We start from the raw sequence: 57671 nt of genomic DNA, 5'->3' as shown, positions 1-57671 counted from the left end.
TGCCGATAAAAGTTTTGTTCCGCGCGAAGTGAAACCTGTTGAACGCGCAAAAAGACATAAAAATATTTATACTCAAAAGCCGATACTTGAAATCATCAATTTGGAAAAACAGTATCTCAGTAATGTGGGAATTTTTTCAAAAAAAGAAATTGTAAAAGCGGTGGATGATGTTAGCTTTTCAGTTTTTGAAGGCGAAACGTTGGGACTTGTGGGCGAATCTGGTTGTGGAAAATCTACCTTGGGTAGAACAATTCTTCAACTTGAAAAAGCGACGGCGGGAAGTATAAAATATAGAGGAAAGGAACTTACCACACTTTCCAAAAGTGAAATTAGAAACCTTCGAAAGGAAATACAGATTATTTTTCAGGATCCGTATTCGTCTCTAAATCCACGTTTAATGATAGGCCAAGCTTTAATGGAACCTATGGAAGTTCACAGCTTAGGAAAATCAAAAAAAGAAAGAAAGGAGCGTGTTCTTTCACTGCTTGAAAGAGTAGGTTTAGACGAAAGCTACTTTTATCGTTACCCTCACGAGCTTTCAGGCGGACAGCGGCAGCGCGTTGGTATAGCGCGAACGATTGTCGTGGAACCAAAATTGGTTATTTGTGACGAATCGGTCTCTGCATTGGATATTTCGGTACAAGCCCAGGTTTTAAATCTACTCAATGAACTAAAAAATGACTTTGGTTTTACCTATATATTCATATCACATGATTTGGCAGTAGTAAAATATATGGCAGACCAGCTATTGGTTATGAATAAAGGAAAAATTGAGGAATTGGGAGATGCGGATGAAATCTATGAAAATCCACAAACAGCGTATTCAAAAAAGCTTATTGAGGCAATTCCGAAGGGAATTTAAAGATTTTAAAAAGTGAATAAAAAAACCCGTTCTAACCTCACGAAGAACGGGTTTAATAATTTATCTGTGTTTATGACAGATTTGGGGCATAAACAACCATAAAAAAAGATTAGACCAATAAAAACACTTTCTTAAAAATGAAAAGCACATTTAGTACCAATTCTTTTGTGCTTTTAAATGATCTAAATACTTTTTCCATATGAGGTTAAGTTGGTAAGATTTGGGACTGCTAAGATGTAAACATTTTCGATACTAAGCGATAAAAAGCACATAAATTCGATGAAATACACTATATTTTAACATATGGGCTCTTTTTACCGACTTTTTAACATAAAAAAACCTTGAAAATCAAGGTTTTTAAAATATCAAATTGGTTGTTTTTTTAAAATTTCATCTCTATAATATTGCCGTTTACTATTAAATCTCCCTCTGTAGCTTTTATAATTTCTTCCACTGATATTCCTGGTGCCCTTTCAAGTAGGTGAAATTTTCCATCAATTATTTCGAGTACGGCGAGGTTTGTAACTATTTTTTTTACGCATTTTACACCCGTTAGTGGCAAGCTACATTCCTTTAATAATTTAGATTCTCCATCACGATTGGTGTGCATCATAGCTACAATAATGTTTTCGGCGGAGGCGACCAAATCCATTGCCCCACCCATTCCTTTAACCATTTTTCCTGGAATTTTCCAATTGGCAATGTCACCATTTTGAGAAACTTCCATAGCTCCGAGTATTGTTAAATCAACGTGTTGGCCCCGGATCATTCCAAAACTCATTGTAGAGTCAAAAAAAGATGCGCCGGGCAATGCGGTGATTGTTTGCTTCCCGGCATTAATTAAATCTGGGTCTTCTTCGCCTTCAAAAGGAAATGGGCCCATTCCAAGGATCCCGTTTTCGCTTTGAAATTCCACGCTTATATCATCTCGCACAAAGTTGGCTACCAATGTTGGAATTCCTATTCCCAAATTAACGTAGTATCCGTCTTTAACTTCTTTTGCAATTCGTTGTGCTATTTGTTCTTTTGAAAGTGCCATTAGTTTCTTTTTCTAACCGTTAGTTGCTCAATTCTCTTTTCATACTTTTCTCCTTGGAATATCCTTTGGATAAAGATTCCTGGAATATGAATTTGATTGGGGTCCAATTCGCCAACAGGAACTAATTCTTCCACTTCAGCAACTGTAATTTTACCAGCACCGCACATTGCAGGGTTAAAATTTCTGGCCGTTCCCTTAAAGATAAGATTTCCTGCTTCGTCGCCTTTCCAAGCTTTTACAAAGGAAAAATCTGCTTCAAAGGCTTTTTCCATTACATACATTTTTCCGTGAAATTCTCGGGTTTCCTTTCCTTCGGCCACTTCAGTTCCGTAACCTGCAGGTGTGTAAAATGCTGGTATGCCGCTTCGGGCTGCTTCACATCTTTGTGCCAACGTACCCTGTGGAATCAGTTCCACCTCCATCTCTCCACTTAGCATTTGGCGCTCGAATTCGGCATTTTCACCTACATATGAAGAGATCATTTTCTTTATTTGGTGCTTCTTCAACAAAAGGCCTAGACCAAAATCATCTACACCTGCATTGTTTGAAATACACGTCACGTTTTGGATATTTTTTCGAACCAATTCACCTATAATATTTTCGGGAATACCACAAAGACCAAAACCTCCCAACATAAAAGTCATTTCGTCCTTAATACCTTCACAGGCTTCACGAACGTTTGCAACTGTCTTTTTTATCATTTTTTAAATTTTTTGAAAATTACGAAATTTCAAACTATAAAAAAACCTCACAGGTTGTCAAAAACTTGTGAGGTTCGTCTTTATTAAAAAAGAATTTTATTAAAAATCGAACTCATCCGGGATTTCTTCAACATCAGGATTTCCTTCGCGCCACTTGGAGCAATCTGTTTCAATAGAAAGGTTTGCAGGACGTTTAAAGTTTCCTGTTGAAACGTCCAAATCCTTATCAGCATAACAGCTCTTCATATACATACCCCAAATAGGCAAAGCCATTGTAGCTCCCTGTCCATAACTAATAGAGCCAAAATGGGTTGCGCGGTCATCACCACCTACCCATACTCCAGTAACAAGATTCGGAACCATACCCATAAACCAACCATCGCTATTGTTTTGGGTTGTTCCAGTTTTACCAGCAATAGGATTCGTAAAATTATATGGATATCCAGTAACTGCATTTTTATAAATAGGAGAATTCACTGCCCAAGTTCCTCTCAATCGAGAACCAGATCCAGACTGCGTTACGCCTTCCATTAAGCTAACAGTTACGTACGCGGTTTCATTACTTATAACGTCTTTTGTTTTTGGCACATTTTGATAAAGGACCGTTCCATTTTTGTCCTCAATTCTTTGAATAAGTATAGGTTCAACGTAAACCCCTTCATTTGCGAAAGTGCTATACGCACCAACCATTTCGTAAACCGAAACATCTGGTGTTCCAAGTGCGATTGATGGTACTGCTGGCATATTTTCAGTGTTAACTCCCATTTTCTTTACTAAATCAATTACTGGTTCTGGGCCCACACGGTCTATCAATCTTGCGGTGATCGTGTTAATGGAATTTGCAAGTGCATATTTAAGAGTTACCATTCCTCCATAGCTACCACCTGAATTTTTTGGAGTCCAAGGTTTTATTAAATTGTGTCTGCCCGCGGGAATTGTGTAAAGGGTGTTTGGCAAAGTATCACATGGTGACATGTGCATTTGATCTATGGCTGTAGCATATACGAATGGTTTGAAAGTGGAGCCTATTTGGCGCCTGCCTGTCTTTACCATATCATATTTATAGTGTTTATAGTCTATACCGCCCACCCAAGCTTTCACCTCGCCTGTCTGTGGAGTCATGGACATCATTGCCGCCTGAAGGAAAGATTTATGGTAACGGATGGAATCCATAGGTGTCATTATAGTGTCAATATCACCTTTCCAAGAAAAAACTCGCATAGGTACTTTCTTTTTAAAGCTTTGTATTATTTCTGCTTCGTCCAGGCCTTGTTTTTTCATTTCACGCCAGCGATCGCTTTTTCGCATAGCAGAATTTAAGATCCCCGTTGTTTCTTCTTCCGTAATATCACGGAAAGGGGCTGTTTTATTGTTTTTATTTTGGTCGTCAAAGGTTTCTTGCAGATGGGCCATATGTTTTTTTACCGCAGTTTCGGCATATTCCTGCATTTTACTATCTATTGTTACATATACTTTCAATCCATCTTGATAAATATTGTATTTACTGCCATCTGGTTTTGGATGTTCCTTAATCCAATCTTCCATAAAGTTACGAGCGTATTCTCGGAAATATGTTGCGATTCCTTCATCATGCCCTTGGGGTGTAAATTTTAAGTTTAAGGGAAGCGCTTGAAGTGAATCCATTACTGTTTCTGAAATATAATCGTACTTCTCCATTTGGGCCAACACAACGTTCCTTCTTTCGCGCACCAGTTCTGGACGCCGATTAGGATTAAAAAGAGAGGAGTTTTTGAACATCCCAACTAGCATTGCAGCTTCCGCAGTGGTTAATTGTGAAGGAGGTTTGTCAAAATAAATATTTGCAGCACTCTCTATACCTACAGCTTGATTTAGAAAATCGTATTCATTGAAATACATCGTGATTATTTCTTCTTTTGTATAACGACGTTCCAGACGGATAGCAATAATCCATTCTTTTATTTTTTGAAGAACTCGTTCTACTTTATTTGACGCTCTTTGATCCGTAAAAAACAATTTAGCTAATTGTTGGGTAATAGTACTTGCCCCACCACGTGTGCCTAAAAATGCAACGGCGCGTAAAGTTCCTCTACCGTCAATTCCGGAGTGATCGTAAAAACGTGCATCTTCAGTAGCTATCAAAGCGTTTACTAAATGGTCTGGCAAAGAATCAAAAGAAACCGGAGTCCTGTTTTCTTTATAGAATTTTCCAAGCGTTTTTCCATCTGAAGAAATGATTTCGGTAGCGAGATTTTTCTCTGGGTTTTCAAGACTGGTTTCATCTGGAAGACTTCCGAAAACTCCCCACGATGCTAATAGGAAAAACAAAATAACCACAAGTATAAAACCTGCGAAAATCTTCCAAAAGGTTTTGACATGATGGCCTAGATCATTCTGCTTTTTCTTTTTAGGGGCTGCTTTTTTTGTTGCCATATTTTTTTTACTGTTTGACGGCTTCTTCAACACTGAAACCAACATCTGTAATGCCTTCGAGTTTTGTAACGCCTTCCACTGCGCCATTATTGCGCATTGCCTGTGCTATATCTACGGTGTAATTTCCTTCTTCAAAAAACTGTACGTGCTCTTTATACCAGAGCTTGTTTTCCTTTATGTCCCCAATGCCTTGGCCCATCCAAGAACCATCCGGATTTGCCATTCGGTATTCAAGGGTGTCCGTTACAGTTTTACCGTGAGGGAAATTCATTGAAACTATTAAGAATATATTATTGAACTTGTAATCGTTCGTATTTCGAATATTTAAAAACAGATTGTAATTTTTAAGGGAATCCATCTGCGGAAGTTTGAATTCAACCACCTCACCTGCGCCCCAATAATCTTCCATTGACTGTGTTTCACTAAAAACGGTGTTTGATTCGCACGATACGAACATCACAGACAACAAAAAAAATGCCACTAACTTATTCATTTTTGGTAGGCTTTCTATTTCTGTTTTGATTTCCAGGTTTATGTCCTGACTTTTTTGAAGAATTGCCCTTAGGATTATTTTTGGAAGCATTTCCAGCGGTAGCTTCAACTGGTCCTTTATTTCGGCTTTTATTTCGGCGTTTTTTGTTTTTTTGCTTAGGTTGGTCAAAGCGCGTTAAACTATCTTGGCCAACAACGTTGCTGTACGGTTCTTTCTCTGCTTTAGGAACTTCAACTATAAATTCCTCAAGTGCCATTGGCTTTTTGCCTTTTTTGTTTAACTCTATAATTTCATTAGCTTTTTCGGCGGTCAGTTCATGCCAATTCATAAATTCCTTTTCATAGGCGTACCAAAGCAGACCCTTAAAAATATCTATTTTTTGACAAGTGGCATATCCTTTTTCAGTCTGAAGTTTTGTCTCCATACTGGGGAAAGACTCCAATGCTTCCAAATAAGTATCCAATTCATAATTTAAGCAGCATTTCAATTTTCCACATTGTCCCGCAAGTTTTTGGGGATTTAATGAAAGTTGCTGATAGCGTGCTGCGGAAGTATTCACTGAACGAAAATCTGTTAACCAAGTGGAACAACAAAGTTCGCGGCCACAACTACCAATACCCCCCAAACGAGCAGCTTCCTGACGGAAACCAACTTGTTTCATTTCAATACGTGTATTGAATGTTCGGGCAAATTCTTTTATTAATTCACGGAAATCAACACGCTCTTCAGCGGTGTAATAAAATATAACTTTTGAAGCATCGCCTTGAAATTCAACATCACTAATCTTCATCTGTAGTCCGTGGCGAATGGCAATCTCGCGTGAACGTTTTTGCACATCAGCCTCTTTATCACGAACGCCTTGCCAAATATCAATATCTTTCTGCGAAGCTTTACGGTAGATTTTAGGAAGCGCTTCCACTTTTAAAGGAGTCTTTTTCTTTTTCATTTGTACACGCACCAATTCTCCGGTAAGCGTTACAATTCCAATATCGTGGCCTGGCGAAGCTTCTGTTGCTATAACGTCGCCAATACTTAAAGTAAGATTTTCTGGATTCTGGAAGAACTCCTTTCTTCCGTTTTTAAAGCGTACTTCCACCGCATTGAAGGGTTCCATATTGGCAGGAAGTGACATATTTGAAAGCCAGTCGAACACCGTCAGTTTGTTACAGCCATCTGTTCCGCAAGTACCATTGTTCTTGCATCCCTTTGGCTGTCCGTTGGCGCCCGTGGCACAGCTGGTACAGCTCATAATTCTATATATAAAGCCCTATTCAAAACGAAGAGGGACGAAAAATTAAACAAAAAATTTAATCAGTAAAGATACCAATAAAATTTACGATTTTGAATTCGCGATTTACGATTTTAAGTTAATAGCTTTCAACTTCCCCTCTTCCATCTTCAAACTACTTTTTGAACTTCAACTTTTCCGAACGTCCTTTTTTAAAAATCTTGTTGCTATTAGGAATGCCTTGTCGAAGTCTTTTTTGCTCTTCTTCGGGCAAATGGATTATTTCGATGCATTCATCACTACAACAACTTTCCATTGCAACGGCGCATTTTTCACATTGAATAAATAGTAAATGGCAGGCTTCGTTTGCGCAGTTTGTATGTGTGTCGCAAGCTTCGCCGCATTGGTGGCAGTGGCTAATTATATCTTCAGTAATTCGTTCGCCACGGCGATGGTCAAAGACGAAGTTTTTTCCTATGAATTTATTTTCCAAACCTTGATTTTCAACTTGGCGTGCATATTCAATAATACCGCCTTCCAGCTGAAACACATTTTTAAAACCTTTGTGTTTGTAGTATGCGCTGGCTTTTTCACAACGGATACCACCCGTGCAGTACATCAACAATTTTTTATCTTCTTTGTGGTCTTTTAAATCTTCTTCTATTATATCCAACGAATCACGAAACGTATCAACATCGGGCGTTACGGCGTTTTTAAAATGGCCTATTTCACTTTCGTAATGGTTTCGCATATCAACTAAAACCACATTCGGATCTTCAATGAGTTCGTTGAATTTTAGGGCGTCCACGTGAATTCCCTTGTTAGTAACATCAAAGGTTTCGTCGTTCAAACCATCGGCAACAATTTTATCGCGCACTTTTACTTTCAATTTTAAGAAAGATTTCAAATCTTGCTCAATAGCAATATTCAAACGCACATCTTTCAAAAAATGAATGCCGTCCAGAAATTCCTTAAAGTCTTTAAATCGTTTCGCTGGAACGGAAAGTTGGGCATTGATGCCTTCGTGAGCTACATAAATACGACCCAGCACATCTTGTTCGTGCCAAGAAACAAAAAGGTGGTTGCGGAAAAGATGTGGATTGCCAATTTTGGCGTATTGATAAAAAGAAAGGGTAAGCCGTTCCTCGCCGGCCTGTTCCAAAAGTGTTTCCCTCTCTCTTGCACTTAATTTATTGTACAGTTGCATGCTATACTTTTTTAGGTGAAAAGAATTGATTTAAGTTGCAAAAGTAAGGGTTTTTTTGAAAAAAGGGGAAAAACCCTGTTGCATAAAAAGGTTGTTTGGTTTATATTGTAATAAATTTTTGGATATGAAGCAATTATATTTTTTAATCTTTCTATTTACCGTTTCAATTTGTTCGGCGCAAGACCCACAACTTTTTGAGAATCCTTGGTATTTGCAAAAATTAAATATTGACAATACAGATTATCTGCCGCCGAATGGTGGTTATCCTAATTCTCACACATTTACAGAAAATCCTTTTAAATTTTCTTCTAGCTATTGTGATGCAATTAATGTAGCCGTTACCTATGATAATCAAAACACAGAATTATCCTTTGAAGATTACCCTCTTTTCCTGTTAGGTTTTTGCACTGATCAACAACTCCAAAATTTTAATGATGATTATTTTTCAATTTTATATCAAAACTCTGGTGAGGCAAGAAATCCTTTTGGATATACAATAACTACAAACGGCACCATCAATTTACTGGAAATAACAAATCCCGATGGTGATATTGCTTATTATAGTAACGAGCCTTTATCCATATCAGAATTTAATGTAAAGCAGATTTCAATTTATCCCAATCCCGTTAAAGAAAAACTGGTATTAAACTCAGCAAGCAAAGCAGGAAATCTAAATCTCAAAATTTTAAATATAGAAGGTAAGCTTTTGATTACTAAAAATTTAGAATTTGAAAAAGAAATCTCCGTAGATGTTTCCCAACTATCAAAAGGCATTTATTTTTTAAATATTGAAGATAAAGAGGGTAATAAAACTATTAAAAAATTTATAAAGGAATAATGCCAAATTCATAAAATAATGATAAATGGCCGGTTTAGTATATTTGAAACGCATTAGTTATAAATTGCATTTCGGCTTTGCTTGAACAAGTATTTTCAGGTTTATTTTGTTAACAAAAATTCTCTCTCCCCTATATTTTACTTTTGCCCCAAGCACAAAGAAATAGTATCTTAGCTACTTAAATTTCCATCATAAAAAATACTGAAAATGAGCACTGAAAAAGACGCAAAACTAAAAGCTTTAAAGCTTACTCTCGATAAACTAGACAAGACCTACGGCAAAGGAACCGTGATGAAAATGGGCGATAGCGCCGTTGAAGATGTGGATGTAATTCCAACTGGTTCACTTGGCTTGGATGTTGCTCTGGGAGTTGGCGGTTATCCTCGCGGAAGGGTTATTGAAATATACGGCCCGGAATCTTCGGGTAAAACAACTTTAACACTGCATGCGATGGCAGAAGCACAGAAAAAAGGCGGAATTGCTGCTTTTATCGATGCAGAACATGCTTTCGACCGTGGTTATGCTGAAAAGTTGGGAGTGGATATTGAAAACCTCATCATTTCACAACCCGACAACGGCGAGCAAGCTTTGGAAATTGCCGATAACTTAATCCGAAGCGGCGCAATAGATATCGTGGTTATTGACTCTGTTGCAGCCTTAACGCCAAAAAGTGAAATAGAAGGCGAAATGGGCGATAGCAAAATGGGACTTCACGCGCGTTTGATGAGTCAAGCACTCCGAAAACTTACAGGTTCTATCAGCAAAACAAAATGTACTGTAATCTTCATTAATCAATTGCGTGAAAAAATTGGTGTAATGTTCGGAAACCCAGAAACCACCACAGGTGGAAATGCTTTAAAGTTCTATGCATCTGTGCGTTTAGACATTCGCCGCTCTACACAAATAAAAGATAGCGATAGTAATGCGATGGGGAACAAAACCCGCGTGAAAGTGGTTAAAAATAAGGTGGCGCCACCTTTTAAACAAGCGGAATTCGATATTATGTATGGCCAAGGAATTTCTAAAGTTGGTGAAATTATTGACCTTGGTGTTGACTTTGAAATTGTAAAAAAAGCTGGGTCATGGTTCAGCTATGATGAAACCAAACTTGGTCAAGGGCGTGATGCTGTAAAAGCACTTCTTTTGGACAATCCAGAATTAATGGATGAACTGGAAAAGAAAATCAAAGACGCTATTGCGGCAATAAGTAAATAATTTTTAGCAAACCACGCAACCCTTTTGATACACTGGTATCTACAGAATGTAGGAACCTTGATTATTACGGTTGCCCTCTAAAATAAAGGAGGTATTTACAACAGAACAATAATTCACGGTACCGCATTTGACTTTAGACGAGCTCATCATACAATGCAAGAAACACGATGCAAAGGCGCAGGGCGAATTGTATACAAAATACAATAGAATTTTATTCGCCATTTGTCTTCGATATTCTCCAAATTATGCTGAAGCAGAAGACAATTTGCAAGATGCGTTTCTTACTATTTTTAAAAAAGTTGAGCAGTATAACGGCAAAGGTTCTTTTGAAGGTTGGATGAAACGGGTAACCGTAAACACTGTTCTTCAGAAATATCGAAAACAACGCACCTTTAAAATTGTTGATGAAGGACAGATTGAAGATGAAGAAGATACTGAAATTGAAAGCGACGAAATTCCTCTGGATTTTCTGTTGAAAATTGTACAGGAGCTTCCAGATAGATACCGAATGGTTTTCAGTATGTATGTAATGGACGGCTATCAACATAAAGAAATTGCCGAAATGTTAGGAATCAGCGATGGAACGTCTAAATCAAATCTGGCACGTGCCAGAATAATTTTAAAAAACAGAATTGAAGAGTATAATGCAAAATATAACACTTAAGGCATTATTTGATTATTTAGATTGAAAAAAAGAACCCCTGCTCTTTGCGGGGGATTCCCAATGAAAGAAAAGAAAAACATAGACAACATTTTTAACGAAGGCTTCAAAAATTTTGAAGCAACCCCTTCGCCGCGCGTTTGGGAAAAGATTCAAGCGGAGCTAAAAAAGGAGAAAAAAGAGCGTAAGGTTATTCCACTTTGGATAAAACTTGGCGGTGTTGCCGCATTAATTGCCTTGTTGCTTTCAGTGGGAAATTGGGTTTACAATTCCTCAAATGTTGAAACACCTTCCATTAGTGACGAAAACGTTATAAAAATAGAAAACAAATTAAAAGAGAAAAATTCTGAAATAGTAAAAGAAGCTAATGAAACGCAAGTTGCTTCGCAGGAAAAAACGCTTCATAATGAATCAACGCAGAATTTGAATAATTCAGCCAATAATTCTTCAAAAATTAAAGACGAAACAGAAACTTCAAATAAAGGTTTGATTAATTCTTCTAAAAAAACAGACGGCAATGTGATTGCCTCAAATGATTCGGAAAAGAAGAATTTAAAAGAGATATCAAATTCCCAAAATAATTATTCTGAAAAGAATATTTCGAAAAATGATTTGAAGGAAGCAGTCGCAATTTCAAATAATTCTTCAGAAAAAAATAATTCTGACAATAACGTAAAAGGAGATAAAGAGAGCCTTATTAAAAAAGACAAAGATATTTTCGAGAAAAACAAAGAAGAGGTTATTGCTAACGAAAAAAGGATAAAAGAAGATACTGAAAAAAGTTTAGTAAAAACCGAAACTGAAGTATCCCAAGAGTCTCAAAACAAAAAATCAATCTTTGATGCTATTGCTGAAGAAAAAGAGGAAACAAATTCAGAAGAAACAAAAAAACAAAAACTCGAACATCGCTGGAATGTAGCGCCAAATGTAGCGCCAGTATATTATAGCAGTCTTGGCAACGGCTCTTCCATAGACCCAAGTTTTGCGGATAATCCACAAAAAGGGGATGTTAATATGAGTTACGGCGTTCAAGTTAGTTATGCTTTAAACAATCGTTGGAGTGTTAGAACCGGACTTAATAATGTAGATTTAAGCTATAGCACCACAGGCATTGAAGTGGGCTCTGGACCTGTTGCCGTCGCCTTAAGTACTGTGGATTATGGCTCAAGGCAAGTGGTTGTTACCGTAGCCGATAAAGGTTCATTTGCCAATGCCGCTCCTTCCAGTGAATTTGGAAATATTAATCCAAAATCAACTCAGGGAGACGCAAGACTTATTCAGAATTTAAATTATTACGAAGTACCTGTTGAGCTTAAATACGCGATAATCAACAATAAGATTGGCGTAAATGTTATTGGAGGTTTAAGTACTTTATTTTTAGGCAATAATGAAATTTCAGTAAAAGCAGATAATTATAACACCGTGCTGGGAGACGCCAACAACCTATCCTCGGTAAGTTTTTCAACTAACGTCGGGCTGGGATTGGACTATAAACTGTCCAAAAAATTTACGTTTAATATTGAGCCAATGTTTAAATACCAGCTCAACCCGTATACCGATTCTTCTGTAAACTTTAAACCTTATTATCTGGGTGTTTACAGTGGATTGAGTTTCAAATTTTAGGTTAGTTTTTAGTTGGATGTGTTTGAAATACTTCAAACAAATGATTGCAAAAAACCGTTCTTCGCCATAGGACGGTTTTTTATTTAGACATTATTTCGAATAGTTATTTTAAACTGTTGGATTTAGCAATTCATTCAGAATCACATCTCTGGTTTCTTTTTTCAATTCCTTTCTATTGTCCAAAGTCAAATTTGCAGTAGATATGAGTTTATGAACTTTCACTCGCATTTTGCCGGGACCGCCTATAAAGAAAAAATACGGAAACCTTTTTTTATTATCGTGAAAAGTCATTGGCGCAATAGGAATTTGGTGTTCTATGGAAAGCCGGAAAGCACCGTCCTTAAATTCATCTAACAAAAGTGAAAGATCATCCGGTACGCCGCCTTCGGGAAAAATACAGACACTTAAACCTTCATTCAAACGGATTTCCGCTCTTCTAAAAGCTTCAACACGACTTTTTGTATTTCCGCGATCTACCAAAATACAGGTGCGTTTATATATGTAGCCGAAAAGTGGAATCTTTGCCAACTCCTTTTTTCCAACAAAAACAAAAGGATTTTTTGTTGAATGAAACATCAACATAATATCCGTCATTGAGGTATGGTTAGCAACAAACATATAGCTTTTGCCTTTTTCATATTTTACGTCGCGTTTTATAACCGGATAACATCCGATGCCATAAATTACTAATATAGACCAAGTTCGCGCAACCTTAAAAAAGAAAGGATACCAAGAATGCTTAAGAATACTTATTAGTAGAAATGGGAAAAGTAAAATAGTAAAAAATGCTATAATTAAATAGAACCAAATACGGTAGAATGTTGCAAAGATTTGTTTAAAAAATTTCATCGAGGTTCAAAAGTAATGATTTGAACGATGCGAATAAATCAAAAAAAGTACCTTTGCTTAAATTTTTTAAAACAATGTCCAGAATACTCACAGGAATACAAAGTACCGGCACGCCACATCTCGGAAATCTATTAGGCGCAATCGTTCCCGCCATTGAAATGGCAAACAACCTTAAAAACGATTCCTTTCTTTTTATTGCAGATATGCACTCATTGACGCAGATAAAAAATGCCGAAACCCTTCGCGCAAATACCTATAGTGTTGCTGCAACCTGGTTAGCATTTGGGCTGGACATTGAACGTGCTGTATTTTACCGTCAAAGTGATGTGCCTCAAACGGCTGAGCTTTCTTGGTATTTGAGCTGTTTTTTTCCATTCCAAAGATTGACACTAGCACATTCTTTTAAGGACAAAGCGGACCGATTGGAAGATGTGAATGCAGGCCTTTTTACGTACCCAATGCTTATGGCTGCTGATATTCTTTTATATGATGCTGAAATTGTTCCCGTGGGGAAAGACCAAATGCAGCACATAGAAATAACGCGCGATGTTGCTTCACGTTTTCACACACAAATGGGAGAAACCTTTGTTATGCCAATGGGAAAAGTGCAGGAAGAAACCATGTACATTCCGGGAACGGATGGCGCCAAAATGAGCAAATCCAAAGGAAATATCATTAATATCTTTTTGAATGATAAACAACTTCGGAAGCAGGTAATGGGTATTGAAACAGATAGCACACCACTGGAAGAACCAAAAAATCCAGATACTTGCAATGTTTTTGCGCTTTATAAAATATTGGGTTCAAAAGAAGAAGTGGCGCAGATGCGAAAAAATTACGAAGGTGGAAATTACGGTTACGGCCACGCAAAACAAGCTTTGTTTGAACTGATAACTGAAAAATTTTCGGAAGAGCGTACTCGTTATAACTATTTTATGGAAAATTTGCCTGAAATAGACGCAGCTTTAACTTCTGGTGCTGAAAAGGCTCGAAAAGTTGCTGATGAAGTTTTGAAAAGAGTACGCGAAAAGGTTGGGTATTAAATTTTACGTATGTCCAGTAGAACGTACTAAGACCTTCATTTTTGTAAATAATTTAAAAATTCTCGACTGCGTTCGAAATGACATTCCTTTTCAAACCAACTGAAACAACTTTCCAGGTAATGGGCGCACAACTCCTTTCAGCTCCATATTCATCAATATGCTAGCAGTTTTATAAGCTGGAATTTTACATTCCAATGCGATAACGTCTAAAAGTTCTTTTTCCTTTTCCTTTAAAAACTGGAAGATTACTTTTTCTTCTTCGTCCAGTTCTACAAAGAGTTGGGTCTGTTTTGGCTTTTGATTTTCCTTCAGTTCCCAACCCAGCATATATATTATGTCCGCAGCACTAGTAAGTAAATGTGCTTTTTGCTGCTTTATTAAATTGTTACAACCACGACTTTGGATATCAGTTGCCCTGCCTGGGACCGCAAAAACTTCACGGTTGTATGAATTTGCGATATCTGCAGTAACCAAACTCCCACCTTTTTCTGCAGATTCTATAACGATTGTTGCTTCGGAAAGTCCTGCAATTATTCGATTTCTTTTTAAAAAATTATTTCTATCAAAAGTGTCACTACTCCAAAACTCAGTTATAAAACCTCCATTTTCTTCAATTTTCTGAGCGTATCGTTTATGGTCTTTTGGATACATTTGATTCAGCCCGTGCGCCAAACAAGCTATATTTTGCAAGTTATTTTCTATAGCCGCCTTGTGCGCGCAAATGTCAACGCCATAAGCCAAACCTGATATTATTACTGGCTTTAGCGGTGCTATTTCCTCAATCAAATTTTGGCAAAAAGCGTTGCCATAACTAGTAATTTTTCGGGTACCTACGATGCTGATTATTTTTTTTCCAACTAAATCTATATTTCCGCGGTGGAAAAACAATATTGGACCATCCAAACAGTGCTTTAATTTTTCGGGATAAGTTTTATCTTTGAAGTAGCTAAATTCAATTTTATTCTTTTCAATAAAAATTAATTCTGAATCGGCTTCTTCCAATTGTCTTTTCAGATTTATTTCCCTCAACCGTAAAAGTCCGATGCCATCAATTTTAGCCAAATTACTTTTTTTCTCTTTGAAAATTGCTTCCGCAGAACCCATTTTCCGTAGCAATTTTTTTGCTGAAACATCCCCAAGGTTTGGAATACGTTGTAGCGCAAGGGTATAGCGCAGTTCGTTTTTTGATAGCATAACTTTGAAAATTAAAGTCGGGGAGGAACATTAAAAATACAAATTTTTAAGTTGTTAATAAATTACCAAAACAAAAATTGGATTGCCTTTAAAAAAGGCTAATTTTGTTAGTATGCAACTTACAACCTACATAGCCGATCTGCTTTACCGCTACGAATGTGTGATTATTCCAGGGTTTGGCGCTTTTCTTACGCGTTATAAATCTGCACATATTGACGATTCCACAAACACGTTCAATCCACCCTCCAAAGTTGTTTCTTTCAACAAACAATTGCAGGCTAATGACGGTTTGTTTGCCAATTATGTGGCATCGGTGGAAAAGTGTAGTTATGAAACCGCGTTGCAAAAAATAAGAAAGTTTACTTCAGAAATCTCAATATCTCTTTCAGAGGGGAAAACCATTTCCTTTAAAAATATTGGTGAATTTTCGCTGAACGAGGAAAAATCTCTTCAATTTGAACCTTTACAACAGCAAAATTATAGCACTTCATCTTTTGGTCTTTCTTCTTTTATTTCGCCAAAAATAAGTCGTGAAGTTTACAAAGAAACTGTTGCATCTTTGGAAGAAAAGACTCCAATTCTTTTTACTCCAGAAAGAAGAGAAGCAAAGCCATATCTCAAATATGCTGCAATTGCGGTTATTGCGATTTCGGCAATAGGTTTTGGAAGTTTGAAACTTTACGAAAGTCAAGTTCAGAAATTTAATTACGCTGAAAGACAGAAAGCAAATTCGCTTGTAGAAAACCAAATTCAGGAAGCTACTTTTGTTATTGAAAATCCGCTTCCGGTTCTTAGTTTAAAACTTCCGAAGCATACAGGAATGTACCACATTGTAGCGGGAGCTTACCGGGAGGAAGAAAATGCAGATAAAAAAGTGGAACAACTGCGCGACAAAGGTTTTTCACCTTTAAAAATGGAACCTACTCGTTACGGTCTTCACCAAGTTTTGTACGCAAGTTTTGAAGATAGAATGGAGGCTTTGAAAAAGCTTCACGAAATACAAAGAGTTGAAAATACCGATGCTTGGTTATTGGTGCAGGATATTCAGTAAATAGTTTATTTTATAATAACTCATTTTACTTTTCTCTTTTTCTCTTCTCTTTTTTCCCAACTTCGGTATCTTTGCAAAAAAAATTCTGATGCAATCCAAAACTCCAAAAAATTCGTTGACTATTTACACCGATATGGTCCTTCCCAGCGAAACAAACCCTATAGGTAATATGTTTGGTGGTGAACTATTGGCCAGAATGGATCGTGCTGCTAGTATTGCTGCACGCCGACACAGTAGAAGGATTGTTGTTACCGCTTCTGTGAATCACGTGGCATTCAATAAAATGATTCCATTAGGAAGTGTAGTGACTGTTGAAGCCAAGGTTTCACGCGCCTTTAGCAGCTCTATGGAGGTGTATATGGACGTTTATATTGAAGATCGCGAAAGCGGGGAAAGAAGTCTTTCCAATGAAGCCATATATACTTTTGTAGCGGTGGACGAAATGGGGCATCCTGTTCGTGTTCCCGAGCTTGTCCCAGAAACCGAAATTGAAAAGTCACGCTTTATAGCGGCTCTCCGTCGTAAACAACTTAGTTTGGTTCTAGCTGGAAAAATGAAGCCCAAAGAAGCTACTGAATTAAAGGCTTTGTTTCAGTAACACATCTTCAATTTCTCCCTAAACTATTGATTTACTGCTTCTTCCAAAGAGAGGGAATTGTGTTAAATTTCCTGTTTTTTGTTTTGAAATGACTTGTTAATGGATTCAAATAAATATATTTGAGAAAAGATGACGGTAATTTATGTCGTTTTGTTAATTCATAACCCAATTAAAACAAGTCTATTATGGCAAAAATTACTTATTCAAAAATTAAGACCTTTTCATTCTTGGTGTTGCTGTTTGTTTTTTCACTGACATTTGCACAAAATTCAAACGACATAAATTTTCAAGGTGAAACTTATGAAATGCCTGAAAACATAGCTACTTTTCAATGGAACCAAATGCCCGAATCTGCTAGGTTAAACAATGGCTATGTTGGCTGGATTCAATTTTATGAAACTCCTTCACAGCAGGTTCAGGATTTATTCAAACAAAATAATCTGCAATTATTGGAATATATTCCACACCGTACCTACCTTTTTTATTTTCCGGAGAATACTTCTATCACATTGCTAAAAAATAACGGTGTGCGCACCATTGTTCCCGTTGATGGCAGAGCGAAGCTTTCATCAAAATTAAAAAGCGGCGATTATGATTATTGGGCAATGGATGGCGATAATATTTTAGTTACACTTCAATACCATAAAAATGTTACTGACAATTACGCAATAAGTGAGTTAGGGCGTCAACAAATAATTGTAAAGCAAAATTATAAGGAACAAAATATGTTAGATCTTTCCATTCCAAATAATTGCTTGGAAACTCTTTCAAACCTTCCTTTTGTTAAATGGGTTGATCTTGTGGTAGCACCAGCTGTCCCAGATGATACCAGAGGAAGAAGTCTTCACAGAGCGAATAGTTTGGACACACAAACTGGGGCTGGTAGAAATTATTCTGGCGAAGGAATTGGCGTAATGGTCCGCGATGACGGACGCGTGGGTCCACACATTGATTTTGAAGGAAGACTAACAAATCTTACCAATGTTGCAAACCAATCTCACGGCGATGGCGTTGCTGGAATTATGGCAGGCGCAGGGAATTTGGTTCCGTCTAATCGTGGTATGGCTGCAGGGGCAGATGTATACGTAGTTAACTACCAAAGTAATTTTTTGGACAGCTCAACTCTTAATTTGATTAATGACGGAACGGTTCAAATAACAAACTCTTCCTATAGTAATGGTTGTAATGATGGCTATACAAGCATTACGCGAACCGTAGATCAACAAACATTAGCCATACCAACATTACTTCATGTTTTCTCAGCAGGAAATTCAAATGGAAGCGATTGTGGGTATGGTGCTGGAAGTCAATGGGGAAATATTACTGGAGGCCACAAACAAGGTAAAAATGTTATTGCAACCGCCAATGTATTTTTTGATGGAGCATTAGTAACTTCAAGTAGTCGTGGACCTGCCCACGATGGAAGAATTAAACCAGATATTGCCGCAAATGGTCAAAATCAAATTTCCACAAATGAAAACAATACTTATCAGACCTTTGGAGGCACATCTGGAGCAGCGCCAGGTATTGCAGGAATTTCTGCACAACTTTATCAAGCTTATGGAGAATTGAACGGAGGGGATTTTCCTCCCTCAGCATTAATAAAAGCAACCCTAATGAATACTGCCAATGAAGCAGGAAATATAGGGCCAGATTACAAATTTGGTTGGGGAATTGTGAATGCCCTTCAGGCCGTCAAACTTATAGAAGATGGCCGCTATCTTTCTGACGAAGTTACACAAGGCAACACGAACACTCACACTATCAATGTTCCCGCTGGAACTACACAAGTTCGTTTCATGGTTTACTGGAGCGATGAGGCAGCAACGCCCGGAGCAGATCCAGCTTTGGTGAACGATTTGGATTTGGTTGTAACAGATCCATCAAACAGCACCTATGAACCTTGGATTCTAGATCCAACACCAGATCCTGTAACTCTTAACAATCCCGCTATCAACGGCCCAGACCATTTAAATAATATGGAGCAAGTTTTAATAAACGATCCGGCAGCTGGAAATTATGATATTGATATTACAGGTTTTAATGTACCAGTGGGACCACAGGAATATTATATTGTTTATGAACTTATTTCCGAACACGTTGTAATGACCTTTCCTAATGGGGGAGAACATTTTCAGCCATTTATAGCCGAAACGCTACATTGGGATGAAGTGAATACAACAGATGATTTTGTTTTAGAATATTCTAATAACAATGGAAGCAGCTGGAATAACATTGCAACTGTGCCTAACGACACTCACTTTTACACTTGGAACGTTCCAGATGATGTAGGTGGAAATATGCTTTTAAGAGTAACTAGAGGCTCCTACCAAGATGTTAGCGACACTACATTCAATATAGCAAGAATTACAAATAATTATAATATTGTAGAAGTTTGTCCAGAATCTGCTTATTTTGAATGGAGTGCAGTTGATGGCGCAGAATCATATGATCTTTATCTTTTAGGTGAAAAATACATGGAAGTTGTTGCAACATCAAACACAAATTCCATAACTATTCCTATTGTGGATCCTAATGCGGAAATGTGGTTCGCAATTAGTGCTAAAAATGATACAGAAGGATGGGAAGGAGAGAGAAACCGAGCTAAGTTTTATGAGGGAGGTCTTTTTAACTGTACATTAGGGGTCTCAGACAACACCATTAGCGATGCCGTGGCACTTTACCCAAACCCAGCCACAAATGATGTATTCATTAGTATTTCCGATAAAACATTCAATACTTATGAGGTTTCTATAGCAAACAGTTTAGGTCAAATTTTACAGCGAAAAAGTAATATTGATAACACTACCACATCCTCACTAAATGTTTCAAACTACGCCTCTGGAATATATTTTATAACTATTATAGCTGGAGATAGTACTGCAACCAAAAAATTGGTGATACAATAAATTCTTGAAAATTATTAATTAAAAGGGAGCCTATATGGCTCCCTTTTTTTACATTCTATAAATCCAGTCTGCTGGATTTATTTTTGTCTTGTTTTGATAGATGTAAAATTTCAAAACGGTTTTTCCTTCCGTAGGGCTTTTAGCAACGGTTCCTATATTTTGTTTGGTAGAAACCTTATCTCCTGTTTTCACTGAAACGGTAGCTAGGTTACTATACACTGAAATATAATCTCCATGCTGAATAAGAACAACCTTGTTGGCCCCTTTAATAATTTGAATTGATAATACCTGTCCTTCAAAAATGGCGCGTACAGCGGCATTATCTGCCGTGGCTATTTCCACACCACTACTATTGGTAGTAACATTCGGGAATTGCGGATGTTGGTGGGTTCCGAAACTTTTTACAACCATTCCTTTTTCTACTGGCCAAGGTAGTTTTCCTTTGTTACTTGTAAAACTTGCAGCAAGGGCTTTATCTTCAGCGGTCATTGCAAATTCTTCCGTAGAAGCTGGCTTGGTTATAACATTTTTGGTAGAAGTATCTGTTGTCGTATTATTGTTATTCGCGTTTGCTTTTGCCGCCGCAAGAGCCTTTTCTCTAGCTATTCTGTTTGCCTCTTCAATAGCTGCCTTAATCAAAGCATCTATCTGTCGGTCTATCTCATCCGCTTGTTTCTGTTTGGCTCTTATTTGTGTAGTAAATTTGCTTTCGTCCTTTTTTAGCGTTGCTACCAATGCTTGCTGATCTTTCCGTTCTTCTGTCAAGCTGTTCTTAGCCAATTCATTCTCGGCTATCAATTTTTGTTTGGTTTTTTTCTGTTCAATTAAATCTGTATTAAGTTTCTGCAATTCTTCTGTTTTCGATTTAATACCTTCCCCCTGCTTTTTTCGAAACTTAGCATATTGTTTCATGTACTGAACACGTTTGTAGGCTTGCAAAAAGTTTTCTGAAGAAAGCAGAAACATAACGCGGCTCTGCTGGTTTTTGCTTTTATATGATTTTCGAATCATTTCGGCATAATCTGCCTTCATCACTTTTAGTTCTTCACGAAGGCTGCTTATACTTTCAATATTATCATTTATACTTCTTGTAAGCAGATTGGCTTGTTGATTGGTAACACGAATTAAATTTTCGGATGCTGAAATGCGTTGATTCAAGTCTTCCACTTGTGAAAGCACAGATTTTTCCTCCTTTTTTGTTTTGAAAAGAAGCGAATTTATTTGCTTTATTTCTTCCAAAATAGCCTGACGCTTTTCCTCCAATTCCTTCTGTTTATCAACTTGAGCAGAAACTGTAGAAACTGTAATTAAACAGATAAATAAAAAAAGATATGCGCGGAATTGCTTCATTTATTTAAGGTGGATTTCTTCATAACCTTGTGGAATATCAAACGGAAAACTTACATCAACGTTCAAATCAATCTTTTTGTAATTCATCTCAATTTTCGTTTTCGAACCTTTTTCCGAAGTATCTATTAAAATAGTTGAAGGATAGAATTGTTCGCCAATTTTTTCATAATCACCGTAGCGAATGCTTAACAAACGTTCATCATTGGGCTGTGATAAAGTTTCCGAAGTAACTTTGAAATTATCTGGATTCAAAAAGAGCGAATGTATAAAATTTTGTGGTTGCTGCTTAGGTTGAATTTTGAATTTATTTTGAAAAATGGCTACAGTATATTCTGAAGGATTTAACGTGAAAATTGATTGACCCAAAAGCATATTTTGCGCCTGTTGAAAATTTATTGGTGTGCCAATCCATTCACCCAAAATTGCAAAATCACCTTGAAAATAAGTGTTCCCGATTGTTTCATAATAACTCACACTTGTGGGAGTGATTAAAACTTTAGAAATTGTAATTCCTAAAATAGAAGCCTTAATCCAAATGTTTTTATCCTTTTCCATCCGAAGACTTACAGTAATACTCTGTAATTTTTCGTCTGTTTCATAAACCAACTGCATACGTCCTGCTAAAGTTTTAAAATCGGGGTTTGCGGCTTTGTGAGCAGAAATTACTTCTTTAGCAGAAGCTTTTTCAAGGTTTGAAATGTTTTTGACGCCACCACAGGAAGCCAATACAAATAATAAAAGCAAATAAAATGGTTTCAATTTCATAAAATTTTAGTTGTTCATTCTTATTGTTGTGGCTTTATCAAGATACATCTTTGCTTTTTTGGAATCACCTTTTAGCGTGTATGCAAAACTAAGCTGTTCGTAAAAATCATGTTCCATTTTTGGGTCTTCCAATATAAAATCTAAACCAGTTTCCAAACTTTCAATAGCAGCATCACTTTTTTGAAGACCGTTGTTGGCAACACCATTTAGCAAATATAATAGTGCCTGGGAGGGGAAAAACTCCAATCCTTCGGAACTTAATTTTGCAGCGGCATCATATTTTTTTAAATCAATTTGAAACAACAATGTATTTCTTAAAAGATTGTAATTATCAGAATCTTGAACAATACCTTTTTCATAGGCATTGAGCGCATCTTCTTTCCTGTTTTTTGCCGCGTAATAATCCCCGAGTTTTTCATAAATCCGACTGTTTTCGACAGAAAATTGATTAACGATTTCTGCCAGATCGGTTTCATATTGCGGATTTTCATTTACAAACTGAATAAAATCACCCAACACTTTGTATTTGGTTTCTTTGTCAACTTTCTCTGAAGCAAAAACGATTTTCATAGATTTTATTGCTTCTGAAGCGTTGCCTTCATCCAAATAAAATTTATACAGCGCCAAATGTACCAACTGCGATTTGGGATTACTTTGCAAAAGGTTTTTTGCAGCATCAAAAGCTTTTTCAGCGTTACCCTGCTCGCTATACAGAAAGATGAGATTTAAGTATTCCTTTTCGTTTTTTGGGTTGTTGTCAATCTTTTGTTCTAAACTTTCAATGGCACCTTCGGTGTTTCCGGTAGATCGGTAAATTTGAATACGCAAAGCATTTCGTATGTCGCTTTCTCCCCAAACGTTGTCAAGTTCATCCAACTGCTCCAACGCCTTATCGTATTGTTGCGTTAGTGTATATAAATTTGCCAAATCTTCTTTATAGTCCTCATCAAAAGGAATCAATTTTTGCACTAGCGCAATTGATTTTTCATAGTCTTTTTGTTGATAGTAAAGCTCATAAAATTGTTCCAAAACATCCAGTCTATTTCCCTGGCTTTTTAAAACCTTGTTGAAATTTGCTTCTGCTTGTGCATATTCCTTTAAATAGGTATGGTTTTTACCCATTTCAAAATATACAACGGCTTTGTTTTCTTCACTTTTTGCAGCTTTTTCGGCTTTATTTAAAGCGGTGAGTGCTAGCTCATAATTTTCAATTGCTTTTTGCTTGAGTGCTTCAAAAAAGTTTTCCTGAAAAGCATCAGTTACATCACCCAATTGATCCATTGGGTTTTGGATTGAATCAGTTTTTATTTCTTGGCCACAGAGTTGCTTCGGAAGAACAATTCCGATAAAAAATAGAAGTATGTATTTAAGTTTTAGCTTCAAATATGAGATTCCTGCCTTCGCAGGAATTTTATTTCAGTTCAGAATAATCGCCAATACTCACATTGGTGAAATTTCCATCAAAAGTAGCATAATTGCCAATCATGGCATTATCTAAATTTGCGTTCTTTATTTTTGAATTGGTTTGAATAATACTATTTTTTACGGTACTGTCTTCAATTACTGTGCCTTCACCAATAGAAGCATATGGGCCGATAGTACTATTTTTTAAAATAACATTTTTACCAATAAAACAAGGAGCGATTATTTTTGAATTTTCATTACTGATATTTTCCGAAAGCAAAGGGTAATTTGCTTCAGAAAGAAAACCTAACATTTTTTGATTGGTTTCTACAGTAACTTCTTTGTTTCCGCAATCCATCCACTCATCAACTGTTCCGGTTTTGAAAATTTTTCCATTGGCCATCATCCTTTTTATTCCATCGTTAATTTGGTATTCGCCACCGTTAATAATGTTATTGTCCAAAACATATTGCAATTCTTTTTTAAGTTGCGCCACATCTTTAAAATAGTAAATACCTATAACGGCTTGGTCACTCACATATTCTTGGGGTTTTTCAACCAACTCGATTATTTCGTTTTTTTCGTTGAGGTTTACAACGCCATAAGCCTCTGGGTTTTTCACTTTTTTTGTCCAAATTACAGCGTCAGCTTCTTTATCCAAGTGAAAATCTGCACGAATCAACGTATCTGCGTAAGCAATTACCGCTGGTCCAGAAAGTGAATCTTGGGCACACATAATAGCGTGACCGGTTCCTTTTGGATCAAGTTGGCGGTATATTGTTGGTTTTGCGCCCAAATTTGTAGCAAGTTCTTTTAAACTTTCAACAACCTCATCTCCAAAAAAAGCTGGATCGCCAAGAATGAAAGCAATTTCGTCAATATCTTCATTCAAAACGCCAACGATGTCTTCCACCAAACGATGCACGATGGGTTTTCCGGCAACTGGAATTAAAGGTTTTGGAACAGTAAGTGTATGTGGGCGAAGGCGACTTCCGCGGCCTGCCATTGGGACTATTATTTTCATATTAATGCCGCGTAGGCGGGTATCTTTTTAATTATACTTCAAATTTTAATTTATATGATTCCGCAACAAGTGCGGAATAACGGTTTATTTTGTTCCAGTACTTCCGAAACCACCAGCACCACGAGATGTATCAGTCAGTTCTTCCACTTCTTCCCAAACGGCGCGTTCGTGTTTTGCAATTACTAACTGTGCAATGCGTTCACCGTGTTCGATTGTGAAATCTTCATTGGAAAGATTTACCAAAATCACCCCAATTTCACCGCGATAATCGGCATCGATAGTACCGGGAGCGTTGAGAACTGTAATCCCTTTTTTTGCGGCCAAACCACTTCGTGGGCGTACTTGGGCTTCATAACCAATAGGCAATTCTATAAAAAGTCCCGTTTTAACGATGGCGCGTTGCAAAGGTTTTAAAGTTGAAGGACCTTCAACGTTGGCGCGTAGATCCATTCCAGCAGATGCGATTGTTTCGTAGGAAGGTAAAGGATGGTTGGACTTGTTGATTATTTTCACACCCACGAAAGTGGGTGTCTCTTCATTTTTGTTCATATTTCAATTTTAATATAGGTCTCGACTGCGCTCGACCTGACATAATAATTATTTTCTGATGATTTTTAAAAATTCATTCTTTTCAGAATAAAACATAATTGTGGTAAATACTAATAACAACGCAGTTCCTATCCAAATATTTCCGTTGAAAGCGTAAAAGGAAATTGCTGAAAAGCCAATGGCCATCAATAAATAACCGCTTATTTTTTTCACTTCATATGGCACGTCATAATATTTACGTCCGTAAAGGTACGAAAGCACCATCATACTGCCATAAGCAGCAAGTGTGGCAACGGCAGAACCCATATAACCAATTATAGGAATTAAAACATAGTTAAGCACCAACGTTACAATTGCAGCGAACATTGAAATGTATGCGCCGTATTTTGTTCTGTCCGTCACTTTGTACCACACGGAAAGATTGTGGTAAATGCCTAAAAAAAGATTCGCCAAAAGTATAAGTGGAACAATTTTCAAGGCTTCCCAATATTGACTGTTTGGGATTAAAATACGTTTGAAAATGTCAATGTAAACAACAACTACCAGAAGAATCAAGCATCCAAAAAGCGTGAAATATTTAGTGATGGTTGCATAGGTATTTTTTGCATTGCTGTGACCGGAATGGTTGAAAAAAAAAGGTTCAATACCCAAACGGAAAGCCATTACAAAAAGAGTCATAAACATTCCCAGTTTGTAGCACGCTGAATAGAGGCCAACTTGAACCTCAGCAATATTTTCTGGTAAAAGATATTTTAGAAGAATTCTGTCAAACGCTTCATTTATACTGAAAGCAATTCCCGCAATTAGTACGGGAATCGCATACTTCATCATTTGTTTCCAAATAATTTTATTAAAGCCAAAACCTATTTTCACATACAGCGGAAGCAGAACCAAAAGCGTTACTGCGCTCGCAATTAAATTCGCAATGAAAACATACGCCACTTTGTTTTCGGGAAACCAAAGTGAATTCCAGTAACTACTATTTTCAGCAAGCTTTGGAAGCATCAAAAGAAAGAATAGATTGAAAAGAAGATTGATAACTACATTAAAGATTTTAATCGTGGCATACCGCATTGGTTTTTCATTGGCGCGAAACCATACAAAAGGTAGCACTACTAAAGCGTCCAATGCTAAAATTAAAAGTCCGTAGGTAACGTATTCAGGCTTGAAATCTGAAACCTCCGCTATATAATTTCTGAATAATAGCGTTATTCCTAAGAAAATAAATGTGGAAATCGTGAGTGAAGTAAGCGTTGTGGATTGAACAATTTTCTGTTGTGAAGCATCTTTTGTCACAAACCTGAAAAAGGCCGTTTCCATTCCATAGCTCAATAAAACATTTCCTAAAATAAGAAATGCCATTACGGTGGAATAGATGCCGTATTCTTCTGGCAACAGAACTTTTACGTAAAGTGGCACAAGAATAACCGACAAAACCCTTGGTAACACTGTTGCCAAGCCGTAAATAAAAGTTTGTTTGAAAAGTTTTTTGAAAACGCTCAATGCGGTGCAGTTTTATAGCGCAAAAGTATTGAAAATATCGGGGATTGAATTGATTAACAACAGTGATGTTATTGAAAAAGTTTGCCAGTTTCTTCGGGAATTTTTGTGGGCCGGAATGTTTCTGCATCCAGAAAGCACCAAAGTGTAGTAGCTTCAACAATTATTTTTCCATCGGAAGGACGGATTATTTTGTAATGCCTTTCGCTTTTTACTCCATCGTAATTATCAATCCAAGTTTGCGTTTCAAGTTCTTCACCTAAAAAAGAAGGATTTTTATAAGAAATAAAATGGTTTAAAACCACCCAAACATTTTTCTGCCGTTGTTCTTCCGAAGTTTTTGAAATCCAGTGTGCTTCCGCGGCATCTAGACACCATTGCAAATAAGTAACATTATTTACATGGTTTAAACCATCAATTGCGGAAGACGGAACGATAAAACGCTGTTTAAATATTTCAGATTTCAAAAGCCTAAAATTAATTTCGCAATAAGAAAATAGGTGAGTATTCCGAATATATCATTGCTGGTAGTTATAAACGGACCTGTTGCCACGGCAGGATCTATTCCCCTTTTATCTAAAAGAATTGGTACAAAAGTGCCAATTAAAGCTGCAAGGATTATCACGGAAATAATTGCGATACCAATGCTAATGGATTCCAGATAAGTTGTAAAAAAAACAAAATGACTAATAACCAAAACCACCAAAGCGATAGCAATTCCGTTAACAAGTGCAAGTAGTGACTCCTTTAACAATCGGGTTATAATATTTCCTTTTATAGTATCGTTTGCCAAACCCTGTACTACAATAGCACTGGACTGTACGCCCACATTTCCTGCAGTTGCCTGAATAAGAGGCACAAAAATGATGATTTTTGGGAAAGTAGTCATCATTGACTGGAAACCGGTAATGATACTTGCGGCTCCCAAACCGCCCAACATTCCAATCATCAGCCAGGGTAAGCGGGCTTTTGTAAGTTTGAAAATACTGTCGTCCGCCTCAACGTCTTGCGAAATACCCGCCGCCATTTGGTAATCTTTTTCGGCTTCTTCTTTTATGAAATCTACAATATCATCAATGGTAATTCTTCCCACTAGAATTCCTTCGTCATCAACTACTGGAATGGCTTCTAAATCGTATTTCTGCATTATTCGTGCTACATCTTCGGCTTCGGTATGCACATTTACATAGTCTACTTTTGGAATATAAATATCGCTGATGTGTGCTCTTTCCGAAGCTGTCAGCAGATCTTTCAATGAAAGTCTTCCCTTTAGCCTTCCGTGTTTATCAGTAACATAAATAGAATGAACCCGGGTTACGTTTTCAGCTTGTCTGCGCATTTCACGTACGCATCCTGCAACCGTCCAAGTTTCTTTAACCCGAACAAGTTCCTTTGCCATTAAACCACCTGCAGTGTCTTCATCATAACGTAAAAGGTCCACAATATCTGCTGCGTGGTCTTCGTCTTCAATGTGGTCTATTACTTGTCTTTGGATATCGTCATCAAGCTCGGCGATAATATCGGCGGCATCATCGGTGTCCATTTCATCCAGCTCGTCAGCAATTTCAGAAGGAGAAAGATTATCGAGAATGCGTTCCCTAAAATCTTCATCCAGTTCCATCAAAGCTTCACTGGTAATTTCGCTGTCAAGAAGTTTAACTAAATAAGTGGCTTCTTCGTGGTTTAGTTCTTGGAGAAGTTCAGCAACATCGGCAAAGTGAAAATCGTGTAAGAGTCCTTTCAGTGCATCACCATCATTATTGGCGATATACTGTTCAATCTGTTCTATAAACTCTTCAGTCAGTTCAAATTGCATCGGTTTCCAGTTTTTGTGTGAGCGCTATAAATTGCGAAACGGAAAGTTGTTCCGGACGTTGGCCAAAGATAGTATCTTCTTTTATTTTATCGGAAAGATTGAAGGATTTTAAACTGTTACGAAGCGTTTTTCTGCGTTGCTGAAAGGCGGTTTTTACTACTTTATAAAGCATCTTTTCATTACATGGAATCGAAAAATCTTCTTTTCTACGTAATCGGAGTACACCACTGTCCACTTTTGGTGGCGGATTGAAAACCGAAGGCGGTACGGTAAACAGATATTCGGCATCATAAAAAGCCTGTGCCAAAACCGATAGAATACCATAAGCTTTGCTTCCCTCTTTCTCGCAGATACGCTGTGCAACTTCTTTTTGGAACATTCCTGTAAACTCAGGTATTCTTTCTTTCCATTCCAGCATTTTAAAAACTATTTGGGTTGAAATATTATATGGAAAATTGCCCGTTATGGCAAATTGTTCTTCTCCAAAAATTTGTGAGATATCATACTTCAAAAAATCTGCTTCAACGATTTTAAGGTTTTTATTAGGGTAATTTTCTTCTAGGTAAGCAATAGATTCCTTGTCGAGATCCATCGCGATAACTTCTGTATTTTTTTGAATTAAATACTTGGTAAGCACGCCCATTCCAGGACCGATTTCCAGAACATTTTTATAGCCTTCCAAAGAGAGTGTATCCCCGATTTTTTCAGCTATGGCTTCGTCTTTCAGAAAATGCTGGCCGAGATGTTTTTTGGCACGTACTTCTTTTCCCATCAGTGTTCACTTACAATTTCAAGTTCAGTGCGAAATGCGACAAATTTTCCTTCAAAAGGCTTACTCTGCGCTCGAAGTTCGGCAGCATTTTCAGCATAATACTTTTTTAAAGTTTCTCTACTGTCAGTTGTATATTGGATAGAATAGGTAATACCGCCCATTTCTTCCTCTACAATTACTCGGGTCATCAACGCTTTGCTAAATTTTCCCGTTGATAGCATTGCAGGAATATGCTCTGCTTTCATCCATTGTAGCCATTTGTCGTGGATGGTTTCTTCTATGTTTATAGTTACATTGTAGATATACATATTTGTTTAAATCTAAAATTAGAGGCTTAATTAATTGCATCTCCTCGCAAAGAACGATACTTCTTCCGAGCATCCACAAAATAAATACTGTCCGCGAAGTGGAAGATAATCTCTTCGTACTGTTTCTTTGCTTTTTCCGGTTGATTTAACTTTTCTTCGTAAATTTTTGCCAAGCGGTAATGTGCGTCGTCGGCTAAAATATCATCGTTATAAAACTCGATTATTTTGAGGTAATTTGCTTCGGCTTTTGTGTATTCACCTTTTTTTTCATAAATCTCACCTTGTTTCAAAAGTGCTTCGTCCTCAATTTTTTCACCTTTGTTATTGGTTAAAATATCTTCCAAGGCGATAATGGCTTCCGCATCCTTGTCCTGAAATTCTAAAAGATCAGCACGAGCATATTTTTTTAGGGCTGTTTGTGTAGAATCTTCCAAAGAATTGTCGTGAATTAGTAAACTGAGCTGCATTGCATCGTTCGCCATTAATTGTGAAGTGGATTTTTTTAACACATCAAGTTGTACTTGTGCCCATTCAAAATCGCCTTTAAAATAGCTGGTGCGCGCCACTTTAAAACGGGCTTCCTGTGCCAAAACATCGCTTTGTACTTTTTTCTGAATTTGGGAATAGTAAATTAATGCTTCGTTGAATTTTTCATCAAAAACCAAAATATCTGCTAGTTCCATTTTTACTCGCGCCTCTTGGTAGGCTGTTAAATCTTGCTTAGCTAAAGATTTCAAGTTTTCGATAGCTAGTTCTTTTTTGTTATTCTGAAATGCCAAAAAATGGTTGTAGTCTATTTGAAGCAAATAGGTTTCACGATTTCGGCCAAACTCGTCCAACAGCTTTTCAAACTTTTTTTCCACTTCAGAATATTCTTTGGGCTTGGCCGTTTTCACCTCCATTTTCATCAAGATTTGATTGCCTTGAAGCTTATTTTGAGGCGTAAAGGAATTTTCAATAATATAATTTACAATTTCTCTTCCGGTTTCATAATCTTCGTCAGCAATGGTAATATAGGCTAGATCTGTTATGCCGCCAAGATCTTCGCCTATGCGTTTGTAGATTGCTTTTTCCTGTGTAAATGCTTTTTTATATTCTTTCTGCTGAATAAAAAGCCAGCTCAATAATTCATTATAAAGTACATCTGGATTTTGCTGGGAGCGTTGCAGCAATGTTTTTTTAAGAAGAATATTTGCCTCGTTGTTTGGGTCTTCTGTCGTGTAAAGACTAAAGTAGCGTTGCGCTGCGCCTTTAAAAGAAACATTTTTTTCCACCAACCCAAGGTAGCTATCAAACATTTTTTCCAGCTTGCCCTGTTCTCCATAAATCTGGGCAAGTTGCATGTTGAAATCTATCTTATCACTCAACGTCATTGCTTTTTCATAAGTAATTACAGCTTCGTCAAGCAAGCTGTATTTTTGAAAAGTACTTCCAATATTGTAGGCAAAGTTTGGGTTAACGTCAATTGCCTCTATAGCCTTATTGAAGTTGGAAGTTGCTAGCTCTGCTTGATTTTGAAGCGAATAATTATAGCCCAGTTCTACATAAAGTTGCGGAAAGTTACGGCCGTCAGCCAACTTAGCTTTTAAAAGTTTTTCTGTCTCTGTGAAATTTTCAAGTTGCTGGTTACTTTCCACCATTCCCAAAAAGTAATCTAGTCTATACGGACTTTCTTTGCTGAGTTTTTCATAAATGCGCAATGCTTTTTCAAACTGGCCTTGCTCAAAATAATTTTTGGCCAAAGCATCGCTCTGCGAAAAGCCAGCAATAGTAGCAAAAAAGAATAAGATGAAAAGAAAATTCCGCATGCGGTAAATATAAGCAAATGACCCGACAGCCTATTGGGTTCTGAAAATATTTATCAAAAACAGCACCGTGATTTTTGCTTTAGAATATGCTTTCATAATATATACTTCAATAAAAAAAAGGGGCCGCTTTAAAGCAAACCCCTTCTTTTAAACATCAAACAATCTCCTCTTATTGTTTAATGATCTTGTATGTAGCTGATTTTCCATCAATCATTACCTTCATAAGGTAGACTCCCTGGCTTAGGGATGCTACATTGATGGAAGGATTATCTTGGTTGGGTGAAGTTTCCATTATTTTTTGACCTAATAATGAAAATATTGAAACCCTTTCAATAGTATTAGTTGCAGAAAGGTTCAAAATATCTTGTGCAGGGTTTGGATAGAATTTGAATCCTTCAAAATTGTTTTCATCCACGGCAAGAACAGTTTTGGCGTCAAAATACAGACCAAAGCCAAAAGTGCCACCACCACTAGTTCCTGCAAAAGCCAAGCAGGGTAAATTATCCCCAGTTTCTGCGGAGGCTGCAGCAAAGCCATCAAAAGCATTAATACCAGCATCTACTACGGGTTCAAAAGGATCAAAATCGGTTCCATTGAAAGTTAGTGATCTGTTGGTATCAAATTGGGTATCTGAAATATTGTCGCGTATATACGATGTGCGAATTACATCTATATTATTGTCTTTACGCATCCAACTATCGGTATGGGCAATATTCCAATCTGCACCACCAGAAGGAAAATTGCTAAAATTTGCATACGGCGCACTATTTATACGCTTAAGGCCCAAACCATTATAATTATCAGTAGATCCAGCTGCTCTTTGTGATGCCCAAATTATAACCTTATCGCTAGGGAGTGGTAATCTAGCTGCACGGATTGTTGGGTTTAATACTTCTGTTGTGGCTCCATTTATGATATTTTCATTCGCATCCCAAGATGCCGGGTCATTATAGTTTGTATTTGCTGCTGCATATAAACTTCCTGAATTTGCTCCAGTAAATGTAGTATAGCATGCACCATTAATACCGTAGGTGAATTCTACTTGTTGCCCACAAAGACCTAAACTTACTTCATCAGTCCAACCAAACCCGTATGTTCCTGTGCTTGTTCTTGCTGAGAATACCTCAGTACAACCTGTGGTTTTTTCATAAGTTGCAAAACATCGCTGTGTTGCAGTAGTCAATGGATAATTACGATCTACACCAAAATCTGTAACGTCAGAAGCAATAACTTGGGCATCAAAAGCACCAGTAGCCATATTCCAACGCCAAGCTTGAAAGTTTTCGGATTCTGTAACTAAATAAGCAAGAAGGTAATCATCGCCGTCGCCATCCATAGATATAATTTGCATTTTGCGCATGGGTGCAGTTACGCCAACTTTCTTCCACTCTTGAAATGTAATTCCTGCATCAACAGAGCGGTATAAAAAAATAGAATCAAAGGTTCCTCCAAAATCGATTATATTTTCATACACACCAATATAGATATCGCCCTCAGCTGTAACATCCATATCTACTGCGTCAATATAATCGTCTCTCAAGAGTCGGTCTGTGTCCCAATCTTCAGGAAAATCTGGGGTTCCATCACGTTCAAATATTTCAGAAGGAATATACACTCCATTAATTGATAGGTTTTCAACCGTTTCTGGCAGTCTGTTGGTTACAATGGGCTTATAAAGCGCAGCTACATTAGCGTCAATATCCTGCCAAGCATCTTTTATGGCAAGTCGGTTTGCGTTTATTTCTGCCGCAGTTCCGTTTTGTTCAAGAGCTTTTGCCTGTTGGTACAAAGCATCAAGTTCTGGGGTTCTTTGGGGAATAATTGTTGAGTCTCCCGCTAAATCTGTTTGTGCAATCCCTGTGATTATACAAAGTGAGCACATTAAAAAGGTAATTACATTTTTCATGATTACATGTTTTTTAATTAATACTTGTTTATTTCACTTTATAAATAGAGGAGTTTTGTTGATAAGTGATTTAAAATTCTAAGACAAACTTATGGCAAGTATCTGGGTAGCAATATGAGTATTGTACCAAAGGCTATAACAAATGTAACATTCATAAAAAAAGCCGAAAACACTAGTGTTTCGGCTTACATTTAAACTTAAGAAAGAGGTTTATCCCAACTTTTCCAAATCTAACTCGTCAATTGCATCCCATGTTTCATCAATATTCATATTCATTCCCTTGGCTTCAAGATAAAAACGGTTGCCCTCCATAAGTTGAATTTTACTGTTATTGTTTCCAGATCTGTAGTCCTCTATAGCTTTTTTTCCTATTTTAGAAACCGTTCTGCGGGAGCCATTTTCATCTTCTTCCTCAAAATCCTGTGACATCACCATTCTTAAGCCTGCAGTTGCTGCAGCACCCACTTGGCCAGCACCGTCAATGATATTGATTGTGAATTTTTTGGATTTGTCCTCATTGGCATAAGCAGCTTCAATGGAAGATATGTTCATCATTCCCGCCTGACCAGCTTTATAACTTATGCGCTTCATTCCTGCTACCTCATCGGGAAGCCAGGATTTTAGTTCTTCATTGGTAAGGGGAGTGATTTCCTGCAGTTCCTTTATATCGTCCTGCATTTTGGTCATTTCCTGTACTGCATTCGTGGAGTTTGAAACCGCTTCTTTTGTTTCCTTAATTTTTTTGCTTACAGGATTGTCCTTACAACCCATTAAAGCTGAAATGGTAAAGAGTACCAATACATACTTTTTCATATTATGAATTTTTAGTTAGTGAATAAATTTATTAAATTGAAACACTAATATAGTAAATATCAGCAGAGTAGATTGAATGAGAAGAAGAAGTTAATTTGGAGGGTTATATTCCTGAAGCTACTTTTTCGAGTTCGGCATACCAGTTTTCGCCGAATTTACGGATAAGGGCAGTCTTTACAAATTTATAAACAGGTACCTTTAGTTCCTTTCCCAAAGTACATGCATCATCACATATGGGCCAACGGTGATAATTTATTGCTGAAAATTCACTGTAATCCTGAACCCGAACAGGATATAAATGACAAGAAATAGGTTTTATAAAATTAATTGCGCCAGCATTAAAAGCATCTTCAATACCACAGCTTGCAATACCTTTGTCTGTAAATGTAACATATGCACACTCCTTGCCATCTACTAAAGGAGTTTCCAATTCGTCTAAATCGGTTTTAATATATGTTCCTTGTTTTTCAATAGCTGCAATACCTTCTGAGCGAAGAAAAGGTTTCACTTTAGGATAGATTTCTTTGAGAATACCAACTTCCTCTTCAGAAACTGGTGCGCCCGCTTCACCTTCAATACAGCAGGCACCTTTGCAGGCATTAAGGTTGCACACAAAATCTTTTTTGATAATATCTTCGGAAACTATTGTTTTGCCAAGTTGAAACATGCCGCAAATATAGATTGTTTACTCGTTTTATTAAGCAGAAATTATACTTTTATTAACGGGAGTTTAGGGTATTACATCACTTTTTATTGCCTAATTTTGCGCCTTCACACAAAAGCTATGGTTTTAAATTTTAAGGAAATTATTACAGCCACAATGGTGCTTTTTGCGGTTATTGATATAATCGGTAACATTCCAATTATTATTGGTCTTCGCGAGAAAGCTGGTCATATTAATTCTGGAAAAGCTTCAATAATTGCAGCGATTGTGATGATTGTTTTTCTTTTTTTAGGTGAAAGCATTTTGAAGCTTATTGGCGTTAATGTCAATGAATTTGCCGTAGCCGGTGCTTTAATACTTTTCTTTATTGCGCTTGAAATGATACTTGGAGTTACCCTTTTTAAGGAAAGCGATACCAGCCCAGATATGGCTTCTATTTTTCCCTTGGCATTCCCCCTTTTGGCGGGTCCTGGAAGTTTGACAACATTACTTTCCCTTCGCGCAGAATATGCCATTGAAAATATTATAGTGGCAATATTGATAAATATTGTGATTATTTTTGCAGTTTTAAAAACTTCTGGCAAGTTGCAACGTTTTCTAGGAAAGAATGGAATTGCGGTCATCCAAAAAATATTTGGTGTAATTTTGCTAGCCATTGCAGTGAAACTTTTCACATCAAATATTCAAGAACTTTTTAACTAAAGATTAATGAAAATATTTATCTACATCTTGATTGCCTGCGCTACTGGGCTTGTAATTTATAATACAACACAACTAGATTTTAACCATTTATTAGAAGGTGAAAGTTCTATTGCTGCTGTAAGCGTTTTGGCGGGATTGTGTGCTATTTTGGCATTGGGCATTTTACTTGTCTCAAAAAGAATCGCATCGAAAGTAAAAAAATAGTTTTTTACTTTTTGTCTAAATGATTATCTGCCTCCAATTCCAAAACTTTTAGGAGCATTGGATCTGTTTCGTTCAAAATGATTTCGTATTCATTAGGGCCGAAAAGTTGTTGGGCAATATTCGCTTTCAGCGATCTTTTTAACTCTTCAATATATTTTGAAAGGTCTATCTGCGCTTCGTTGAACTTCGCGTATTCAATGAATTCTTTGGAAAGTTTATCATCTACATTAAAATTCTTTCTGAAGTCTTCGAATTTCATTCCTTTAAAAAAAGTTCTATTTTTTTCTAGATATTCGAATATGAAATAACTCATAAAGCCGCTTCGGGAAACATATTGTAGCGTTTCATTTTCAACGCTTGTATCTTTTGGAACAAAAACATCGGGTATAATTCCGCCACCGCCGTAGACAACCTTTCCTTTTGGGGTAACATACCTTAATGAATCCGCAACCTTGATGCTGTCTGCGTGAATCAATTCGCCATTTCGGTAACGTTTTTCATAATCATTATAGTAAGTATCGTTTCCGTTTCCGTAAGGTCTTTGAATGGAACGGCCGGTTGGTGTATAATAACGCGCAATAGTCAAACGAACTGCGCTGCCATCGCCAAGCGACATTTCGCGTTGCACCAATCCTTTTCCGAAAGAACGGCGGCCAATTATGGTTCCCTTGTCATTATCTTGAAGTGCTCCAGCTACAATTTCACTGGCCGAAGCAGAGTTTTCATTAATAAGAACATATAATTTTCCGTGCTCAAAATCACCACGGCGTGTGGCGTATGTTTTGTTGATTTCACCACTTTTATTTTTTGTGATTAGAACCAATTTATCATTTTCCAAAAATTCATCAACAACCCGCTCTGCAGTGGAAATGTAACCTCCAGGATTGTTGCGAAGGTCTAAAACCAATTTTTTAATACCTTGGTCTTTTAAATTATCTAGAGCTGCTTCAAATTCTTTGTACGTGGTTTCAGAAAAACGGTTCAATTTAATATAACCCAAGTCGTCAGCTAATTTATAGGAAGCATCTACACTCACTAGCGGCACTTGTTTTCTTCTAACTTTTATTTCCAATGTTTTCTTTTCACTGGGGCGGTAGACATCGAGTGCGACTTTGCTGTTTATTTCACCTTTTAAATAGTTGGAGATGCTATCACGCTGGACCAATTCGCCAAAAAGCTTTTTACCGTCAGCGTATATTATTCTGTCGCCGCCCTTTATTCCTGCTTGTGCGGCAGGCCCGCCTTCAATAGATCTTATTACTGCAATAGTATCTTTATAAATGTAGAAACTCACACCAATTCCCGTAAATGCGCCACGCATGTCGTCGGCATTATGGGCATATTCACTTTTTGGAATGTAAACAGAATGTGGATCAAGATTTTCTAGAATTCCGTTTACCGTAACATCCACAATACTGTCCGTATTCACGTTATCCACGTATTCGTAATCTATGTAGTCAATAAGTCTGTTGAGTTTGTCCTTTTTTGAATTTGTGGCGAAAATCTTTTCGGTATTATCGTTGAAATTGAGTTTTGACCCAATAAAAACACCTGCGGCAAGCGCTAATCCAATCCACAGTGGCAAGTATTTTTTTTGATTTCCCATTATTCTAAATCCAAATCTGAAATATGTTGTATGCTTACTCCGGCTTTTTCCAAAAAGGTTATGCCGGAATTGTCTTTATATTCGTTTTGATAAACCATTCTTTTTATACCTGCTTGATGAATCAATTTGCTACATTCTTTGCAGGGAGACATAGTTATGTATAATGTTGCCCCTTGACAGGCCTGTGTTGAAGATGCTACTTTTAAAATTGCGTTTGCTTCGGCGTGAAGGACGTACCATTTTGTGTAGCCTTCATCATCTTCGCAAATATTTTCAAAACCTGTGGGTGTACCGTTGTAACCATCGCTGATAATCATTTTATCTTTTACAATAAGCGCGCCAACCTGTCTTCGCTTGCAATAAGAGAGTTTACTCCACTCCTGAGCCATTCGCAGATAGGCAATATCATACTTGCGTTGTTTGCTGTCTTTCATACTTTTAAATAGACAACGAAATTACTTGGAAGTTACGCCACTGCCAAAAAAAATGTTGTTAAGTTCTTGCCAAAGAAAAAAGTTGAGAGACCGATGAGTTTATAATTAAAAAACTTGGATTATTTCTATCCGCCATTTACTTAGGATACATAACTTTTAAAAAATCCAATTATTAATAAGCATAGGTATAACCATACCAATTACTAGAGAAGAAACAACCAACACCCAATCTTTTTTATTGAAACGGAAGATGGTCTGAAATATGAAAGCAATTATCAAAATTATTATTACAACTATAATTTGGGCAGCTTCAATACCCAGCGCAAATTCCAGTAGGGGCAATATGCCACCACCACTATCAAGCGCATTAAAAAACGAAGCAAAACCCAAACCATGAATTAATCCGAAGAAAATAGTAACAATATAAAAAATGCCCATCTTTTCCATTCTTTTCTCTTTACCAGCCGTAAAAAGATTGAAGAGCGCGGTAAACAAAATGGTCACGGGAATCAAAAACTCAATGACTTTTCCCGAAACACTCACTACATTATAACTTGCTAAAAGCAAAGAGAGAGTATGCCCCAAAGTGAACATGGTAACCAAAAGCAATAACCTTTTCCATGAAGAAAAAGTATAGGCAGCGCAAAGTACAATCAAGAATAAAATGTGATCATAGGCTTTCCAGTCCAAAACGTGGTGGAGGCCGAGATTGAAATACAACCAGAAATCAGACATGGGGAATATTGGTTTTCAGGGTTTGCCAAATATAACGATTGTTGACAATACTTTTACACGGAAAAATAGACTTTTTAGAAATCAAATAATCACCCTCACTTCCCCTAATTGCTGAACTCTATACGGGAAATCTTCCCCAGGCGCTCCAATAAACATGAAATTAATTGGGATTTTCCATCTCTTCGAGAGTTCCTTTATTTTTTCAGGGCCGAATTTTCCAGGTTCTTCCACAAATTGAATTTTAACTTCGGGATAAGCTCGGTCCAATACTTCAATATCAGATTTTAAATTATTGGCTACTTTCATTCCTTTATCAACCACAGCTACAATTTTTATTCTTTTTGTAGGTTCATTTTGTTCTATATACTGCATCACTCTATTTAGTGTTTCCACATTATCATTATTTGTAAAAAAAACAAACTGTTGGCTTGTCAATTCGTGTAACTTATTTTTGATAATGCGATTCCAATTTTTAAAAAACCTACTATTATCAGGTGCTATATAATCTATAAAACGAAGAACTGCTTTTAAAATATAATGATTATAAAGCATAAAAAACACTACCAAAAGTGTTGGCACCAAATATTCAAAGAAAGTAACCAAAAACTCCGGGTTCAAAAATATATTACCTAGCAAAGCTGCAATAACAGCAACAATTGCAATAAAAACTGCTAAATAGGAAGCGCGCTCAGGTCTTGGTAAATTTTTCCTTTTGAATTTCAATAAGAGATTCCCAATACCAAAAAGAACCATTACTGAAAGAAAGGCAATGGTATAAACACCAGCTAGTGAAGGCAGGTCTCCGTGAGTTACAACAAGTATGGAGGTGCAAAGGGCAAAGAACAATATAAAAATTAGATACGGACTTTTCTTTGTGTTCCTAATTAATAGAAAACTTGGGAGTACCCTATCCAAAGCCATCCGCTCCATCAAACCACCTACCCCAACATATGAAGTTAGCACTGCTCCGCTTAATACTAAAGCTGCATCAATGCCAATCAAAAAAGAGAGCCAATGACCTCCCGAGGTTTCGCCAAGAAATGATAACAATGCGTCCTGATTATTATTTACAACTTCCTGCGGTAATAAACCTAATGCAAGAAAAGCTATAAGCGGATTGAAAACACTTACCACAATCCACATATTGCGCAAGGTTTTAGGAAAGACTCCTGCTTGTTGCTCCTCAACATAATTTGCCGAACTCTCAAATCCACTAATACCAAGCATTGCCGCTGAAAACCCAAAAAAGAGTGCCATAGTTATACTTCCGCCAACAGGCATTTTAAAATTAGCGATAAGTGTATCGAAGCCATTGCTGAACAAAAAATAAAGACAAAAGCCACAGAGAAGAGTCAATGAAAAAAGATGGAAAAGAAAAATAAAAACAGCGACTTTTGAAGATTCGCCTATTCCTAAAATAACCAGCCCCATAAATAATAATAATAAGCCAATTGTTACAGGAAAAACAGGAATAACCTCCCAAACGCTATGGGCATATTTTACAGCCTCACTTGCAGAAAGTACAGCCGTTGCCATATACGAAAGCACAGTTAATGTAGCTGCAATAGATGCTGTAGATTTTTTGGTAGTGTTTAAAAGTGCGTTATAAGCTCCTCCATTTAAAGGCAGGGCACCCACTACTTCACCATAAATTTTTCTGAATAAAAACAAAACGCCCGCAACCATTAAAAGTGAAATCCAGGCATATTGACCTGCATAAAAAATAGCTAATGCAGATACGTATAAACAGGAAGAACTTATGTCGTTACCACAGATAGCTGTGGCTTCCAACTGGTTTAATTTTTTGGACATTTGCTTTTAATAGTAGTAAAAAAGTGAGCAACTTTATTAACTATAGCGAAAGTTACAAGTTATTACTTTCCAAACAAAGCATTGATGAAGTTTTAAGATAAAATGGAGAAACCGGGAAATAAAAAAAGCCCCAACATTTCTGTTGGGGCTTTTGTACTCGAGGCGGGAATCGAACCCGCACGTCCTAAAACACTGGATTTTGAATCCAGCGAATTTAACATCAAATTTACCTAAATATTCTTATAATCAATTGATTAGCATACTTTTAATTTTTTTTGATTTTGCTTAATATCATATGAAATCATAATTTGTTGTACCTATGTTGTACCAAATTTAATTATCTTTATATTGTAAAATCAATGCATTATGTCTTCAAATACAAAAATAGTTTTGAGAAAAAAAGCGAATAAAGAGGGAGAGTTTCCATTGGCAATTCGCATCACCAAAAATAGACGTTCGAACTATCATTACATTGGTCATTATATAAATGACAAGTTTTGGGACCTTAAAAATTGTCGAGTTAAGAATACGCATCCTAATGCGCTTAAACTTAATAATCTTTTATTATCAGAGTTGTCCATAGCGAACCAAACTCTTATTGAATTACAATCCCGGAAAAAGGACTTTTCTGCTAATCAAATTAAAAATGAGATATATTCTTCTAATGCGAACGCAAATTTTTTTGCGCTTGCAGAAGTTTATCTTGATGAAATGAAAGACAATAATAAACTAGCTCGGCTATCATCAGATAAACCACGTGTGAAACATGTATTGGAATTCTCAAAATCTAAACAACTCACTTTTCAAGAAATAGATGAAAGTTTTCTTAAAAAATTTATTCTTTATTTAAGGAAGCGACCTATGTCCGAGAGATCCATCGTAAATACTCTTATTGTGGTTCGAACCATTTATAATAGAGCCATTAAATCTAATATTGTTGATAGTAAGCTTTACCCTTTTGGAGCAAAAAAAATCCGAATAAAATTTCCAGAAACTGAGAAAATAGGATTAACTAAAGATGAAGTTAAAAGTATTGAGCTATTAAAAAACCTCAGTCCGAGTGAAATACATGCACGGAATGTTTGGCTATTCAGTTTTTACTTTGCTGGTATAAGAGCCGCTGACATTCTTAAAATTAGATGGTCTGATATATATGACGATAGACTTCACTACCGCATGAACAAAAATTCAAAACTTCTATCTCTCAAAATACCGGATAAAGTTTTACCAATACTTGATTACTATAAACCAGAAAAACTGAATGAAAATGATTTTGTTTTTCCGGAAATAAAAAAAGCTGATTTTAAAAATGCTAAAGATGTATATGCTAAGACCAGAACAGCTACTAAAAAATTTAATAAGTATTTAGTAGAGGTGGCGAAGAAAGCAAAAATTACTAAGAAGCTCACTATGCATATTGCCAGACATAGCTTTGGTCATATTTCAGAAGATAAGATTCCAATTAAAATGCTCCAAAAACTTTACAGGCACTCATCTGTAACGACTACTATATTATATCAATCGAATTTTATTCATAAAGATGCAGACGAAGCATTGGATAGTGTTATTAATTTTTAGAAAAATTTCGCTGTTTCAGAGTTTATCCTTCGAGGATTGTAATGGATCCCTAATATCTTTTAGTAGATATATTCCAAGTATTTCGGCATCTTAAAAAAACTAATGAAACTTTTATTTTTTTAAACATCAAAGCATCGTAAAATTTCTCCAAGAAATTTAATTAGTTCTTAATCATTTTTTTTATAATAACATTTGAGTTTTCATCAATCAACTTTAAGATATATACGTCTTTCGAAAATTGATCGATAGAAAAAGAATTGATCCCCTTTTTGTTTTCTAAACTTAAAATAATCTGTCCAAGCTGATTAAAAACATTCAATCCTATAATTGGAATGTTCGATGAGATGTAAATTGTACTTTCTCCAGGATTGGGAAAAATCTTTATAGATTTAAAATCTAGATCCTCCATGCCTAGAACTGGTTCAGCAAAAATATTGAAACTGTTAACACTGATGCAAGAAGTTGTCAAATTAACTAAGCGAGCAAATATTTCTTGTGGATTTGTAATATTTATATAAGCTTCTGGCAATACAATTTGATTAATTCCATTCAAAGCATCTATTTCTGTTTCATAAAAAGTAATATCAATTCCTGTTTGTGCACCAAGTATTTCAGGTATTTTAATAGTCAAGTCAAACGTTTCGAATCCATCATTATCAACATCCGATACAATTAAATCCGTTATAGGTAAAATTTCCGGTTGCAAATCAACTATCAAGTCAAAATTTGTTGTGTCGAACTCTCTATCAGTTATTCTTTCCAAACGAGCGTAAATGGCTTGTGGATTTGATGTATTTGTATAGGAACTTGAATTAACAATCGGATTAAGGTCATTGTTGGCATCACTCTGAGAAATGTGAAAACTGATTTCATGATTATTGGGGTCAAGCGTTCCTAATATTGCTTCCGAATTTTGAGTTAGATCGAAAACATCAAAATTTTCTTCATTACAAATTTGCAAATTCGCAGGTTCCGATGCTTCCACAGGAACAAATTCAACTATAGTTGTGGTTACCGTATTAGTCAACACTGGAGGGTTAAAATCAAAGAAGATATTTGCACTATTTGACATTGAGTCTCCAATATTTATCGCACTTATTGGCTTAATTTTATATTGAATATATCCATGGGATTCTGGTTCATTACTTGTTGAATCAGGTAAATTAATATTTTCAAATATAAATTCTACATTAGATTCATTAGTGATTTCAACTCTGCTCGTATGACTTATATTCTCTAATTGTATTGTTGCCCAATCTAGATTTGCATCTAAAACATTTTTTATTCTTACATTAATCGCCGATGCAGTTCCGGTATTTTGGAAGCGTATAATATAATGGAGATAATTATCAGCTTCATCTAAATATATTTCTTCACCTTCAAGAACAGAAATATCATTGGGATCATAAGAGCCAACTACTGTCTGTTCTAATTGAAATACATTATCTTCTTCAGTAATGTCACCAACTACAGGATTAACAGTAGCTGTAAAAATTAAAACATCCCCATTAGAGGTGGTAGGTGGTGGAAACACATTAAAATCTAAATCAATAGTTCTTATTTCAAATGGATTCAAGTTTGAAAAATTAAAACTTAGGGTATTTGCAGTTTGTGTATCTACAGGTTCACTGGCACCTAAAAATTGTATCTTATCACTATTAAATTGAAATAAAACATCACCATTTAACTGCGTTGTTCCTAGATTTCTATATACTAATTGATAAGACGTGTCAAAACCTGGCCGCGGATCATTAATTATAGGATATACTGCAATACTTAAATCATTGATTACATCTACGGGCTGTAAACAGAAGTTAGCATTGTCAGTATTACCCAAGCCAACAAAAGTAGATGTTTGAGTTATTGGACTTGAAATGTAATGAGCAGGTAATTGCACAATTTCTGTAGTAAATGTACCTTCACCAGGAAATAACTTGTAGTTTCCATTGTTTGCACTAAAAGTTGACAAAGTATTAGTTCCGTCACTAGTTTTAATCAATAAGTTTGCCGCACTAATATCATTGTTATCGCAACCATTGGAATTAACATCCAGTTTTAAATTTCCACTTATCTCATTATTTAATATTGCTAGATTTTTAAACCATGATATTTTATGATCGCTATAGGAAGCAGCTACTATGTCCATAGCACCATCACCATTTATGTCGGCTGCGAAAACAGACTGAGCACCATCAGCATTAGTCGAAATAGACTGTAAGACTCCAAAACTACCCTGTCCATCGGTATTTTCATACCAAGCAATTTTATCGTCCGTTTGGGAGGCAGATATAACATCCATATCTCCGTCATTATCAATGTCACTGGCAAAAATTGAGGTTGCATTTGCAACATTGTTGGTTATTACATTTTCCACACTGAAATTTCCCTGTCCATCCGTATTCTCGTACCAAGCTATTCTCTTGGAGCCTTGCCATGAGGAAGATAAAACATCCATATCTCCATCGCCATCAAAATCGGCTGAAAACACACAGGTTTTAAAATCATTTGGAGTTCCTACAATTACTCGTGGTAGTCCAAAAAAACCTTGTCCATCTGTATTCTCATACCAGTTTATTTTATAATCATTAAAGGAAGCTGACAAGACATCCATATCCCCATCTCCGTCTAAATCTGCCGCATAAACAGACTGTGCCCCATTCGCAGAAGTCGTAATAATGTTTTCACTCCCAAAATTACCCAAACCATCAACATTTTCATACCACGCCACTTTGTCATCATTAAAAGAAGCGGATAACACATCCATATCACCATCACCATCAATATCTGTTGCATAAACAGACTTGGCTGTATCTGCGTTAGATGAAATTACATTTTTTCCTCCAAAAGCTCCTAAACCATTTGTGTTTTCATACCAGGCTATTGTATTATCTGATTGAGAAGCAGACAACACATCCAGGTCCCCATCTCCATCCAAATCAATGGCAAATACTGACTGAACAGTTTCTGCTGTAGTTGTAATGATATGTTGTATGCCGAAAGAACCTTGTCCGTCTGTATTTTCGTACCAGGTGATTTTATTATTAGATGAGGATGCCGATAATACATCCATATCACCATCGCCATCTAAATCCGCAGCATAAATAGCTTTTGGGCCATCCATAATATTTGAATCTATAATGTTTTCTTGAAAATTAATCTGAGCATTCGACAAATTAACACATAGAACAATAAAGAAAAATTTAATTATACTCATTTCCTAACAAATTTTAATAGAGGATATTAACTTTTTTTTGCAAAGATAATTTAATCAATGGTAATACTCTATTTATTTATTTACAGTAAATATTAATGAAAAAAAATAATTGGAAGAGACACTTTTAAAATTTTTTGATTTATTTAGGAAAATAATTTAAATAGAAAAACCCCAGACAAATCAGTCTAGGGTTTTTAATAATTAAAAAACAGGTGCTATTGCTTATTTCCACATTTTTCCAATAGTATAGGTAATGTTTATATAAGGAATTTTTAAACTTTCAGTTTCGTCAAAATAGTTGGAAGTGCTCGAAGAATATAAACCTACTAACAACTCTACTTTTTGCCTTTTATAGCCAATTGCGATATTAGTCGCAAAAAACTCTAATGTTTCATTGCTAAATGAACTACCTAAAATATTACCTTGATTATCATAAAAAGTAGTCTTATTCATATATTCCGTGCCACCGTTTAGCAAAGACGGTCCCACACGGGCAAAAAGCTCTGAATTTTTGAACACTTTAACGTGGTAATCTAAATATAAATGACCTCCAACAATTAACGTTTTATCTGTTTTTTGAAAGCCATTTTCTTGGTCTATTTCATTTACATTTCTGATTAGCACATCATACCTAAAAGAATTATTAAATCCAAAACTTAGGTTTTTGGTAATGAAATAATCAAACCCATAGTGAAAGGCTACGCCTGAATTTTGTACATCTATATCCGCGGGTATCTTCTGATCTATTTTACTTCCATCATAAGGCAAAGGGGTAATTCGATATTCAGACCCAATCTTAAAAAAGAGTTTGCCCTTTCTTTCTTCTATTTGGGAATAGGTAAAAGTAGAAGTTGCAAAAATAATAAGTAGGAATAAGTTTTTCATATACAGAATATTTAGGGGCATTGAATATTTAAACAATGCCCCAGTTTAATTAATTAGCTCTTACTTTTAAATTATATTCAATCTCGCTATTATTAACGACTACGTTGTTTGCATAAGGAAGTCCATATGAATTGCCTGGATCCATAGAAACAGTCCGGGAATCATATTTCGTTTGCCAGGACCGATAGATTATATTCCTACCAATACCATTGGGAAACGTAAGTGTAGCTGTTCGGATTGTTGCAGGCCACGAATCGTGTTCAAAAATAACATAAATAATAATATCATCATTAGTGCTAGTTGGCTGAGATTTTATTTTATAATTTTGTGTCTTGGTATCCCCGTTAGAAATCCAACTCCTGTGATATTGGTCGATATTGCTTCCATCTGGGTCATAACAATTTACTGAACGAAACATTGGTTGTCCACAATCACCACTATTCGCAGGTAGAGTAGGTTCAAAAAATCCTGTAAAACTTAAATCAGAACGAAAAGGGTATACTTCTTTATGCGCTTTTACTTTCATAGTTCCAATGTCAACTTTGAAAAAACTTCCTGGGGGATCTGGCACACTTGTTTGAAAAACACAAGGTTCACCTTCTATTGCAATGGGACAAACACCTATTCCAATAACAATAATATCATCTTCCTCGCCCACAACTTCTGGCGTAAGCTTTTCGTTAATCTCTTCCAAATCGCCATCTGAATTTTCTTGATAACCCACAGCTATTTCTTCATTATTCTCGTAATCTTCCATAGCATATAGTGGTTTTGAATCGTCATAGGGTTGTTTATTAGCATCCTCGATCATCCTTTCATATTGAATATATGGATACCAGTCTTCACCATCTAAATTACGGAAAGCTGCTAATGAAGTGTTCAAGGATGCTTCTATTTCGGGTGAAATCACGTTTCCACTTTTTTTAAACTCGTTAATTAAACTTTCCACACTAAATATCTCTTGTTGTGAATTATTTTTATTATAAGATTGAACCAATCCCCTAACCTCATTATTATGGTGCGAAAGCCAAGTAGCTAAATTTAATAAGTGAAATCTTCTATATTCCAACTTCTCATCTACAGTAGCTTTTTCGATATAAGCTTTATCTAAAAAATTAACCTGTTCGGGCGTTGCTTGCTCGTTAATTTTTTCATCGGACGAACAAAAAGAAAAGAGTTGTAAAAAAACAACCAGTAAACTATATTTTAGGATACTTTTCATATCATTTTAAAATTCCCAGTGCTTAAGTGCTTATGGCTGCTGTAATGGAATAATTTAATCCAGCCTTTGTATTTGTTAATAGTTATTTTATTTAATTAGTTCTTAAGATAAAATTATCCTTATAAAATAATTATATCGATAAGGAGTCAGTCACATAGTGACTTTTTCCGCCTTCCAAAGTGTTTCCTCCGATGTCATATTTATATTTTTGAATTAATAATACTTTAAAAAATAGTTACATAGCTTGCGGACACCTAAGCGTATACGCGAGAGCTTTAAAATTGAACTGTGTCTATATTAGACATCAATACAAAATCAATTTCGAATGTATATAAAAGTAAAAATTCCTAATTACGGCTTTCCGTAAAGGAATAAATCAATAGGGGAGAGTTCCAAATATAGTCTTTAAATTTGAACAACCAAAAAAAAGTTAAAGTGAAGCTAAAAATTTAACGAGACGTTTAAATTCCTTTATCAGTAAGGGTTCCATTAATTTCCTCCCATAATTTTTGATTTATTTTCTAAAAATTTATGAGAAAAGAATAATTTAAAATGTAGATATAAGGAGAATTATACAAAATAATAAAGTTTCACTAAATAAACATATTTTGTTTAACAAAGAAACCTTGAACATTGTCATATCTATGTTGTATAATTCTAAAAAGAATAGAATAAAGTACAAAACGAAAACTGCTTGATTCCTTATGTAATATTAATTTACCGAAAATTAAAGTCGCAATTCCACCAAAAATTAAAATTATAATCTACTTAATGGTTAATTCAGACATTTGTTTTTTTAATTTCATATAATCTAATTATACTCCTACAATCATTCCTTTTATAATTCAATGTAGCCTGCTAAGCAATAGTTGCATAAAAAATATTTTATTTTGCGTTTTTTTAAAATAATGGCTCTAATAATATTTGGTTTGGAAAATAAAAGGAGAAACTTAAGCGCAATGTTTAAATATTAGGGATAATGCCGAATATAATGATTTTTAGTAAAAAAGCATTCCGATGGAGAAAGCACACGCAAAGGAACATATATACTTATATTCCAACCATTTTAAAGAACTCACTAAGTTTTAAATTCTTTGCTTCGCAAATTCTCATAATAGTAATTAAACTTATGTGATACTCATTATCTTCCCTAATTCGTCGAACAGTCTTTTCGTCAATAAAATGTTCTTTGGCAAACAAATTATTGTTATCCATCGGAATCACCCATTTATCCCTTATAAATTCTACTATTTTTCGATTTGCTTGATTCATTTAAAACAAATAAAGCGGTTATGAAATAATAAAATTCGGACTGAAATCCGAATTATTAATTATTTTTTATATCTTAGCTTTAATTATTAATATTGCGATTCTTCATTTAACAATATTGAAGTCATCGCTTTGAGTCTCTGGATAGAAAACTGGTAATTTTTGCAGAGAGATGATAAGTAGATTGGCTCACGACCCGGGGCGTGAGCTCTCTTATCTCTGCACGGTATACCAGTACCTCTATCTAGATAAGTTGAGTCTCCACGCCCTTTTTTATTTTTATAAAAGGTCATACTTCTCAACCCTCTTCAAAGCTATCTTCTCTTAACAATAATAAGGACTCGCTTTAGGTTTTAAAAATTAAATCCAATTTAATTATGGTGGTATCTACCACCAATTTAAATGAGGTATCTTATGTCGTACACTGATCTTGAACTTTTAAAAAAAGGATGTCCTTCCGCCTTTGCGGATATTTATGCCAAACACAGCAGAAATATCTTTTGGGTTGGCAAGCGGTTGATCGATGATGAGTTTGTTATAGAATCATTGGTGCAAGATGCTTTTTTAAAATTATGGATACATAGGGACACTATAGAATCTCCAAAGCATATTTTCTTCTTTCTGCGGTTTGTGATGAAAAGGGAATGTATCTCGTACTATACCCGACCAAAAAATAAGTTTTCCAGAAACGTCCATTCGTTGGAGAGTTTTGAAAACTATCAGGACTATATGGCGGGATATGACCCCCTAAATGAGGCAGAGATCCAAAAACTCCAGGATATGGACCAAGAGTACTTCGATAGGATCAAACAGGTATTGCCCCTATTGAATACCGAAAGCAGCCATTTGATAGAACTATGTCTAAAGTACGGTTTCCAGTACAAGGCGATTGCCGAAGCTATGGGAACGAGCATTAAAGAAACCAGCAACAATATAAAAAAAGCCATTGATGATATCAAGAACGTCATAGACCAAGGGGACAAGCTTGAACCCAAGCAAAGTATGATCAAAATGAATGTTCAAAAGGTTATGACCGAGCAACAGGCAGAGGTACTGAAACTAAGATGTGAAGGGAAGTACTCTTTTGATTCCATTGCCACAATGCTCAACCTATCCCAAAAGGAAGTGCACAGCGAGTTTATGGCCGCCTATAAACTATCACAGAACGAACACCAACTGCAAACCAAATCGGCTTGATATGGAAAAGGCTACAATGAAACTGACCCGAAAGATCCAGCTATTGGTTGACCTCCCCACCAAGGAAGAACGGAAGGAAGCGCTGGATACACTGTACCAATGGCAGAACAGGTGCTTTAGGGCGGCCAACCTCATCGTTACCCATCTTTACGTACAGGAAATGATCAAGGAATTCCTCTATCTATCGGCAGGGATACACTATAAACTGGGAGACGAAAAAAAGGATGAATTGGGTATTCTGCAACGCTCCCGTATCAATACCACCTATCGGGTGGTATCAGATCGGTTTAAGGGCGAAATCCCAACGAACATATTGTCCACCCTTAACAAGACCCTGATAACCTCCTTTAATAAGGATAGGCCGGAATACTGGAAAGGCGAATGCTCCCTAAAGAACTTCAGGAGGGATATGGCATTTCCGTTCAGCTTAGAGCTGGTAAGCGGACTGCACTATGATGATGAAAAAAATGCGTTCTGCTTTAGTCTGTTCCAGATTCCCTTCAGAACCTATCTAGGAAAAGACTTTACCGACAAGCGAAAGCTTTTGGAACGGGTCGTGGCGGGAGAGACCAAGCTGTGTACTTCACACATCAAGTTAAGGGATGGCAAGATATTCTGGCTTCCGGTCTTTGAAATTGAAAAGGATGAACATTGCCTTAGACCTGAAGTAATAGCTGAAGCTTCGCTGTCCTTGGAATATCCAATTGTCGTGAAGTCAGGTAACAACAGGTTGACCATTGGCACAAAGGAAGAGTTTATGTACAGAAGGCTTGCCATACAGGCAGCCAGAAGACGTGCACAGGAAGGGGCAACCTTTTCCAAATCGGGTAAAGGGACCAAAAGAAAATTAAAGGCCGTGAACTCCTTTCATCAAAAGGAAAATAAATATATACGGCACCGTATCCATGTTTACAGCAAAAGGCTGATCGATTTTTGCATCAAACATCAGGTGGGTACGCTAATATTGGTAAACCAGAAGGACAAGATCGGGATAGCCAAGGCTGAGAAATTTGTTCTAAGGAACTGGAGCTATTACGATTTGATAATCAAAATAAAATATAAGGCTGAAAAGGCAGGCATTGAGCTTTTGGCCGAATGATAAACTGATTGCGAAACGAGGGTGCTTGTACACCCGTAAGGTGGGGTCACTTTAGAACACTCACTAAATGTAAAGAGCATATACAACGCGTGGACTCTCTTATTTAAATGAGAGTAAATTATTATAAAACAAAAACGAAACTGTGGGCAGATTATTAATCATTTTACCACTCGCGAATCAGTATTTTACGAAAAAATCCGTGAAAAATTTGCCTGTTAATAGGTTGTTTGAAGTTTTTTCACGGAAAATTACTAAAAAACAAATTTGCAAACATTTATAAAACACTAAAAACAAGTGATTTATAAAACATAACATCGCGCAGCGTGTTACCCTCTTGCTTTACAAATTTTTTCCGCTCCGCTCCAAAAAAGTAAACCGAAAAAAACAAAAATTTATAGCTAAACATTTTATTTTTTTAATATCAATTACCTCTTAACTTTAAAGAATAATCAAAAGAGGGAAGATTATTTATAGTTCAAAGCAAAACGATTTACTATTATATTCAGAGAGTTTTTTTTATTTACAACAGAAGCAGTTGTACAAAATAAAAGGGTTTAAATATTATTTATTCCATTTCCTTCCCAAATAGGCTCCTGAAATATCAAAAGAAAAGACGCACTCCTAAAATAATCTTAAAACAGAAATTTCTATATCCATTTCAGAGGAAAATAAAATGTCTAATGAAACACCCCCATTTCAGTTTTTCCTTTATTGAAATGTTGCAAATTCCTACAAAAATTTTAATAAAAAAAACTTTTTTGATTATTTTATATAATATAATTAAATGATTTTTGCGCATTATTAATCTACAAAATATAAAAATGAAAAAATCATTAAATAATAAAAAATACCTGCTTGAAGGTCTAAAACTCTTTAAATTTTTAATTATTATTTCTTTACCAATTCTGATATCATGTGAAGATGATTATTTAGAAGAAAAACCTCAAAGTACTGATTCAAATAAAGAAATTGGAGTTGTAAACGGAAGAATGTATTTCCCAAGTAAGGAAGTTTTTGTGGAAACCTTCAAAAAATATGCTGATGAATCTAATGATGAAATTTATACATACGTGAATAAATTTTACAACGATGATTTTTCGTCATTAAGAATTCCTGTTACGGAATCCAATGAAGAAAAAGTCTTGGAGAGATATCAGAAAAGAATTGAAAGATTATCAAATGAATATGGCCTTAATAGACCCGAAGGAGATATTTATGATGATATAGACGATTTAGAAGAAGTTATTGGTGATGAAGCATTTTCTGCCTTTTTAAATGAACAGGCAGAGATACAAGTTGGGAATACTATTTATAAATACACGGATGTTGGACTTTTTTATGCGACTCTTGATAACTATAGCGTACTTGACCAATATTTAGAAGTAAAAAATATATCGAAAAATTTATTAGTTCCCACAGACGAAGGAGCGAGGCAGGTTGTTGAAAGTGACATTCCTAACACTGGTGAAACAATCCTTGAAAATGGCACTTTGTTTTATTTTATAGCTCGTTGCAGTACAGACCCATATAGTCAAAATAGATGCGCTCCTGGAGGTGGAGGTGGAGGTACTGGCGGAGGTGGCGGTACTGGCGGTGGAGGTGGCCAAACTCAACCTTTAGATGGGTTACAACCTTATTTAGATAATTTAAGTGTTTGCGATAGTCGAAATGGATTATTTGGAACTCTTTTTGGGACTAATAAGATATGTATAGATAAATATGAAAGTGATAGAAGAGTAAAAACTAAAGTTTTTAATTATAATTATTATTTGGTTTACCACATCGGTGCAAAAGTAAAACATCAAAAGAAGGGTTGGACCGGAATTTGGAGACAAGAAGACACAAATATAGTTGCTGCAGGGATTGAAATGGCTCAATTTGAATATGATTACACAAAAATATTGCAACCGAAATTAGGTCAAATTACTCAAACTGATTTTAAACACGCCTACAAACCTTTAAATATTAGATATAATGTGAACACTTCTATATGGAATTATCCAAATGGAAATGCACCTTATACGTTTTTAAGTTCTGAAACCTTTATAAGTAGTAATATATATCCAAGAGTTTTTTGGGATGACTTAATTTTTGAAAGTTATGGAAATAACAACTCAGTTGATTATGCTCTGGGTCTCGCAAATAAACAGTTGACTAGTGATAATTTAAATAAGTTATTTTGGAAAGAGTTATATAAGAATGCTGTAAGTCAACTTAAAAGTTTAACTAATAATAATAACTTCCAGATGCCAAAGGGTATAACTTTAATATCTAATCATCCAGGGTATGGGAAACTCTTCGTACAAAAATCTTATTATTCAAATTGCTCAAATTGTTCAAATCAAGAAAGAACATTTGATTTTGACGGTGCTGCCCAGGTCGGGATAAGTTTTAATGCAAATAATAATAAGTTTTCATATTCTGGAGGTGCTGGACAGTTGGTCTTACCAAAATCTATGAAAGTGAAAATGTATGGAGTAGCGAAAAGAAATGGAGTATGGCACGGTAGTAAAATAGAAGTAGGATTAAATTAAAAATGAGATTTTTTATATTTTTTTTACTGTCTTTTTCTTCATTTTCTCAAACATCAAGGGATAATGATAGTTGGTGGTCTGATAATTATAACTCGGTCACAACAATGGGCATAAATGGAAATTATGACAGCCGTTTCGGCAATGACAGTGAAGACAAGATACAGAAAGGAGTGGCGGTTGAAATGACTACCCTTCACGGCATCTTTTTGTTCGATTATCTTTCCTTATCTGCGGGCTTGGGAATTGACTGGAACTCAAACAGAACATTTTGGTCGATGCCCATTTTAGGCGATTTGCGTATCTATTTTCACGAACACGGTTTCGATAATTCTCCTTTTGTATTTTTACAAATGGGTAAAAATGTAAAAATTGGAGATGTTTTTGTAGAAGGACGTCCTGTAAAAATCGGTGCAGGCATTACCTTGGGTGAAGACGAGAATTTGGAATATGTTTTGGAGATTTTCAAAAAATTTAAAGAAGCAGTATTTGTTGGTGAAAAAGGTTATTATGAAGTCACCAGCTTTGGAGCTTCTTTTGGAATAAAATTTTAAAATAAACTAATGAAAAATTTAATAATTATATTTTTATTTTTCACAATCTTCATGGCTCAAGGGCAGGAAGAAGTTTCAACTCAGAAAGTTTGGCGTGTTAATTTTATAAATCCAGGTGTGGAGGTTGAAGTTCCCGTTACGAAAAATAGCACTTTTTCAACAAATCTTGGGGTTGGATTTAATGGTGCATATCCGGACTTAGTTTATGGCGAAGAAAACGGAATCATTTATATAATAGCACCTTTTGTGGATTTACAGTTCAAGCAGTTTTATAATTTCGAAAGGAGAGTTGAAAAAGGTAAAAGTATTTCTGGTAATTCCGGCAACTTTATTTCTGCAAGAATAATTTCAAGAGGACCTTCTATTGCGGATAATGTAATTAGGAAGTCAGATGTTGATATTGCAATAGGCCCAACATGGGGCATTCAAAGAGAATTTGGAAATGTTCAATTCTTGTTCGATTTAGGTCCACAATTTTATTTCGATATTAATGGAAATAATGGTTTTTGGCCATTAATGGCACAACTGAATATTGGTTTGAATTTAAACTCAAACAAAATGTAGAGTTACACTTCAAAATCTATAAAGGGATAAGTGTTTTCGTTTATCCCTTTATACGCTTATTTTTTTTAAAAGTTGCAAATTACATCTTAATATCTATAAATAGATTAGTGAATAAATTATTTTCAGTGCACATTTGTGTGCTATGAATTAAGAAATTAAATTTTTAAAATTATGATAAAGAAATTACTTCTACCGTTGTTTTTGCTTTGTGCAATTTTTATAAATGCCCAGAGCGTTTATGAGTTTGAAACCGAAAATATTGCTTACCAGAATTTGGTTGGCAGCACTTCACTTAACAATGGCGAAGTTTGGGACGATCCGGGATATACCATACCCTTAGGATTTAATTTTACGATAAGTTCTCACACTTTTGATATTATTTATATTGTGGAATGGAGTTTTGGCGGAGAACTTTCAAACGAACAAATCGACTCTGGAATTTTAACCCTAATTTCACCGATAGCACAGGATATAGCGGATTTAGGACTTGGTTCGGGAATTTCACAATCCAATATCTCCTATAAAACAGAGGGTTCGCCAGGAAACAAAATCCTTAAAATCGAATGGAACAATATTGGTTTCCTTGATGATTCCACAGAAAGCGACTTTATGAACTTCCAGCTCTGGTTATATGAAGGATCAAACATTATTGAATATAGATATGGTCCAAACCAAATTAATAATCCATCAGAATCTTTTGAAGGTATTTCAGGTCCTTTGGTTACCTTGGCAATATCTTTAAATATTGATGAGGGCGAATTGGTGGACAATGGATATGTTGTAGAGGGGGATCCTGCGAATCCCGCAGTGGCTGTTGTAGCGGCAGGTGATTTTTATGACGGCGATTATTTGCAAGGCGCCATACCCGACGGGATGGTTTACAGATTTACGCCCCAACCATTATCAATAGAGGATTTCACACAGAATAATTTCCAAATCTCCCCAAACCCAGCTTCGGAATTTTTGAATATTGAGACGCAACTAAGCAATTACAATTTCAGCATCTACAATTCACTTGGGCAAAAAGTGATTGGAGCATTATCTACAAATCAAATAGACATATCCAACCTATCTAACGGAATCTACTACATAAAAATAGAAACCGAAACAGGATCGGCTACCAAAAAATTTATAAAGCAATAATAAACATATAGTTCTTGTAGAATATGAAATTTTCAGAAGTAATACAAAATGGGATAAACCTTTTAGTTTATCCCATTTTATAGAATATTTATTCAAAAATCGGGGATTGCTGGATGTGTAGTGCTTTTCATATGCCTTATATTATTATGCTGAAAACTTTCAAAATAATTTAAACAGCTATTTATTTATAGTTCAAATCAAAACGATTTACTTATTATATCTTGAGCGTTTTCCTTTCCTTTTTGATTTATAGCAGAATCTCAAATACAGTAGAATTCGCCCCTCAAAACTGACACTATCCTTATCCTATTCTCGATTTACTTCCCATAGCGCCGTCACGTTACCTTTCCGATACTGCTCCATTTTAAAATTTAAAATTAGAAAAGGACTTATAAAAGGGAGCTTGCGACCGGTTATGCAGTGCTCTAATTTTAAATTTTATACCTTTTATCGGAAAGGTAACGTGATATAGGGATTTATAAATATGATTGGAAACGTTTTGAAATGCTCCTTAGAAATTCAGAACTTCAATAGCAGCAGGATCAAGCGGACTCAATTTCAAAATTTAATCTTCCAAGGTTTATTCTTCGAAGAATATATAAATAAAATTTTGGGATTGTGTCCAAGACGATGTAGTGAAGCGCATTTCCCGAAATGCAATGGAGTGGGAATGGGCTGGAACGGGTTTATTTTTTCAACATAACTACATATCTCAAAATTTAAAAAAAGGTTTTTTTATAAAGCTGCTAAGATTTTTTATTTTTTAATAAGCATCAACATCTTTTAATATATGATGAGCAGATGAATCTCTGTATTCTTCATTATTAAGCATATCGTCAAAAATATCCATCGCCTGCTCAAGAATAGGACTTGTTTTGTCGTATTCTCTAATAGCATTATATGAGCTTATAATAACTTTTAGCGGCTGACTGCGTAAACCTCTTTGAGTGATATCCGGACCATAGTGGTTCTTATAAGTTCCAGCTAGTAGAATACAGTCGTTATAATCGTTTCCAGAACATTTTAATAAGAAATCATAAAAAGGGTGCTCTCTCCATTTGCCAACAGAAGATTCAACATATTCAAAAAGAAAAAAACGTAATTGTTTGAACTGTTTTGGATTTATGTGAAAAAATGCTCTGTTATAAATCTCGCCTATTTCTTTAGATTCTGAATTTAAAAACCTCATTACAATAGTAAGTGCTTTATCAAATTTATACTCATTTTCGATAAATTCAAAAGCTGTTTTTATTATAGTATTTGGCTCATTATAATTTAAAAATAATTCTAATAAATCATCAGCTTTAACATAGCTATTGCAATAACCCACCGTAATTAATTTCCCTATTTCTTTATTAGACTCTTTAACAAGTAAAGCTTTCTCAAAGAATGGAATCAATCCTTCAAAATTGTAGTGTACTAGATATTGTAATGGGTTTATTGATATTTTTAATATCCCTTCATCATAGTCATTAGCTAAACCTAAAAATAGATTTAAAACCTGCTCTTTCCCGTATTTTAATAAATACTGTAATTTATAGATAGCAGCAGCTCTCGTAGATGAACGAGAATTATCCACCAATGATCGAAGCGTTTCACAAATAAAAGGAAATGTTTTCTCAGAAAAACTATAATCTACTAAATTACTTGTAGCAGCACCTCTTACTGAATTTATTCCTGTTGATAAAGCATCATTAAAATTTTCTCTACCCTCATCGCCTGAAATGATTTGCAGTTTTAAAAATTCTAATATTTCTGGATACACTTTTTTCTTATCTGTAAAATATCCTGTTATCCAAATTAGATATAGTGTATTTTCCTTTTCATATTTTCTTTGACTTATTGCGTAAAGAAATAAATTCTTCAGCTTATCTACATCAATCCTACCTTCTTTTAGGCCTTCAAGTCCTTTTACTATATACGTATCGGATACTTCGCTATCATCAATTATATTATAAATGAAGTCAATGAATTTATTTGGTTGTTCTGAGACAACTGTCACAAATTTTCGTCCGTGCTCATATTCGGCTGGTTGATTCCAACTGCTATAATTTTTATTTTTGTGCGTGTAAGTTTTAAAACTATTCCGCCAGTCTTCTAGTGAGAATTTATCATATTTTGGGTTACCTAAGGGGTCTCTATTAAAAGAAACTACAATCCCTTTTGGTTCTACATTTTTAATTGTTCCAAATTTTCTAAATAACTCTAAATAATCCTTTTTCAAATGTTTTGGCAACTCGCCTTTTTCATTTATAGAATTGAGTAATTCATATTTACCTATACCGTAGTATTTATTTTTTCTTTTAGTACCATCATCATT

General features: G+C 35.7%; 49 protein-coding genes (2 of these 49 only partly in view). 18 read left to right on the top strand and 31 right to left on the bottom strand.

Features of this window, described 5'->3' with window-relative positions; all coding sequences use genetic code 11:
- Positions 1-862, top strand: partial view of an ABC transporter ATP-binding protein gene (locus AEQU1_RS03295; RefSeq protein ID WP_111878736.1) — the 3' portion only. The gene continues 827 nt to the left of window position 1, outside the view; only the last 862 of its 1689 coding nucleotides appear in the window; its start codon lies off the left edge, out of view; the stop codon is at positions 860-862.
- 382 nt (positions 863-1244) lie between these two features.
- On the opposite strand, the gene AEQU1_RS03290 is transcribed toward AEQU1_RS03295, so the two are convergent.
- The 6 genes from AEQU1_RS03290 to AEQU1_RS03265 form a co-directional block, all read right to left on the bottom strand.
- Positions 1245-1901, bottom strand: coding sequence for a CoA transferase subunit B (locus AEQU1_RS03290; protein ID WP_111878735.1), 657 nt, complete (start codon positions 1899-1901; stop codon positions 1245-1247).
- Positions 1901-2602, bottom strand: coding sequence for a CoA transferase subunit A (locus AEQU1_RS03285; protein ID WP_111878734.1), 702 nt, complete (start codon positions 2600-2602; stop codon positions 1901-1903). Before AEQU1_RS03285 ends, AEQU1_RS03290 begins: the two co-directional genes overlap by 1 nt.
- 99 nt (positions 2603-2701) lie before the next feature.
- Positions 2702-5014: a penicillin-binding protein 1A gene (locus AEQU1_RS03280; protein ID WP_111878733.1), complete on the bottom strand. Its 2313-nt coding sequence runs from the start codon at positions 5012-5014 to the stop codon at positions 2702-2704.
- A 7-nt stretch (positions 5015-5021) separates the two neighbouring features.
- Entirely contained in the window at positions 5022-5507 is a 486-nt protein-coding gene (locus AEQU1_RS03275) for a gliding motility lipoprotein GldH (protein ID WP_111878731.1), read from the bottom strand.
- Entirely contained in the window at positions 5500-6756 is a 1257-nt protein-coding gene (locus AEQU1_RS03270) for a regulatory iron-sulfur-containing complex subunit RicT (protein ID WP_111878730.1), read from the bottom strand. Before AEQU1_RS03270 ends, AEQU1_RS03275 begins: the two co-directional genes overlap by 8 nt.
- A gap of 154 nt (positions 6757-6910) precedes the next feature.
- On the bottom strand, positions 6911-7942 hold the full coding sequence (locus tag AEQU1_RS03265; protein WP_111878729.1) for a rhodanese-related sulfurtransferase: 1032 nt from the start codon (positions 7940-7942) through the stop codon (positions 6911-6913).
- Positions 7943-7997: 55 nt separating this feature from the next.
- Here AEQU1_RS03265 and AEQU1_RS03260 point away from each other — a divergent pair, with 55 nt between their 5' ends.
- From AEQU1_RS03260 to AEQU1_RS03245, 4 genes are all read left to right on the top strand, one after another.
- Positions 7998-8780 (top strand): T9SS type A sorting domain-containing protein, encoded by a 783-nt coding sequence (locus AEQU1_RS03260; RefSeq protein WP_146743711.1) that lies wholly within the window; start codon positions 7998-8000, stop codon positions 8778-8780.
- A gap of 207 nt (positions 8781-8987) precedes the next feature.
- The gene (gene recA, locus AEQU1_RS03255; RefSeq protein ID WP_111878726.1) at positions 8988-9995 is read left to right on the top strand and encodes a recombinase RecA; all 1008 of its coding nucleotides are present in this window, start codon (positions 8988-8990) and stop codon (positions 9993-9995) included.
- A 127-nt stretch (positions 9996-10122) separates the two neighbouring features.
- Positions 10123-10659: an RNA polymerase sigma factor gene (locus AEQU1_RS03250; protein WP_111878725.1), complete on the top strand. Its 537-nt coding sequence runs from the start codon at positions 10123-10125 to the stop codon at positions 10657-10659.
- 21 nt (positions 10660-10680) lie between these two features.
- A complete protein-coding gene (locus AEQU1_RS03245; protein ID WP_146743710.1) occupies positions 10681-12279 on the top strand; it encodes an outer membrane beta-barrel protein in 1599 nt (532 codons plus the stop codon).
- Positions 12280-12387: 108 nt separating this feature from the next.
- Here the strand turns inward: AEQU1_RS03245 and AEQU1_RS03240 are convergent, their stop codons facing one another.
- On the bottom strand, positions 12388-13128 hold the full coding sequence (locus AEQU1_RS03240) for a 1-acyl-sn-glycerol-3-phosphate acyltransferase (RefSeq protein ID WP_111878723.1): 741 nt from the start codon (positions 13126-13128) through the stop codon (positions 12388-12390).
- Between the two features lie 74 nt (positions 13129-13202).
- Between AEQU1_RS03240 and trpS the strand changes: the two genes are divergently transcribed.
- On the top strand, positions 13203-14171 hold the full coding sequence (gene trpS / locus AEQU1_RS03235; protein ID WP_111879044.1) for a tryptophan--tRNA ligase: 969 nt from the start codon (positions 13203-13205) through the stop codon (positions 14169-14171).
- A 90-nt stretch (positions 14172-14261) separates the two neighbouring features.
- Here the strand turns inward: trpS and dprA are convergent, their stop codons facing one another.
- Positions 14262-15365: a DNA-processing protein DprA gene (gene dprA / locus AEQU1_RS03230; protein ID WP_111878721.1), complete on the bottom strand. Its 1104-nt coding sequence runs from the start codon at positions 15363-15365 to the stop codon at positions 14262-14264.
- Positions 15366-15477: 112 nt separating this feature from the next.
- Between dprA and AEQU1_RS03225 the strand changes: the two genes are divergently transcribed.
- The 3 genes from AEQU1_RS03225 (at position 15478) to AEQU1_RS03215 (ending at position 19923) form a co-directional block, all read left to right on the top strand.
- Positions 15478-16416 (top strand): SPOR domain-containing protein, encoded by a 939-nt coding sequence (locus tag AEQU1_RS03225; RefSeq protein ID WP_111879042.1) that lies wholly within the window; start codon positions 15478-15480, stop codon positions 16414-16416.
- 88 nt (positions 16417-16504) lie between these two features.
- Entirely contained in the window at positions 16505-17014 is a 510-nt protein-coding gene (locus AEQU1_RS03220) for an acyl-CoA thioesterase (protein WP_111878720.1), read from the top strand.
- 185 nt (positions 17015-17199) lie between these two features.
- Positions 17200-19923, top strand: a complete 2724-nt coding sequence (locus AEQU1_RS03215) for a S8 family serine peptidase (RefSeq protein ID WP_111878719.1) — start codon at positions 17200-17202, stop codon at positions 19921-19923.
- 48 nt (positions 19924-19971) lie between these two features.
- Here AEQU1_RS03215 and AEQU1_RS03210 read toward each other — a convergent pair whose 3' ends face one another.
- The 14 genes from AEQU1_RS03210 to AEQU1_RS03145 form a co-directional block, all read right to left on the bottom strand.
- Positions 19972-21273, bottom strand: a complete 1302-nt coding sequence (locus AEQU1_RS03210) for a murein hydrolase activator EnvC (RefSeq protein WP_111878717.1) — start codon at positions 21271-21273, stop codon at positions 19972-19974.
- Entirely contained in the window at positions 21274-22038 is a 765-nt protein-coding gene (locus AEQU1_RS03205) for a DUF4292 domain-containing protein (RefSeq protein WP_111878716.1), read from the bottom strand.
- Between the two features lie 6 nt (positions 22039-22044).
- Positions 22045-23421 carry a lipopolysaccharide assembly protein LapB gene (locus AEQU1_RS03200; protein ID WP_111878715.1) on the bottom strand — a complete coding sequence of 459 codons (1377 nt, stop codon included), beginning with the start codon at positions 23419-23421 and terminating at the stop codon, positions 22045-22047.
- Between the two features lie 28 nt (positions 23422-23449).
- Positions 23450-24466 carry a sugar phosphate nucleotidyltransferase gene (locus AEQU1_RS03195; protein WP_111878714.1) on the bottom strand — a complete coding sequence of 339 codons (1017 nt, stop codon included), beginning with the start codon at positions 24464-24466 and terminating at the stop codon, positions 23450-23452.
- Positions 24467-24550: 84 nt separating this feature from the next.
- The gene (dut, locus tag AEQU1_RS03190; RefSeq protein WP_111879041.1) at positions 24551-24985 is read right to left on the bottom strand and encodes a dUTP diphosphatase; all 435 of its coding nucleotides are present in this window, start codon (positions 24983-24985) and stop codon (positions 24551-24553) included.
- A gap of 78 nt (positions 24986-25063) precedes the next feature.
- Complete coding sequence (locus AEQU1_RS03185) at positions 25064-26518, bottom strand: oligosaccharide flippase family protein (RefSeq protein ID WP_111878712.1); 1455 nt, start codon at positions 26516-26518, stop codon at positions 25064-25066.
- Positions 26519-26586: 68 nt separating this feature from the next.
- On the bottom strand, positions 26587-26982 hold the full coding sequence (locus AEQU1_RS03180) for a thioesterase family protein (RefSeq protein WP_111878711.1): 396 nt from the start codon (positions 26980-26982) through the stop codon (positions 26587-26589).
- Positions 26979-28331 carry a magnesium transporter gene (gene mgtE, locus AEQU1_RS03175; protein WP_111878710.1) on the bottom strand — a complete coding sequence of 451 codons (1353 nt, stop codon included), beginning with the start codon at positions 28329-28331 and terminating at the stop codon, positions 26979-26981. The genes AEQU1_RS03180 and mgtE overlap by 4 nt, the downstream gene beginning before the upstream one ends.
- Positions 28321-29103, bottom strand: coding sequence for a 16S rRNA (adenine(1518)-N(6)/adenine(1519)-N(6))-dimethyltransferase RsmA (gene rsmA, locus AEQU1_RS03170; RefSeq protein WP_111878708.1), 783 nt, complete (start codon positions 29101-29103; stop codon positions 28321-28323). The genes mgtE and rsmA overlap by 11 nt, the downstream gene beginning before the upstream one ends.
- Positions 29103-29411: a DUF4286 family protein gene (locus tag AEQU1_RS03165; RefSeq protein WP_111878707.1), complete on the bottom strand. Its 309-nt coding sequence runs from the start codon at positions 29409-29411 to the stop codon at positions 29103-29105. Before AEQU1_RS03165 ends, rsmA begins: the two co-directional genes overlap by 1 nt.
- A 26-nt stretch (positions 29412-29437) precedes the next feature.
- Entirely contained in the window at positions 29438-31219 is a 1782-nt protein-coding gene (locus AEQU1_RS03160) for a tetratricopeptide repeat protein (protein WP_111878706.1), read from the bottom strand.
- A 169-nt stretch (positions 31220-31388) separates the two neighbouring features.
- Complete coding sequence (locus AEQU1_RS03155) at positions 31389-33125, bottom strand: T9SS type A sorting domain-containing protein (protein WP_111878704.1); 1737 nt, start codon at positions 33123-33125, stop codon at positions 31389-31391.
- Positions 33126-33335: 210 nt separating this feature from the next.
- Positions 33336-33938 (bottom strand): hypothetical protein, encoded by a 603-nt coding sequence (locus AEQU1_RS03150; RefSeq protein WP_111878703.1) that lies wholly within the window; start codon positions 33936-33938, stop codon positions 33336-33338.
- Between the two features lie 103 nt (positions 33939-34041).
- Positions 34042-34605: a DUF3109 family protein gene (locus AEQU1_RS03145; RefSeq protein WP_111878701.1), complete on the bottom strand. Its 564-nt coding sequence runs from the start codon at positions 34603-34605 to the stop codon at positions 34042-34044.
- A gap of 117 nt (positions 34606-34722) precedes the next feature.
- Between AEQU1_RS03145 and AEQU1_RS03140 the strand changes: the two genes are divergently transcribed.
- On the top strand, positions 34723-35304 hold the full coding sequence (locus AEQU1_RS03140) for a MarC family protein (protein ID WP_111879039.1): 582 nt from the start codon (positions 34723-34725) through the stop codon (positions 35302-35304).
- Positions 35305-35310: 6 nt separating this feature from the next.
- The gene (locus AEQU1_RS03135; protein ID WP_111878699.1) at positions 35311-35508 is read left to right on the top strand and encodes a hypothetical protein; all 198 of its coding nucleotides are present in this window, start codon (positions 35311-35313) and stop codon (positions 35506-35508) included.
- Between the two features lie 4 nt (positions 35509-35512).
- Here the strand turns inward: AEQU1_RS03135 and AEQU1_RS03130 are convergent, their stop codons facing one another.
- From AEQU1_RS03130 to AEQU1_RS03115, 4 genes are all read right to left on the bottom strand, one after another.
- Positions 35513-37114 carry a S41 family peptidase gene (locus AEQU1_RS03130; RefSeq protein ID WP_111878697.1) on the bottom strand — a complete coding sequence of 534 codons (1602 nt, stop codon included), beginning with the start codon at positions 37112-37114 and terminating at the stop codon, positions 35513-35515.
- Positions 37114-37548, bottom strand: coding sequence for a dCMP deaminase family protein (locus AEQU1_RS03125; RefSeq protein WP_111878695.1), 435 nt, complete (start codon positions 37546-37548; stop codon positions 37114-37116). The genes AEQU1_RS03130 and AEQU1_RS03125 overlap by 1 nt, the downstream gene beginning before the upstream one ends.
- Before the next feature lie 156 nt (positions 37549-37704).
- Entirely contained in the window at positions 37705-38283 is a 579-nt protein-coding gene (locus AEQU1_RS03120) for a HupE/UreJ family protein (protein ID WP_111878693.1), read from the bottom strand.
- Positions 38284-38364: 81 nt separating this feature from the next.
- Positions 38365-40095, bottom strand: coding sequence for an APC family permease (locus tag AEQU1_RS03115; protein WP_111878692.1), 1731 nt, complete (start codon positions 40093-40095; stop codon positions 38365-38367).
- Between the two features lie 366 nt (positions 40096-40461).
- On the opposite strand from AEQU1_RS03115, the gene AEQU1_RS03110 reads away from it, so the two are divergent.
- Positions 40462-41673 carry a site-specific integrase gene (locus AEQU1_RS03110; protein WP_111878690.1) on the top strand — a complete coding sequence of 404 codons (1212 nt, stop codon included), beginning with the start codon at positions 40462-40464 and terminating at the stop codon, positions 41671-41673.
- Positions 41674-41833: 160 nt separating this feature from the next.
- On the opposite strand, the gene AEQU1_RS03105 is transcribed toward AEQU1_RS03110, so the two are convergent.
- From AEQU1_RS03105 to AEQU1_RS03090, 4 genes are all read right to left on the bottom strand, one after another.
- Positions 41834-44887 (bottom strand): FG-GAP-like repeat-containing protein, encoded by a 3054-nt coding sequence (locus AEQU1_RS03105; RefSeq protein WP_111878688.1) that lies wholly within the window; start codon positions 44885-44887, stop codon positions 41834-41836.
- A 222-nt stretch (positions 44888-45109) separates the two neighbouring features.
- Complete coding sequence (locus tag AEQU1_RS03100; RefSeq protein ID WP_111878686.1) at positions 45110-45772, bottom strand: hypothetical protein; 663 nt, start codon at positions 45770-45772, stop codon at positions 45110-45112.
- A 49-nt stretch (positions 45773-45821) separates the two neighbouring features.
- The gene (locus AEQU1_RS03095) at positions 45822-46994 is read right to left on the bottom strand and encodes a hypothetical protein (protein ID WP_111878685.1); all 1173 of its coding nucleotides are present in this window, start codon (positions 46992-46994) and stop codon (positions 45822-45824) included.
- 1050 nt (positions 46995-48044) lie between these two features.
- Positions 48045-48266, bottom strand: coding sequence for a hypothetical protein (locus AEQU1_RS03090; protein WP_111878683.1), 222 nt, complete (start codon positions 48264-48266; stop codon positions 48045-48047).
- A 411-nt stretch (positions 48267-48677) separates the two neighbouring features.
- Between AEQU1_RS03090 and AEQU1_RS03085 the strand changes: the two genes are divergently transcribed.
- The 6 genes from AEQU1_RS03085 to AEQU1_RS03060 all read left to right on the top strand — a co-directional run bounded on the left by AEQU1_RS03085 (position 48678) and on the right by AEQU1_RS03060 (position 55351).
- Positions 48678-49460 carry an RNA polymerase sigma factor gene (locus AEQU1_RS03085; RefSeq protein WP_111878681.1) on the top strand — a complete coding sequence of 261 codons (783 nt, stop codon included), beginning with the start codon at positions 48678-48680 and terminating at the stop codon, positions 49458-49460.
- A gap of 1 nt (position 49461) precedes the next feature.
- Entirely contained in the window at positions 49462-50559 is a 1098-nt protein-coding gene (locus AEQU1_RS03080) for a hypothetical protein (protein ID WP_111878680.1), read from the top strand.
- 821 nt (positions 50560-51380) lie between these two features.
- Positions 51381-53093, top strand: coding sequence for a hypothetical protein (locus AEQU1_RS03075; protein ID WP_042491653.1), 1713 nt, complete (start codon positions 51381-51383; stop codon positions 53091-53093).
- Positions 53094-53095: 2 nt separating this feature from the next.
- Positions 53096-53644: a hypothetical protein gene (locus tag AEQU1_RS03070; protein WP_146743709.1), complete on the top strand. Its 549-nt coding sequence runs from the start codon at positions 53096-53098 to the stop codon at positions 53642-53644.
- Between the two features lie 9 nt (positions 53645-53653).
- A complete protein-coding gene (locus AEQU1_RS03065; RefSeq protein ID WP_111878678.1) occupies positions 53654-54208 on the top strand; it encodes a hypothetical protein in 555 nt (184 codons plus the stop codon).
- 171 nt (positions 54209-54379) lie between these two features.
- Positions 54380-55351, top strand: a complete 972-nt coding sequence (locus AEQU1_RS03060; RefSeq protein WP_111878676.1) for a T9SS type A sorting domain-containing protein — start codon at positions 54380-54382, stop codon at positions 55349-55351.
- Positions 55352-56114: 763 nt separating this feature from the next.
- Here AEQU1_RS03060 and AEQU1_RS03055 read toward each other — a convergent pair.
- Positions 56115-57671, bottom strand: the final stretch of a protein-coding gene (locus AEQU1_RS03055) for a hypothetical protein (protein ID WP_111878675.1). Its footprint extends 2928 nt past the window's final position; 1557 of the gene's 4485 nt are visible here — the last part of the coding sequence; its start codon lies beyond the right edge, outside the window; the stop codon is at positions 56115-56117.

This window comes from Aequorivita sp. CIP111184, assembly GCF_900489465.1.
GTDB lineage: Bacteria > Bacteroidota > Bacteroidia > Flavobacteriales > Flavobacteriaceae > Aequorivita.
The sequence above is the reverse complement of the archived record's forward strand: the minus strand, read 5'-3'. Positions and strand labels throughout refer to the sequence as shown.

Excerpts from the sequence above, each read along its gene's own strand:
- AEQU1_RS03290 (WP_111878735.1), bottom strand. The coding sequence starts at position 1,901 with ATGGCACTTTCAAAAGAACAAATAGCACAACGAATTGCAAAAGAAGTT.
- AEQU1_RS03285 (WP_111878734.1), bottom strand. The coding sequence starts at position 2,602 with ATGATAAAAAAGACAGTTGCAAACGTTCGTGAAGCCTGTGAAGGTATT.
- AEQU1_RS03280 (WP_111878733.1), bottom strand. The coding sequence starts at position 5,014 with ATGGCAACAAAAAAAGCAGCCCCTAAAAAGAAAAAGCAGAATGATCTA.
- AEQU1_RS03275 (WP_111878731.1), bottom strand. The coding sequence starts at position 5,507 with ATGAATAAGTTAGTGGCATTTTTTTTGTTGTCTGTGATGTTCGTATCG.
- AEQU1_RS03270 (WP_111878730.1), bottom strand. The coding sequence starts at position 6,756 with ATGAGCTGTACCAGCTGTGCCACGGGCGCCAACGGACAGCCAAAGGGA.
- AEQU1_RS03265 (WP_111878729.1), bottom strand. The coding sequence starts at position 7,942 with ATGCAACTGTACAATAAATTAAGTGCAAGAGAGAGGGAAACACTTTTG.
- recA (WP_111878726.1), top strand. The coding sequence starts at position 8,988 with ATGAGCACTGAAAAAGACGCAAAACTAAAAGCTTTAAAGCTTACTCTC.
- AEQU1_RS03240 (WP_111878723.1), bottom strand. The coding sequence starts at position 13,128 with ATGAAATTTTTTAAACAAATCTTTGCAACATTCTACCGTATTTGGTTC.
- trpS (WP_111879044.1), top strand. The coding sequence starts at position 13,203 with ATGTCCAGAATACTCACAGGAATACAAAGTACCGGCACGCCACATCTC.
- dprA (WP_111878721.1), bottom strand. The coding sequence starts at position 15,365 with ATGCTATCAAAAAACGAACTGCGCTATACCCTTGCGCTACAACGTATT.
- AEQU1_RS03225 (WP_111879042.1), top strand. The coding sequence starts at position 15,478 with ATGCAACTTACAACCTACATAGCCGATCTGCTTTACCGCTACGAATGT.
- AEQU1_RS03220 (WP_111878720.1), top strand. The coding sequence starts at position 16,505 with ATGCAATCCAAAACTCCAAAAAATTCGTTGACTATTTACACCGATATG.
- AEQU1_RS03215 (WP_111878719.1), top strand. The coding sequence starts at position 17,200 with ATGGCAAAAATTACTTATTCAAAAATTAAGACCTTTTCATTCTTGGTG.
- AEQU1_RS03210 (WP_111878717.1), bottom strand. The coding sequence starts at position 21,273 with ATGAAGCAATTCCGCGCATATCTTTTTTTATTTATCTGTTTAATTACA.
- AEQU1_RS03205 (WP_111878716.1), bottom strand. The coding sequence starts at position 22,038 with ATGAAATTGAAACCATTTTATTTGCTTTTATTATTTGTATTGGCTTCC.
- AEQU1_RS03195 (WP_111878714.1), bottom strand. The coding sequence starts at position 24,466 with ATGAAAATAATAGTCCCAATGGCAGGCCGCGGAAGTCGCCTTCGCCCA.
- mgtE (WP_111878710.1), bottom strand. The coding sequence starts at position 28,331 with ATGCAATTTGAACTGACTGAAGAGTTTATAGAACAGATTGAACAGTAT.
- rsmA (WP_111878708.1), bottom strand. The coding sequence starts at position 29,103 with ATGGGAAAAGAAGTACGTGCCAAAAAACATCTCGGCCAGCATTTTCTG.
- AEQU1_RS03165 (WP_111878707.1), bottom strand. The coding sequence starts at position 29,411 with ATGTATATCTACAATGTAACTATAAACATAGAAGAAACCATCCACGAC.
- AEQU1_RS03160 (WP_111878706.1), bottom strand. The coding sequence starts at position 31,219 with ATGCGGAATTTTCTTTTCATCTTATTCTTTTTTGCTACTATTGCTGGC.
- AEQU1_RS03155 (WP_111878704.1), bottom strand. The coding sequence starts at position 33,125 with ATGAAAAATGTAATTACCTTTTTAATGTGCTCACTTTGTATAATCACA.
- AEQU1_RS03150 (WP_111878703.1), bottom strand. The coding sequence starts at position 33,938 with ATGAAAAAGTATGTATTGGTACTCTTTACCATTTCAGCTTTAATGGGT.
- AEQU1_RS03145 (WP_111878701.1), bottom strand. The coding sequence starts at position 34,605 with ATGTTTCAACTTGGCAAAACAATAGTTTCCGAAGATATTATCAAAAAA.
- AEQU1_RS03140 (WP_111879039.1), top strand. The coding sequence starts at position 34,723 with ATGGTTTTAAATTTTAAGGAAATTATTACAGCCACAATGGTGCTTTTT.
- AEQU1_RS03135 (WP_111878699.1), top strand. The coding sequence starts at position 35,311 with ATGAAAATATTTATCTACATCTTGATTGCCTGCGCTACTGGGCTTGTA.
- AEQU1_RS03130 (WP_111878697.1), bottom strand. The coding sequence starts at position 37,114 with ATGGGAAATCAAAAAAAATACTTGCCACTGTGGATTGGATTAGCGCTT.
- AEQU1_RS03125 (WP_111878695.1), bottom strand. The coding sequence starts at position 37,548 with ATGAAAGACAGCAAACAACGCAAGTATGATATTGCCTATCTGCGAATG.
- AEQU1_RS03120 (WP_111878693.1), bottom strand. The coding sequence starts at position 38,283 with ATGTCTGATTTCTGGTTGTATTTCAATCTCGGCCTCCACCACGTTTTG.
- AEQU1_RS03115 (WP_111878692.1), bottom strand. The coding sequence starts at position 40,095 with ATGTCCAAAAAATTAAACCAGTTGGAAGCCACAGCTATCTGTGGTAAC.
- AEQU1_RS03110 (WP_111878690.1), top strand. The coding sequence starts at position 40,462 with ATGTCTTCAAATACAAAAATAGTTTTGAGAAAAAAAGCGAATAAAGAG.
- AEQU1_RS03105 (WP_111878688.1), bottom strand. The coding sequence starts at position 44,887 with ATGAGTATAATTAAATTTTTCTTTATTGTTCTATGTGTTAATTTGTCG.
- AEQU1_RS03100 (WP_111878686.1), bottom strand. The coding sequence starts at position 45,772 with ATGAAAAACTTATTCCTACTTATTATTTTTGCAACTTCTACTTTTACC.
- AEQU1_RS03095 (WP_111878685.1), bottom strand. The coding sequence starts at position 46,994 with ATGAAAAGTATCCTAAAATATAGTTTACTGGTTGTTTTTTTACAACTC.
- AEQU1_RS03090 (WP_111878683.1), bottom strand. The coding sequence starts at position 48,266 with ATGAATCAAGCAAATCGAAAAATAGTAGAATTTATAAGGGATAAATGG.
- AEQU1_RS03085 (WP_111878681.1), top strand. The coding sequence starts at position 48,678 with ATGTCGTACACTGATCTTGAACTTTTAAAAAAAGGATGTCCTTCCGCC.
- AEQU1_RS03080 (WP_111878680.1), top strand. The coding sequence starts at position 49,462 with ATGGAAAAGGCTACAATGAAACTGACCCGAAAGATCCAGCTATTGGTT.
- AEQU1_RS03075 (WP_042491653.1), top strand. The coding sequence starts at position 51,381 with ATGAAAAAATCATTAAATAATAAAAAATACCTGCTTGAAGGTCTAAAA.
- AEQU1_RS03070 (WP_146743709.1), top strand. The coding sequence starts at position 53,096 with ATGAGATTTTTTATATTTTTTTTACTGTCTTTTTCTTCATTTTCTCAA.
- AEQU1_RS03065 (WP_111878678.1), top strand. The coding sequence starts at position 53,654 with ATGAAAAATTTAATAATTATATTTTTATTTTTCACAATCTTCATGGCT.
- AEQU1_RS03060 (WP_111878676.1), top strand. The coding sequence starts at position 54,380 with ATGATAAAGAAATTACTTCTACCGTTGTTTTTGCTTTGTGCAATTTTT.